Genomic DNA, 57671 nt, shown 5'->3' with positions numbered 1-57671 from the left:
AGGATCGTCTGCTCGGTGGGGCCGAAGACGAGTCCGTAGAGGAGGAACACGTCGATCAGCGGGGCCAGGAGCGGGGCCAGGATCATGAAGAGGGAGACGAGGGGCATGCCCACGCGGCCGAAGCGGCCCGACGGGCCGCGTTCGATGACCGCCCTGCGGTGCTTCCAGATCGCCTGCATCGTGCCGTACGACCAGCGGTAGCGCTGGGACCACAGCTGCTGGACGGACTCCGGGGCCTCGGTCCACGCGCGGGCGTTCTCCGCGTACACGACCCGCCAGCCGTCGCGGTGCATGGCGATGGTGATGTCGGTGTCCTCGGCGAGCGTGTCGTCGCTCATGCCGCCGACGCGCTTGAGCGCGGAGCGCCGGAAGGCACCGACCGCGCCCGGGATGGTCGGCATGCAGTTGAGCATGTCGTACATACGGCGGTCGAGGTTGAAGCCCATCACGTACTCGATGTGCTGCCAGGCACCGATCAGCGAGTCGCGGTTGCCGACCTTCGCGTTGCCCGCGACGGCGCCGACGCTCGGGTCGCCGAAGGGCTGGACCAGCTCGCGGACGGTGGCCGGTTCGAAGACGGTGTCGCCGTCCATCATCACGATGAGGTCGTAACGGGCGTTCGCCACACCCCTGTTGAGGGCGGCGGGCTTGCCCGCGTTGAGCTGGCGCACGACGCGTACGTTCGGCAGGCGCAGGTTCTCGACGATGCGCGCGGTGCCGTCGCTCGACCCGTCGTCGATCACGATCACCTCGATGGGGTGATCGCTCGCCACGAGCGAGTGGACCGTCTGCTCGATGCACTTCGCCTCGTTGTAGGCGGGCACCAGGACGGAGACCGGTTCGGTGATCGGCCGCCCCCAGCTGAAGCCGCGGCGGCGGACCTTGCGGGCGTGCAGGACGGAGAGCAGCAGCATCAGGCCGAAGCGGGCGATGACGAGGGCGCCGATGATGGCGAGGCCGACGACCAGGACGGAGGTGGTGTTCTCGGAGGCCTGGACCGCGACGACCCACGCCTTGCCCTTCCACAGGTCGAGGCCGGCGACCGGGGTGTGCGCGCTGGGCACCTTCAGGGCCGCGGTGAGCGTGTCGAAGCGGTAGCCGTCGTCCTGGAGTCCGGAGATGAACCGGTCGAGCGCGGCCACGGTCTGCGAGCGGTCGCCGCCGGAGTCGTGCATCAGCACGATGGCGCCCTTGCCGCCCTTGGGCGTGGCGTTGCTGATGATCTTCTCGACGCCCGGCCTGCGCCAGTCCTCGCTGTCGGTGTTGTTGACGATCGTGATGTAGCCGCGGCTGCCGATGTACTCGGTCACCGGCCACGACTTGTTGTCCATCTCGCCCGCGAACGACGAGTACGGCGGCCGGAAGAGAGAGGTCCGGATGCCGGCCGCGCCCGCCAGCGCGAGCTGGTTCTGGGACAGCTCCCAGTCGACCCGGCTCTTGGACTGGAGTGAGAGGTCGGGGTGGTTGAAGGTGTGCAGGCCGATCTCGTGGCCCTCGTCGACCATGCGCTGGACGAGGTCCGGATAGCGCGAGGCCATGGTGCCGGTGATGAAGAAGACGGCGTGCGCGTCGTGCCTCTTGAGCACGTCGAGCACCTTGGGCGTCCACTCGGGGTCCGGGCCGTCGTCGAAGGTCAGGACCAGCTTCTGGTCCGGGACCTCCACGCTGTCCTCGCGGCCGTTGCGGGTGTCGATCACCGGGCCGCCCTCCAGGATCTCCTTGGGGACCCGGTCGGAGGCGGCCGGCGACTGGACGCGGTGGTCGGCGAGGATCTCGCTGTGGACGAAGCCGCGCAGCATCAGCATCGCCATCAGGGCGACGAGGATGAGCGAGGGCAGTAGATAACGCATGGGCAGGCGTCGACGCCGGGCGGCGCCCCGCTCTGCGCCGCGGCGGCTGGTGCGGGGTGCCATCAGAGGGTGTTCTCCGGGGACTGTGCGGTTGGGGCTGCGCTCGGGTCCGGCGAGACGACCGGCCCGGGCGTGAGCGGGTCACCGGCGACCGTGTCGGTATCGGCCGGCGGATCCGAGGGGTCGCTGCTGACGGTGACGCTCGGCTCGGGGTCGGGCGAAGTCGGAGGCGGGTTCGACGGCGCGGTGTTCGTCGGCTTCGGTGTGGTGGGCTTCGTGTTCGTCGCCGACGGCTTCGGGTCGGTGCTCTTCCCCGTGCCCGTGGGGCTGGCCGACGGGCCCGTCGAGGTACCGGCGCCCGGCGAGTTGCTCACCGTGCCACCCGCCGACGGCGTCACGCCGGGCGAGGGGACCACCGAGCCGGACGGGCCCGCGGAGTCGGCGGGCAGCGGCGGGATCTCGACCTTTCCGGCCGGCTTGTCCTCCTGCTCCTGGCCCAGTTCCGGGAGCCAGGGCGCGCTGGAGTTGCCCGACAGGAGCGTGCCGAGGATGACCACCGCGTAGACCGCGCAGGCCATGCCAACGGCCATGCCGATTCTGCGGTACCTGCGGCTGCGGCGGCCCGTCTCGTCGACGAAGACCGGGCCGTCCGAGGCCTCCTTGGCGCTGGGGGACCCCTTGGCCTGCTGGACGAGCCAGTCCTCCAGCTGCCGTCCCACACCGTCGAGCTGGACCGTGACCTCGTGCGGGTCATGGGTGTGCTCGGGGTGCTCGGACTCCTGCCAGGAGTCCTGGGCGGCCTCGGAGTCGGCGTCGTCCCACACGGATCCCGCGGACCCGGCGGACCCTGCGGATATGACGGGCTCGGTGGACACGACGGGCCCGATGGGCCCGGCGGACCCTCCGGACAGGCCGGGCTCCGGCCGGCTCACGCCCGGGCCACCGTCTCTCTGTTCGCCGCTCTCTCCACGCTCGCCGCGTTCCCCGAATTTCCGGTGTTCGCCGTCACTCCACGGGCCGTCGTTCCACGGGCCGTCACCGCGCGGGCCGTCACCGCGCCGGTCGTCACCGCGCCGGTCGTCGCTCAGCACGTCGTTGTTCCGCCCGTCGTCGTTCTGCTCGTAGTCGTTCCGCTCGTAATCGATCGGCTCGTCGTATCTCTGCCGCGGCACCGACGGAGCCGCGGCACGGCGGAACCACACGTCGGTTTCACGCCGGTCCGGATCACGCCGGCCGGAATCACCACGGCCGAAGTCCCCACGGCCGGCGGCTCTGCCGCCGAACTCATCGCCATCGAAGTCGCTGCGAAACGACCGATCGGTCTCCCGAGGGGCCGCCTGACCGGCCTCGCCCCGGAACGACAGACCGTCCTTACGACGGGCCGACGGATCGGCTCCACCCTCACCCGGGTGATCGGAATCGTTCCGACCCGGTTGGGCGTCTTCCCGCCAATTTTCCACGCGCACGCACATCCCCCCACGGGACTGGTTCAAGGGGTGCATGTACGACCCGGGCACTCGTACTTGTCGTCCGGACCGGACCCCCATCCGGCCCGAGCGCCCCCTTTATCACACTGCACCCGGCCCATGAATGTAGCGCACGTAAGCAACAGTGAGGGTTCTGTGTCAGGCCCGACTCATCATGATGAGTGCATCTGTGGCCGGAATCCAACCCTCCGAAGGGCGCTCCAGCCACCCTTCCGCCCCCGCAAGTCGCGCCGCCGCGGCGCGCAGCGCCTCGACTCCGCGATGCATCAGTCCCTTCCGCCACACCAGCGACACCGGTGACAGCGGAACGGGGTCGACCAGGGGCCGGAGGACTGATTTCGGCATGGCCGGAAAGTCCATCACGGCCAGGACGGGGTTTCGTTTCTTGGCCATGATCCTTTGGAACTCCTCGGTGCCGACGGCGAGCGGTGCCGGCGCCGCGACCTCGATCCCGCGTCCCTCGAAAAGCTGACGGGCGAGGTCGGTCCACTCCAGCGTCCGGGGATTGCCGGCTCCGGCGTACACCTGTTCGCCCGCCAGCGCGTCGAGCGGTATGGCATCCAATTCGGCCAGTCGGTGGTCCTCCGGCAGCACGACGGCCATGGGCTCGTACCGCACGGGCTGCTGCTCCAGGCGGGCGCGGACCGCCGGGTCCAGGCCCCCGAACCGCCCGAAGGACGCGTCGAGCCGCCCGGCGAGCAGTTCGGCGGCGGCACCGGTGAGGCCGCTCTCGAAGCGGGTCATCAGTTCGCAGTCGGGGGCGAGTTCACGGGCCAGGGCCAGCACCCGCCCGGAGACCAGCCCGGGGCTGTTCACATCGACGAGCAGGGGCCTCGCGGCATCCGGCCGCCCGAAGGCGGAGAGCAGCTCGTCCTGCGCCTCCAGCGCCCGCCGCGCGTAGGGCAACAGCCGCTCCCCGTCGAGGGTGAGCGTCACCTGCCGGGTGGTGCGTACGAAGAGGGTGGCGCCCAGCTCCCGCTCCAGCCGCCGGATGTCACGGCTGAGGGCCTGCTGGGCGACGTACAGCCGGGCGGCCGCACGCGTGAAGTGCAGGTCCTCGGCAACGGCGAGGAAAGCGCGCAGCAGGCGGGGGTCGAGGTGGGCGGGCATCCGGCGAACCTACAACGCGGGTGCGTCAATCGGTACGGAGTAAGTGTTGGACCCCCGCCGACGGGCCGGGCGAACGTTGATCCATGCCGCGACCACCTCTCCAGCAGCCCCCTCGGCCGTACCCCCGGCCCCGGCCCGACGCACGTACGACCGTCCCCGCCGTCACCGCCGACAGCCTTGTGGTCGCCGACTTCGGACCGCGGCGCCGGCCCTCCGGCCCTGGACCCGCCCCTGGCCCCGTCCCTGGACCGAAACGGCATCGGCGCGACGCCGACCCGCACCTGAGCAGCCCACACCGAAGCGGCCCGAACCGAACCAGCCCGCAGGCAAGCGGCCCGCACGGAAGCCGCCATCCCGCAAGCAGCCATCCCCACCGCAACCCGTACCGCCGCCTCTTCACCATCCCCGGCACCCGGGCCTTCACCCTCGGGAACCTGATCGCGCGGCTCCCCATGGGCATGTTCAGCGTGAGCGCGGTGATCATGATCGCGGGAGCGCGGGGCTCGTACGCGCTCGCCGGTGCCGTCACGGCGACCGGGCTGGCGGCGACGGCGGTCGTGGCGCCCTGGACGGCACGACTGGTCGACCGGCACGGGCAGGCGCGGATCGCCGTGCCCGCGGCGGCGGTCGCCGCGCTCGGCTCGCTCGCACTGGTGCTCTGCGTCCGGTACGGGGCGCCCGACTGGACGCTGTTCGCCGCGTACGCCGCCACGGCCACCACGCCCAACACCGGCGGCATGTCCCGGGCACGCTGGGCACATCTCCTGAAGGGTGATGCGGTACGCCTCCACACCGCGAACTCCTTCGAGCAGGCCGCGGACGAGCTGTGCTTCATGCTCGGGCCGGTGCTGGCCGCGTTCCTGTGCGGGGCCCTGTTCCCGGAGGCGGGCACCCTCGCCGGGATCGTCCTGCTGCTGACCGGCGTGCTGACCTTCACCGCCCAGCGCTCGACGGAACCGCCCGCCCGGGGCCGTACGGCCACAACCACCCGGTCGCCGGTCCGGGCGCCCGGGATGCCGCCGCTGCTGGTCGGATTCCTCGCCACCGGCGCGGTGTTCGGCTCGATGGAGGTGGTGACGATCGCGTTCGCCGACGCGCAGGGGCACCGGGCGGCGGCAGGCATGGTCCTCGGGCTCCAGGCGGCCGGATCGTGCGCCGCCGGGCTCCTCTACGGGGCTCTGAAGCCCGCGGGCCCGGCCGGGCGGCGCCACCCGTGGAGCCTCGCCGCGATGGCCCTCCTCATGTGGCTGCCGCTGCTGGCCGCCTCGTCCACGGGTTCCCTCGTGGTGCTCGCCGGGGCGCTGCTCGTGGCCGGGATGGCGACCGCCCCCGCGATGGTCACGGGCATGACCCTGGTCCAGCACCGCACGCCCGAGGGCCGGCTGAACGAGGGGATGACCTTGGCGGTGACCGGGCTGCTGGGCGGTATCGCCTGCGGGGCCGCGGCCGGCGGATGGGTCGTGGAGCACGTGTCGGCGACCGCGGGCTACGGAGTACCGGTCGCGGCGGCGGCGACCGCCCTCCTGATCTCCGTCACGTCGACGGCGGGCCGCCCAGCCTCGGACCGGGACCGAGTCGGACCCAAGCCCAAGCCCGGTCCCGGTCCCGGTCCCGGTCCCGACGCTGAGGACACCCTGCCCCCGTCCGACCCGTCGAACACCCGCCCCAATTCGCGCGCACCCCATTGACTCGCTCACAACCCCCACATACCTTCGCCCGTCGAAGCGCTTCGACGTCACGTATCGAAGCGATTCGATGAACGCTGCGTGATGTCCCGATACCCATCCGACTCCCCCGGAGGCACTGGATGTTGACGGCACGAAGGCGTGTGATGGCCGCGGCCGCGGCGGTGATGAGCACCACCCTGTTACTGGCTTCCTGCGGCGGCGACTCGGACAGCGGGTCCGCCGACGGGAAGACGTTGAAGTTGTGGCACTACGAGGCGCCCAACAGCGCGATGGGCGTGGCCTGGAACGAGGCCATCAAGGAGTTCGAGAAGACCCATCCGGGCGTCGAGGTGAAGTTCGAGGAGAAGGGCTTCGAGCAGATCCAGAAGACGGCCCCGATGGTCCTCAACTCCAATGACGCGCCCGACCTCATGGAGTACAACAAGGGCAACGCGACGGCCGGGCACCTCTCTCAACAGGGGCTTCTCACCGACCTGTCCGCGGAGACCACCAAACGCGGCTGGGACAAGAAGCTCAGCGCCGGCGTGCGGACCACCAGCCAGTACGACGCCAAGGGCGTGATGGGTTCCGGGAAGTGGTACGGGATCCCCAACTACGCCGAGTACACGATGGTGTTCTACAACAAGGACCTCTTCAAGAAGTACGGGATGGCCGAGCCGAAGACGTTCGACGAACTGACCGCCGCCATGGACAGGTTCGTCGACGAGGGCATCACCCCGCTCGCCAACGGGGGCGCCGAGTACGTGGCCCAGCAGTACCTGTACCAGCTGGCCCTGTCGAAGGCCGACCGCTCCTGGGTGGACTCGTACGAGCTCTACAAGGGCAAGCCCGACTTCCACGACGCCGCCTGGACGTACGGCGCCGAGACCTTCGCGGACTGGGTGAAGAAGGGCTACATCAGCGAGAAGTCCACCGGTACGAAGGCGGAGGACGCCGGGGTCTCCTTCATCCAGGGCAAGAGCCCGATCCTGTTCTCCGGCAGCTGGTGGTACGGCCGCTTCGTCGCGGAGAGCAAGGTCGACTGGGGCACCTTCCTGTGGCCGGACTCGAACATGACCCTCGGCTCCGGCGGCAACCTCTGGGTGGTCCCCAAGGGCGCCAAGAACAAGGAACTGGCTTACGACTTCATCGACATCACCATGTCGAAGAAGATCCAGAACCTGCTCGGCAACAACGGCGGGGTCCCGGTGGCCGCCGACCCCGCCGCCATCACGGACCCGCGCTCCAAGGCCCTGATCGCCAACTTCAACACCCTCGCCGAGCGGGACGGTCTGGCCTTCTACCCCGACTGGCCGGTCGCCGGCTTCTACGACGTGCTCGTCTCCGAGACGCAGAAGCTGATCACGGGAAGCGCGAAGCCGGACGCCTACCTGGACGCGGTGGAATCGGCGTACGACAAGGGCGTACAGGCCCCATGACGGTCACCGTCGAACGGGGCGGCCGGGGCAGTCGCGACGGTGATGTTGTCGAAGCGCATCACCGCGCGAAGAAGCCGCGCCGCCCCCGCGACTCGTACGCGCTGTTCCTGCTCCCCGGAGTGCTCGCCTTCTTCGCGATCATCATCGTGCCGTTCCTGATGAACACGGGCGTGAGCTTCACCGAGTGGCAGGGCGTGGGTACGCCGAAGTGGACCGGGCTCACCAACTACCGGGAGCTGATGGACGACTCGGAGTTCTGGGCGTCCTTCCGGCACAGCCTGTTCATGGTCGTGGCGATGGCGGCCGTACCGACCGTCGTCGGGCTCGTGCTGGCCGCCGCCCTCTTCGACTTCGTCGGCAAGCACTTCGGCAGCAGGACGGTCGCCGTGCTGCGGGCCTGCTTCTATCTGCCGCAGGTGCTGCCGATCGCGGTCGCGGGCATCGTGTGGAGCTGGATCCTCGCGCCGGAGAACGGCTCGCTGAACGAGCTGCTGAAGGCCATCGGCCTCGGCAGCCTCCAGCAGGACTGGCTCGGCGACCCCGACCTCGCCCTCTACACCGTCATGGGCGTGATGGTGTGGGTGCAGCTCGGCTTCCCGCTCGTCGTCTTCATGGCGGGCCTGCAACGCGTCGACCCACAGCTGTACGAGGCCGCCGAGCTGGACGGGGCTGGCTGGTGGCGGCGGTTCTGGCACATCACGCTGCCGCAGATCAGGCCCGAGATCTACGTCGTACTCCTGTGGTGCACGATCGCCGCGCTCAAGGTCTTCGGCGCGGTGTACGTGCTCACGAAGGGCGGGCCCGGCGGGGCGACGAACGTGCCCTCCTACTTCTCCTTCACCACGTTCTTCGAGAAGACGCAGGTGGGCTACGGAGCGGCGATCTCCACGGTCCTGACCGTGATCATTCTCGTCCTCGCCCTCGTGGGGCTGAAGCTCCAGACCCGCGCCGAAGACGCCGAGGAAGGGCTCCGAGTGTGACAGCCGCCCGTCGCTATCCCGTGCTCGTCGCCCTGTTCATCGGGGCCCTCTTCATGGTCCTGCCCTTCCTGATCGTCGCCGTCAACGCGGTGAAGTCGCCGGCCGAGTACTCGTCGAACGGCCCGCTCAGCCTTCCCGAGGGCGTCTACCTCGACGGTCTGAAGGACTTCTGGGAGCGCGTCGACTTCGGGCAGAAGCTGGTCAACTCGGTGCTCATCAGCGGGTCGGTGGCCCTGGGCGCCGTCGTCCTGTCGGTCCTCAACGCGTACGCGATCGGCATCGGCCGGATCAGGGGCCGCACCTGGGTGCTCGCCTTCTTCGTGCTCGCGAACATGCTGCCGCAGGAGGCGCTGGTCTACCCGGTCTACTACCTGAGCAAGGAAGCCGGCCTGTACGACACCAGGCTGAGCGTGATCATCGTCTTCGTCGTGATCCAGGCCGCCTTCGGCACGTACCTTCTCGCCTCCGTCCTCGGCCAGTTCCCGCGCGAGATCATCGAGGCCGCCCGGATCGACGGGGCGAACAAGTGGCAGGTGCTGTGGCGGATCGTGGTGCCGGTCAGCCGGCCGACCATCGGCGTGCTCCTGGTCTTCTTCTTCATCTGGACCTGGAACGAGTTCCTGCTCCCCCTGGTCATGCTGATCTCCAACGACAACCAGACCGTGTCGGTGGCGCTCGGCGTCCTCCAGGGCCAGCGCCTGATGGACGCCACCATGACGAACGCGGCCGCGCTCCTCGGCGTCCTGCCCGCCCTCGTCTTCTTCCTCGTCTTCCAGCGGACGCTCACCCGCGGCATCGCCGTGGGCGCGGTCAAGTAAGGGGTGTGCGTGTGAAGTTCACCGACGGCTACTGGATGCTGCGCGAGGGCGTGAGCGCCGCGCATCCGGTCGAGGTCCTCGATGTGACCGCCGGGCAGGGCGCGTTGGCGATCCACGCGCCGACCCAGCCCATCCGCCACCGCGGCGACCTGCTGAAGGGACCGGTCGTGACGATCAGCGCACACGCGCCGATGCCGGACGTCATCGGCGTCACGTTCACGCACTTCGAGGGCGAGGAGCCGCGCGGGCCCCAATTCGAGCTGGGCAAGGAGGAGTTCCAGGCGCACGCCGAGTACGACGAGGAGTCCGCGACCCTCACCGCGGGCGCCCTGTCCGTGCGGGTGAGCCGCACAGGACCCTGGCACGTCGACTTCCTCGCGGACGGCCGCACCCTGACAACCAGCGGCGCCAAGGGCATGGGCATCATGCGGGACGCGGGCACGGGCGGCCACTATCTGCGCGAGCAGCTCAACCTCGGTGTGGGCACCCAGGTCTACGGACTCGGCGAGCGCTTCGGGCCGCTCGTCAAGAACGGCCAGGTCGTCGACATGTGGAACGCCGACGGGGGCACGGCCACGGAACAGGCCTACAAGAACGTGCCGTTCTATCTGACGGACGCGGGCTACGGCGTGTTCGTCGACCATCCGGGCCGGGTGTCGTTCGAGGTCGGTTCGGAGGCGGTGTCCCGGGTCCAGTTCAGCGCCGAGACCCAGCAGTTGACGTACTACGTGATCTACGGCCCGACGCCGAAGGACATCCTCCGCAAGTACACGGCCCTCACCGGCCGTCCGGCGCTGCCGCCCGCCTGGTCGTTCGGGCTGTGGCTGTCGACGTCCTTCACGACGTCGTACGACGAGACGACCGTGACGTCCTTCATCGACGGCATGAAGGAGCGCGAACTCCCACTCTCCGTCTTCCACTTCGACTGCTTCTGGATGCGGGAGTTCAACTGGTGCGACTTCGAGTGGGATCCGCGGGTCTTCCCGGACCCGGAGGGGATGCTGGCCCGCCTGAAGGAGCGCGGGCTGCACATCAGCGTGTGGATCAACCCGTACATCGCGCAGCGCTCACCGCTGTTCGCGGAGGGCAAGGCCCTCGGGCACCTGCTGAAGCGCCCGGACGGCAGCGTCTGGCAGTGGGACCTGTGGCAACCGGGCATGGCACTGGTCGACTTCACCAGTGAGGCCGCCCGCGACTGGTACGCGTCCAAGCTGGAGGCACTGCTCGCGCAGGGCGTCGACTGCTTCAAGACGGACTTCGGGGAGCGGGTCCCGCTCGACGTGGCGTACGCGGACGGCGGCGACCCCGAACGGATGCACAACTACTACACCTACCTCTACAACCGGACCGTCTTCGACGTGCTGCGCAAGCACCGCGGCGAGGCGGAGGCCGTCGTCTTCGCGCGCTCGGCGACCGCCGGCAGCCAGAAGTTCCCCGTGCACTGGGGCGGCGACTGCGAGGCGACCTACGAGTCGATGGCCGAGTCGCTGCGCGGCGGCCTGTCGCTCGGCCTCTCCGGGTTCGGCTACTGGAGCCACGACATCGGCGGCTTCGAGGGCACACCGACGCCGGCCCTGTTCAAACGGTGGCTCGCCTTCGGCATGCTCTCCTCGCACAGCCGGCTGCACGGCAGCTCCTCCTACCGGGTGCCCTGGCTCTTCGACGAGGAGGCCGTGGACGTCCTGCGCCTGTTCACCCGGCTGAAGCTGCGCCTCATGCCGTATCTGTACGAGGCCGCCCGCACCGCGCACGCCGAGGGCGTGCCGATGATGCGCGCGATGCTCCTGGAGTTCCCGGACGACCCCGGGTGCGCGCATCTGGAACGGCAGTACATGCTCGGCCCGGACCTGCTGGTCGCGCCGGTGTTCTCCGACGACGGCGAGGTGTCGTACTACGTGCCCGAGGGCACCTGGACCCACTTCCTGAGCGGCCGGCCGGTGACCGGGCCGCGCTGGGTGCGCGAGACGCACGGCTTCTCCAGCGTGCCGCTCCTCGTCAGGCCGGGCGCGGTGATCCCGGTGGGAGCCGTCGACGACCGGCCCGACTATCCGCACGCGGAGGGGGTGACGCTGCACGCGTACGGGCTCGATCGCGGCGCGCAGGTCACGGTGCCCGTGGACGGCATGACCTTCACCGTCGTACGCGAAGGTGACACACTGCGGGCCTCGTCGAGCGATCCGTCGGCGCCCTGGGCGCTGGCGGCCGGGGAACGGGTGGCACGGGCGAAGGCCGGGACCGGGTTCCTCTCCCTGGAACTGGGCCCCGAGTCCCCTCAGCCGGGACCCGAGCAGGAGCGGGGCTGAGCATGGTGAAGATCACCGACGTGGCACGGCACGCCGGGGTGTCCCCCAGCACCGTCTCGTACGCCCTGAGTGGCAAGCGCCCGATCTCCGAGGAGACCCGGCAGCGCATCGAGGACAGCATCCGCGAGCTGGGCTACCGGCCGCACGCGGGCGCCCGGGCCCTCGCGAGCAGCCGGTCGAACGTGCTGGCTCTGGTGGTGCCGTTACGGACCGGCATCCATGTCCCGGTGGTGATGCAGTTCGCGGTGTCCGTGGTGACGGCCGCGCGCCGGCACGACCACGACGTGCTGCTGCTCACCCAGGAGGAGGGCGAGGACGGGCTGCGCCGGGTCGCGGACACCGCCCTCGTGGACGCGCTGATCGTGATGGACGTCCAACTCCACGACCGGCGGCTGCCGTTGCTGCGCGCCCTGGACCGCCCGTCGGTGCTCATCGGCTTCCCGGCCGAGCCCGCCGGCCTGACCTGCATCGACCTGGACTTCAGGGCGGCGGGCGAGCTGTGCGTCGAGCATCTCGCGGGCCTCGGACACCGAGTGATCGGCCTGGTGGGCTCACCGCCCGAGGTGTACGTACGGGAGACCGGGTTCGCCCAGCGCGTGGTCCAGGGCTTCACGGCCGCGGCCGACCGCAACGGGCTGTCCTCCTCGGTGCACCCGTGCGAGGCGGCACCCGCGGCGGCCCGGCAGGTCGCCGAGCAACTCCTGCGGGAGCGGCCCGCCTTGACGGGTGTCGTGGTGCACAACGAGCCGGTCCTGGAGCCGCTGATCGACGCGTTCGAGGCACTGGGCCTACGGGTCCCGGGGGATCTGTCGGTCACGGCGATCTGCCCGGACGAGGTGGCCGAGCAGACCCGCGTCCCCGTCACCTCGATCGCCATACCGACCGCCGAGGTGGGCACGGGAGCGGTGGAACTGCTGATGAGGAAGCTCGGCGGCGCCACGGCCGTACCGGAGGCCACGCTGCTCTCGCCACGGCTGACGGTACGGGCGAGCACGATGCCGCGGCCCTGACCGTGGACCGTAGGGAGCCCTGGCCGAAGGAGCTGTGACACGAAGGAGCTGTGACGCGCAGGCGGAAGATGAGGCCAGGGCGCCGAAGAGACGCCCTGGCCGCACCTCACTCCCTCAGCACTCCCCCGGCTTGCGCCACGAGCACTCCAGGTCCCCGTTCCGTTCGGCCGCCCGCGCGGCGCCTCCCGGCTTCACCGGTACGGCCTCGTCCGCCGTGGAGCGCGCCAGCGTCACCACGATCGCGTCCTCCAGCGGCTTCACGGAAGAGGCGAGGTAGTTGTTGAGCACGATGCTGTAGACGAGTTCGCGGCCGCCCGCGTCCGTCACGTACCCGGAGAGCGCGGACGCCCCGGTCAACGAGCCGGTCTTGGCACGGGCGTTGAGCGCCGCGGGCGTCCCGCACATCCTGGTCCGCAGTGTTCCGCCCACGAAGCGGTCGGGGCCGCAGGCGACCGGCAGGGACTTGTACCAGTCGGCGTACCAGGGCTCGGCCCGCACCGCGAGCAGCAGCTCGGCGAACTGGCCGGCGGTGAAGTTGTTCATCCGGGAGAGCCCCGACCCGTCGACCTGCCGCAGCTTGCCCGTGTCGACGCCGACGCCCTTCGCGTAGCCGCTGACGGCGGCGAGCCCGGCGCTCCAGGTCCCCTCGCCCGAGACCTTCCGGCCCATGGCCTTGGTGAGGATCTCGGCGTGCATGTTGTTCGACAGCTTCATGAAGGGGATCAGCAGGTCCTTCAGCGGCATGGAGGCGTGTGAGGCCAGCTGCCGTGCCCCCGCGGGCGTGGCGCGCCCGAGCCGTGTCGGCCCGGTCACCTTCACCCCGTGCGCGGCGAGCGCGTCCCGGAAGACGGCGGCCGCGTACCCGGTGGGCTCCCACACACTCACCCACTCCGTGGCGCCGGAGCCGCCCACGGGCGTCGTACCGCTGACCACGATGGTGTTGGTGCCGTGCTCCCGCTCGACGGTGAGGTCGTTCGAGCCGCCCGCGGCGACGGTCGTGGCCCGGACGTCCAGGTCGACGTAGTCCGTCTTGGGCGTGACGGTGACGGTCGGCTCGTCCCCGGCCTCCGTGCCCGGCGCGACCTCCACGATGACGGTCCCCGTGTCGTAGTCGGTGTCGGGCGCGACGCTCAGCGCGCTGATCTGCGCCGAGTAGTACGCGGACTCGTCGTCGGCGGCCCAGGACCGGCCGAGCCGGGCGCTGTCGAAGCGGGTGTCGTCGGCGAGGAGCCGCCCGTCGACGCGGGTGACGCCCGAGCCGGCGAGGTCGGCTGCCAGTTTGTCGTAGTCCTTGGCGAGGGCGGTCGGGTCACCGCTGCCGCGCAGATACAGATCGCCGCGCAGGACGGAGCCCTGTCGCCTGCCGTTCGTCAGGACGTCCGTCGTGAACCTGTGGTCGGGGCCGAGGATCTCCATCGCCGCGGCCGAGGTGGGCAGTTTGGTGTTGGAGGCGGGCATCAGCCGCTCGGTCGGCCGGTGCTGGTACAGCACGTCACCGCTCGCGGCATCGGCGACCACTACGCTCGCCGCCCCGCCCTCCATCCGGCTGTCCCCGAGGATGGTGTCGATGGCCTCAGGCAGTCCGCTCCGGTCGGCGTCCGCCCCGGCCGGCGAACCGGAACCGAGCGCGGCCGCCGCGAGCCCGATCACGACGGGCCAGATCCACCGTTTCGTACGGGAGTTGACGCGCTCCCCAGAACTCTTCGCGGTTCTACTCACGGGTCTACTCATGCCACAGGAGCATCCCGGACGATGCGCCCCGTGGACAGTGGGCAGACACGACAAAGGCCCCACTGCCTGAGCAGCGGGACCTTTGTTTAACATGGGATGAGTGGAGATGGCGGGAATCGAACCCGCGTCCACCGGTGCAGAATCAGGGCTTCTCCGTGTGCAGTTCGCTGCGATTTTCTCGGCCCCGGCGATCACGCGAACAAGTCGCCGACGGGCCCAGTCACTGTTTGATTTCCCATCGAACCCCGTGACCGGGCTCGATGGTTTAGTTCCCTAGATTATGCCAGGGTCCGGGTCGGGAACACCCCCGGGCTGACACCCTTTAGGGTCCCTCACTCACTGCTTATTAGGCAGCGAGGGCGAAGGACTGGGAATCGCTCTTGGAATTGGCGATTATTGGTTGCGACATATGGTTAACGAGATCATTGCCGCTTCCTCGACACGCTTCCCCTGCTTCAACAGCCGCTGTCGAAACCGATCATCCCCATGTTGATTTTTCAAGCCTCTCCGGAACTTCTCCAAGCGAAGAGACGCGCACCCGCTACGAGGTGCAGTGCCATCGTACGTGACCAACGCGCACCCATGCCACCGTATTCCCGGCGGCCCGGCGCCCACCGGCCCGCTACTCGCCCCGCTGCTTCCTCTTGGCAGCCGCGATGGCCCGGTCCGACTCCCGCCGGTCCTGCTTCTCGCGCAGGGTCTGCCGCTTGTCGTACTCCTTCTTGCCCCGGGCGAGCGCGATCTCGGCCTTCGCGCGGCCGTCCTTGAAGTAGAGGGCGAGGGGCACGATCGTGTGACCCGTCTCCTCGGACTTCGACGCCAGCTTGTCGATCTCCTCGCGGTGCAGGAGCAGCTTCCGCTTTCGGCGCACGGTGTGGTTGGTCCACGTGCCCTGGCTGTACTCGGGGATGTGGGCGTTGTGCAGCCACGCCTCGTTCCCGTCGATCTGGACGAAGCCGTCGGTCAGCGAGGCCCGGCCCTGGCGCAGGGACTTCACCTCCGTGCCGGTGAGGACGAGCCCGGCCTCGTAGGTGTCGATGATGGCGTAGTCGTGCCGCGCCTTCTTGTTCTGCGCGACGATCTTCCGCTTGCCGTCCTTGACCTTGCCGGAGGTGCCCCCTCCCTGCTTCGGCTGGGATTCTTTCGGTACGTACATGCCCTTGCTCATAGTGCTGGCCATTTTCGCACTAGAGGGGCCCACGAGGGAAAGCCGATTACGGGAGACGCGAACCGTCGGCCCGGAAAGCCGTGTCCGGTCGGCTACGAGGGGTCGCCGAGCCCGCTCAGTACGGTCTCGGCCCGCTCCAGCGCGCCCTCCTCGGCCTCCAGGTCGGGAGTGATGCCGCGGCCGTCGACCCCGCGGCCGGAGGGGGTGCGGTAGTGCCCGACGGTCAGCTCGGCGACGGAGCCGTCGGGCAGCCGGCTCGGCATCTGGACCGAGCCCTTGCCGAAGGTCCTGGAGCCCACGACGACCGCGCGCCCGCGGTCCTGAAGGCCCCCGGTGAGGAGCTCGGCCGCGCTCATCGTGCCGCCGTCGACGAGCGCGACCAGGGGTCTGGTGGTGTCACCGCCGGGATCGGCGTGCAGGGCGCGCTGGTCGCCGTTCACGTCGTACGTGGCGACGAGGCCGCCGTCGAGGAAGGCGGAGGCGGCGGTGACGGCCTCGGTGACCAGGCCGCCGGAGTTGCCGCGCAGGTCCAGGACGACCCCGGTGCCCGTGGGGGCGTCGGCCACGGCGGTCCGTACGAGGTCTCCGGAGCCCTTGGTGAAGGCGGCGACCTTGATCACGGTGATGCCGCCGGGCAGTTCGCGGACCGTCACGGAGTCGGTGGACAGACGGGCCCGGCGCAGGGTCTCGCGCCACGCGCGCGTGCCGCGCTCAAGGCCGAGAGCGACGGTGGTGCCGGCGCTCGCGTCGGTCGCGTCGCCCCTCAGTAATGAGACGACCTCCGTGACGGGCCTGCCGTCGACCCGGTGGCCGTCGACGCTGCGCAGCCGGTCGCCCTCGCGGATCCCGGCGGCCTGTGCGGGTGAGCCGGACTGCACCCGGGTCACCTCGATGCGTCCGTCGCGCTCGCGCCGGGCCCACAGGCCGACGCCGGTGTACTGGCCGTCGAGGGCTTCCTCGAACTCCTCGTACTCGCCCTGGGAGTAGACCGCGCCCCAGCGGTCGCCGCTGCGGCTGACGGCCCGCTCGGCGGCCTCGACCGGGGACTTGCCGTCGGCCATGGCCTCGGCGGCGGCGTCGGCGACGTCCTCCTGGTGGCCCGCCGGGGCGGACCCGGTGGACGGGGAGGCGCTCCTGCGGGCGGGGGTGTCGAACGAGCCGGTCGCGGCGCCCGCCGCTAGAACGCTCGCGAAGACCAACGTCAGGGCCGCCCCGCGGCCGAAACGGCGGGGCTGACAGAACAGGTCACGGCCTGACATGCCGGTGAGTCTAGGACAACGAGAAGGGCCGTACCGGCGCTTGCCGGTACGGCCCTCTTGGCATGCGTCACACCTTCAGGTACTTGCGCAACGCGAAGAACGCGGCAAGCGCGGGCATCAGCAGACTCGTCGCGAGGATGAGCGGCAGCTTCGTGAGAACGGCGTCCCAGCCGATGAAGTTGATCAGATTCAGCTTCTCCGACAGGGCCAGACCGTGGTCGATGATGAAGTACCGGGCGATCAGCAGGAAGGCACACGCCACCCCGCCGCCGATCAGTCCGGCGACCGCGGCCTCCATGATGAACGGCGCCTGGATGTAGAAGCCGGAGGCGCCCACCAGGCGCATGATCCCGGTCTCACGCCGACGGCTGAAGGCGGAGACGCGCACCGTGTTGACGATCAGCATCAGCGCGACGACGAGCATCATCGCCATCACCGCGCGGGCGGCCCAGTTCATGCCGTTGAGGAGCCCGAAGAGGTTGTCGAGGATGCCCTTCTGGTCCTGCACGGACTGCACGCCGTCACGGCCGTCGAAGGCGGTCGCGATGACCTGGTACTTCTCCGGGTCCTTCAGCTTGATGCGGAAGGACTCCTGCATCTGGTCCGGGGTGAGCGAGGCGGCGAGCGGGGAGTCGCCGAACTGCTCCTTGTAGTGCTTGTACGCCTGGTCGCTGGACTCGTGCGAGACGGTCTCGACGACGGACATCTTGTCGAGGTCGGTCTCGATCTGCTTCTTCTGCTCGGTGGTGACCGCTCCCTTGGCGCAGTTGGGGTCGGACTCCGCGTCGCTCTTGTTGCAGAGGAAGATCGAGACGTTGACCTTGTCGTACCAGTAGCCCTTCATCGTGTTCACCTGGTCGCTCATCAGGAGCGAACCGCCGAACAGGGCGAGGGACAGGGCGACCGAGACGACGACCGCGAAGGTCATCGTCAGATTGCGGCGGAGACCGACACCGATCTCCGACAGAACGAACTGGGCGCGCATGGCGTCTTCTCAGGCCTTTCCGTGGCGGATCCGTGGGGAGTCCTCCCCCTGCTCTGCGGTGACGCCGAGAGCGTGAGGGAGGTCGCGGTCAGTGCTGGTAGCCGTACACGCCGCGCGCCTGGTCGCGGACTAGTCGGCCCTTCTCCAGCTCGATGACGCGCTTGCGCATCTGGTCCACGATGTTCTGGTCGTGCGTCGCCATCAGGACGGTCGTGCCCGTCCGGTTGATCCGGTCGAGCAGCTTCATGATGCCGACGGAGGTCTGCGGGTCGAGGTTTCCGGTGGGCTCGTCCGCGATCAGCAGCTTGGGCCGGTTGACGAACGCTCTCGCGATCGCCACCCGCTGCTGCTCACCGCCGGACAGCTCACCGGGCATCCGGTCCTCCTTGCCGCCGAGCCCGACGAGGTCGAGCACCTGCGGCACGGACTTGCGGATCTCGCCGCGCGACTTGCCGATGACCTCCTGCGCGAAGGCCACGTTCTCGGCGACCGTCTTGTTCGGCAGGAGGCGGAAGTCCTGGAACACCGTCCCGAGCTGGCGGCGCATCTGCGGCACCTTCCAGTTGGAGATGCGCGCGAGGTCCTTGCCCAGGACGTGCACCTGGCCGTGGCTGGTCCGCTCCTCGCGGAGGATCAGCCGCAGGAAGGTGGACTTTCCGGAGCCGGAGGACCCCACCAGGAACACGAACTCGCCTCGCTCGACCTCCAGGGAAACGTCCCTCAGAGCGGGGTGGGTCTGCTTTGGGTAGACCTTGGACACGTTGTCGAATCGGATCACGGATGCACCACAGGCCGTCGGGGATATCGGGGTTAGATGAGCGTGACCATACGCGACCCGGGTACACGCGCGCAGTCGCCGGGAGAGGTTGCGCAAGGGTTGTGCGCTTTTGTGCGGGGCAACCTCAGAGAGGGGACGGGGCCGGGACGCGCCCGGTAAGGGGCGCGGGGAACTGCGCGACAAGCCCCCACCCGCCCGCAGCCGCGAAACGACCCCCGAGCCACCCCTCAGGAGGGCCCCCTGCCCAGTCCCCGCACGAGAACCCGCGCACCCTCCGGAGGAACCTGGCACAGTGGAGGGGGAACGTATCCGTTCCCGAGAGCGTTGTGTACGTGGAACCGGTGCAAGGAGGGCGAGCGCATGACGTACGACCGGCTGGTGTGCGCGAACTGTGCCGCGCCCGTGAACGAAGGCCGCTGCCCCGTCTGCCGCGCGAACCGTGCGCGGCTGCAGCAGGAGGGCCCTTTCGGAGGCGGCCTCAACCCCATGACGCTGATCGCACTGCTCGCCGTCCTGATCGCGGCAGTGGCCCTGCTGGCCCACCAGACCGCGTAGGACGCGCGCGAGGCACGAGCGGGCACGCATGAGGCACGGCCGCAGCGGACAAGACGCAGACAAGGCATGAAGAAGGGCCCGGAGCTTCAGGCTCCGGGCCCTTCTCACGCTCACGCACTCACGTGCGTACGCCTATGAAATCCGTCAGGCAGCAGCGCCGCGGCCGTTCATGAGGCGGGGCAGCATACGGAAGCCGATGCCGCCGGCGATCATCGTGGCGGCGCCGATCAGCAGGTACGTGATGTTCTCGGCGGCGCCGGTCTCGGCCAGCTCGCCGCCGGTGCCCTGGGCGGAGGTGTCCGAACCGGTGTCGGTCAGGCTCTCCTTGCCCGCGCCCTGCTCGACCGGCTGGGAGCCGCCGTCGGGGTCGGTGTCGTTGCCGCCGGTGCTGCCGCCGTTGCCGTTGCCCGGGTCGCTCGGCCCGTCGGTGGGCTCGTCGGTCGGCTCCTCCGTGGGCTCGGTGGGCTCCTCCGTGGGCTCCTCGGTGGGAGGGTCGGTCGGGTCCGTCGGAATAACCGTCGGCTCCTCGGTGGGCGGCTCCTCGGTGGGAGGGTCGGTCGGGTCCTCGACACCGATGCCGACCTCGACACCGTCCTTGTCGGCGCTGGCGCCGACGTTCAGACCGCCCACCTCGACGCCGACGTCGAGAGCCGAGGCGGCACCGGCGGCGGTCAGCGAGGCACCGGCGGCGATCACCGTGCCGGCGGCTATCCGCGCGATCCGGATGCGCGTCTTCTTGGTCATCTGGTTGCTACCCCCAGTAGCTCATTGTCAATGGTGCAGCGCCCGGGGCCGCGACGTCGGGGAAAGCTCGGTGGAGCCCCCGGTTCACATGCGCCCCAGAGATACGCATGCCGCGCGTTAGCCTTCCCACTTTTCAATGCAACGTCAAGGTCGTTGCGACCGCGATGTCCAGATCAAGCTCATTTGACCGGCACAGCGACATGTGAGTGTGATGTAAAACCCAGACATCGGCCTACACAAAGGGCAACTGCCGTCCGATGGATGGCAGTTGCCCTGTCGACAAAGCGACGCCTACAAATGTCGCCTACTTCTCCTGCTGCTTGCGCCAGCGAATTCCGGCCTCCAGGAACCCGTCGATCTCGCCATTGAAAACGGCCTCGGGGTTTCCGACTTCGAACTCCGTGCGCAGATCCTTGACCATTTGGTACGGGTGCAGGACGTACGAACGCATCTGGTTGCCCCAGGAGTTGCCGCCGTCGCCCTTGAGGGCGTCCATCTTGGCCTGCTCCTCCTGCCGGCGCCGGTCGAGGAGCTTCGCCTGCAGCACGTTCATCGCGGACGCCTTGTTCTGGATCTGCGACCGCTCGTTCTGGCAGGAGACGACGATTCCGGTGGGGAGGTGGGTGAGTCGCACCGCGGAGTCGGTCGTGTTGACGCCCTGGCCGCCGGGCCCGGACGAGCGGTACACGTCCACGCGGAGCTCGGACTCGTCGATCTCGATGTGATCGGTCTGCTCGACGACGGGCAGCACCTCCACACCCGCGAACGACGTCTGGCGCCGCCCCTGGTTGTCGAAGGGCGAGATCCGCACCAGCCGGTGCGTGCCCTGCTCCACCGACAGCGTCCCGTACGCGTACGGGATCTGGATGGCGAAGGTGGTCGACTTGATGCCGGCCTCTTCCGCGTACGAGGTCTCGTAGACCTCCGTCTTGTATCCGTGCTGCTCGGCCCAGCGCAGGTACATGCGCTGCAGCTTCTCGGCGAAGTCGGCGGCGTCCACGCCACCGGCTTCCGCGCGGATGTTGACGAGGGCCTCGCGGGAGTCGTACTCCCCGGAGAGCAGGGTGCGGACCTCCATCTCGTCCAGCGCCTTCTTGACGGCGATGAGCTCGGTCTCGGCCTCGGCGCGGGTGTCCGGGTCGTCCTCCTCCTCGGCCATCTCGAAGAGGACGCTGAGATCATCGATACGCCCGCGGAGCGCTTCGGTCTTGCGCACCTCCGCCTGGAGGTGGCTCAGCTTGCTGGTGATCTTCTGCGCCTCGTCCGGGTCGTCCCACAGGGACGGCGCCGCCGCCTGCTCCTCGAGCACGGCGATGTCTGCCCTCAGCTTGTCGAGGTCCAGGACGGCCTCGATCGACTCCATGGTCGAGGAGAGGGACTTGAGCTCTTCGGATACATCGACGACTGCCACGCCTCCAGCGTAACGGCTCCACGAAGTGGCTCCGCCGGTGGAACGGGGGGCTTGTGTTTGCGGGGCTCGGTTTGTCGTCTGCGGGCCCGGTGGGGGCTGGTCGCGCAGTTCCCCGCGCCCCTAAAAGCGGGGCTGCGCCCCTGGCTTTTTGTCTTTAGGGACGCGGGGAACTGCGCGCTCAGCCCGAACCAACCCGCACCCGACACCCCACGCCAACCCCCACCCACCCCAGGGGCGCGGGGAACTGCGCGACCAGCCCCCGCCGGGCCGCACCCTACAAACAACAGCCGCCCGTCAGGGCGAAGCCGGCGCCGACGTCTCCGTCTCGGACGGCGTCGCACCCGCGTCGTCCCCCGAGGTGGCGAGCCACGCGCCCACCCCCACCGCGGCGACGAGCGCCACCCCCGCCGCCCCCAGCGTGATCCGCCGGCGCCGGGCCGCGGCGGCCCGATGGCGGGCGGACCCAGGCCGGGGCGCCCCGGCGGCACGCGGAGCGCGGGCCGTGCCGCGGGCGCCGCCCGCGAGCTCGTCGGGCCCCGGCACCCTCATCGACGTATGCGTGTCACGGTTCGAGTCCGGCTTGGCCCCGGGCACGAGGGGAACGGCCCCGCGCCGGACCCGCTCGCGCGGAGCCTCCGGCTCGGCCGGCCCCTCGTCGTACCCGCCGCCCCCGTCCTCGTCGCCCTCCGGCTCGTCCACGTCCAGCGGCGGCATCCCCGCCAGGAGCGGCAACTGCTCCCGCAGCCGCTCACCCAGCTCGGACGCCCGCAGGCGGGACGCGGGCGCCTTCGCCAGACACTGCACGAGCAGCTGCCACAGCTCCTCGGGAATCCCGGGCAGCGGGACGACGGTCTCGGTGACGTGCCGCCGCAGGACCGCCCCCGGGTGTCCCCCGCCGAACGGCGTGAACCCGGCGAGGAGTTCGTACAGCACGGTCGCCAGCGCGTAGATGTCGACGGCCGCCCGCGGGGGCAGCCCCTCGATGATCTCGGGCGCCAGGTAGTCCGGCGTACCGATGATCTTCGTCGCCCGGGTCCGCCGCGGTGAGTCGATGAGCTTGGCGACTCCGAAGTCGGTGAGCAGCGCGGGGTGCGAGCCGCCGGGTCCGAGGGGCCCCTGCATGTCGAGCAGCACGTTCTCCGGCTTGACGTCCCGGTGCACGACCCCCGCCGCGTGCGCCGCGGCGAGGCCGTCCGCGACGTCGGCCACGATGGCGACGGCCGACTCGGGCGCGAGCCGCCGTTCCCGGTCGAGCCGGGTCCGCAGATCCGTACCGCGGACGAGGTCCATGACCAGGGCGAGGTCGTTGCCGTCGACCACGAGGTCGCGTACGGAGACGACGTGCGGGTCGTCGAGGCCCAGCAGGGCCGTCCGCTCCTGCACGAAACGGCCCACGAGCTCCTGGTCGGACGCGAGGTCCTCGCGCAGCAGCTTGATGGCGACGGGGCCCTCGGGCCCCTCGCCGAGCCACACCGTGCCGGCGCTGCCCCGCCCCAGAATCTGGTTGGCGGTGTACCGGCTGCCGATCTTCCGTACCAAGACTGCTCCTACGGGCGCGTGTTGCCGATAAAGCTACGCGCCCAGAGCGCCAACCTCCGCTTCGGCGACAGAAATCACCCCCCAGGTGTCGACAAATCCCCAGAACCGCACCGCGGTTCCGGGGATTTGAAGGGGCAATGCTCTGAAATTCCTGAAAAGGCTTACTGGCACCTAAAAAGACTTACTTCCCGGAACCGTTGTCCAGTTCCTTGACCCAGCCGGAGACCGTGCCGACCCAGTCCGTCAGCTGGTCCCAGTAGCTCTTGGACGTGCCGATCCAGCCCTGGAGCGGGCTGAACTCCCAGATCGCCCACCCGGCCAGGAACAGGATGACGACCGTGAACAGACATCCCTTGAGACAGCCGAGCCCGGGGATCTTCATCGGGTTGGAGCTGCGCTGCCGGGGCTCGCGCGGCGGCCGCGGCGCGGGCTGCTGAGGCTGCTGGGGCGGAGCGTGCCGCTGCTGCGGCTGCTGAGGCTGATGCTGGGGCGCGTACCCCTGGGGCTGCTGTCCCTGCTGCGGATAGCCGTACCCCGGCTGGTTCTGGGGCGGTCGCTGCCCGCGCCGCTGGGGCTGCTGGGGCCTCTGCGGCGGCGGTGGCTGCTGCTGGGGCCTCGCCACCTGGCGCTGCGGGCGCCGTCGCAGCGGGTCCGCGTTCGGGTCGAGGTACGGCTGCACCTGCGTCGGCTCGTTGCGGTCGCGGGCCGCTCGCAGCTGGTTCTGCCAGGGGTGCGGGTCCTCGGGCCCGGCCCCGGGCTGGCCTGGCGGCACCGGCGGCATCACGGCCGTCGGGTCGGCCGCGCCACGGTTGGGCAGAACGGCGGTGGGGTCGGCGGCGCCGGTGTGCGGCAGGACGCTGGTCGCGCCGTTCGGGTCGTACGAGCCGGCACCCTGCGGAAGCACCTGGGTGGGGTCGGCGGCACCGAAGTCGCCGGGTACGGCGGCGGGCGCCAGGTCCGGGGCGAGCAGGACACCCACGGCCTCGGCGGCGGCGATCTGCGCGGAGTTCGCGTGCACGCCGATGCCCTCGGCGACCGTACGCAGACCGCGGGCGAGGTTCTCGGCGCTGGGCCGCTCGTCGGGGTTCTTGCGCAGGCAGCGCTCTATGACGGTCCACAGCGGGTCGGGGACCGTGGAGGGCCGGCGCGGCTCGGCGCTCAGGTGCTGGTGCAGGACCTCCAGGGCCGATCCGCCGCCGAACGGAGGACGGCCGGTGACCAGCTCGTACAGCATGATTCCGGCGCCGTAGATGTCGACGGCGGAGGTCTGCGGGCGGCCCTCGGCCGACTCGGGCGCGACGTAGGCGGGCGTGCCGACGAACTCGTGGGTGCGGGTCAGGCCCGGGGAGTCGGCGAGGCGGGCGATGCCGAAGTCCGTCAGCATCGGGTGCATCTGGCCGCCGTCCTGCTTGAGCAGGACGTTCGCGGGCTTGAGGTCGCGGTGCACGACGCCGTCGGCATGGCTGGCGGCGAGCGCGTCGGCCACCTGGGCGGTGAGGAGCGCGGCGGCGACCGGCGAGAACGGGCCGTTCTGGCGCAGGTAGTGATGGAGGTCCGGGCCCTCGATCAGGTCCATGACCAGGGCCAGCAGATCGCCCTCGACCACGAGGTCCCGTACGCGAACGATGTTCGGGTGGGTCAGGCGGAGCAGCACGGAGCGCTCGCGCAGGAACCGCATCACGATGTCCGCGTCGTTGGCGAGCTCCTCCTTGAGGACCTTGATCGCCACCGTTTCACCCGGCTGACCGGGTACTGCCGCCTCGGCGCCCGCTGTCTCCCTCTGGCGGGCGCGCCAGACGGTGCCTGTGGCGCCGCGCCCAAGCGGCTCCTCAAGGAGGTACTTGCTCCCTACCGGCCGCACGTCATGCGCTCCCTGCTGCTTGCCTGACTGATCCGTCCACCCTGCTACGGATGGTTCCGACCCACTGTAGTGCCGTCGAACGTGGCACCGGGCTGTCGTCCCGCTGCGGTTTCCCTCGCCCCGCCTGCCCATGCATTACGTATGGCGCTCCTGTATGTGTTCGATGAAAAGACGCTCGGTTTGGGTGGTTTGGTTGCCGCATCTTGACGTGACCGATCTCAAGCGGACATCGGTCGGGCATTGGTCAGGCACTTTTGCGGGCAGAGCCGACCAATCAAGATCACTTGCCGGTGGAGGACGGGCGTGTTGTCAGTGGCAGGTGCGAGGATGCTTTCCGTACTGGCCGACGTGCCCGTGTGCGGTGGGGGGAATCTGCGGTGGGGGATCGCGGAGCAGCCTCGTCGCGGGCGCCCGCGACAGAAGGGACCGCTGACGGCGATGCAGATCCGGCTGACCGTCGTAGACCCGCTGGGGACGCGCCCCGAGGGACGCCCCGCGTCCTGCGACGTGCTGGTGACAGCACCCGCCGGGACCGCGCTCGCGGCGGTGGCCTCGGGCCTCGCCTCGGCGGTCGGGGGCGAGGGCGCCGGGGTGCTGTACGCGGGAGCGGAGCGGCTCGACGCGCAGCGCTGCACGCTGGGTGAGCCACCTCTCATGGACGGCGCCGTGCTGTCCCTGGGCGCCCCCGCGGAGCCCGGTCCCGACCTCGACCCCGCCGCGGCACAGCTGCGCGTGGTGGCCGGACCCGACGCCGGAGGTGTCCATTTCCTGCACGGCGGCCGGATCGACATCGGCCGCTCCGCCGACGCCGACGTGCCGCTGGACGACCCGGACGTCTCCCGCCTCCACTGCGCCGTGACGGTCGCGGCCGACGGCCGCGTCTCGGTGGCGGACCTGGGCTCCACGAACGGCACGACGCTGGACGGCCGACGCGTGAGCGAGCGCCAGGTGCGGTTCGCTCCCGGGGCACTCCTCCGGGTGGGCGAGTCGGCCCTGCGCCTGGCCCCGCCGGGCGAACCGGCCGTCGTGCGGGAGACCGCGCCGGACGGCGAGGGACATGTCCGGGTCGTGACGGCACCGGCGCCTCCCGAGCGGGAACAGCCGACGGCCACGTCCGGTCGTACGGAACAGCAGGCGCCGGCCCCCGGTGAGGCGGCCGGAGCGGCGAAGGTGCCCCACGCGCGCGACGGGGGCGACCGGAGTGACGGGGGTTATGACGGCGCCCCGGAGGCGTCCCGTTCCCAGGTCGCGCCGCCGACCGCCGAGACGCATCACGGGTACGGCACCGCCGGGTGGGGCTCCGCCGAGGGCGGGCGCTCCCACCGGACCGCGCCCTCTCCCCAGGGCCACACGCCCGCGGACCCGACCGTCGTGCCCGGGCAGGGCAGGGCGCCGCGGATCGAGAGCACGGACTCCGGGGCGCCTTCGGCGGCGGCCCCCGAGGAGAACCCGGACGCACCCGCCCCCGGTGAGGGCGGCCGAAAAGGCACTCCCCTCCGGGGGACACCCATGCCGGGCGGTGTGCGCAAGCGCGGCGGACTCTCCGCATGGGCCCGGCGGCTGACCGGCGGCCGGAGCGACGAGCCGGACGCGGAGCACGACGAGACGTACGACGGCGCGTACGACGACGGGTACGAGACACCGGCCGCCGAGGAGCCCGTCGTCGCTGGCGCGTCCGCTCCCGAGCGGTGGCCCGATCCCGCCGCGCTGCTGCTGGCCGCGCTCGGACCGGGGCCGCGGCTGTGGGAGCGCGGCCCGGGACACCCGGAGACGCTCACGGTGCGGCTCGGCACGGCGGACCGGAGCGCGCCCGACGGCTCCGGGCTGCTGCCCTCGGTGCCGGTGACCGCGGGCCTGCGGGAGGTCGGGGCGCTGGGCCTGGCCGGGCCGCGCGGCCGCCTCTCGGGACTCGCCCGCGCGGTGGTCGCCCAGCTCGCCGCGCTGCACTCGCCCGACGCCCTGGAAATCACCCTGATCAGCACGGACCGCTCGCGTTCCGTGGAGGAGCGCACCGCCGAGTGGTCCTGGCTCGGCTGGCTCCCCCATCTCCGTCCCACCCACGGCCAGGACTGCCGTCTCCTCCTCGCCTACGACCGCGAACAGGCGACGGCGCGTACGGAGGAGCTGGTCCGCCGCCTCGAGGACCAGCTGGCGGAAATGGGCCGGGCCTCCGGATCCACCGGCGGAGCGCTTCGCCTCGGTGACGGCTCACCGGACGACAGCGGGGCCTTCGCGGCCGTACGCCGGTCCGGCGGCGGCGAGCGACGCGATCCCGGCGGTGAGCGGGGCCATGAGGGCGGCACGAGCGGCGGCCGTCCCCGGTCCTCCGCACCCTCGTCGCCCTTCTCCTCCTCCGACGGCCCGGCCAGGCCGAGGCACCCGTCCGACGGCGACCCGGCCCGCGCCGGTGAGCGCACCGGTTCCGGTTCCCCGGCGCCCGACGGGACCACCGGTCCGGGGCTGCCCCGCGCCCACCCCACCGCACGCGACAGCAACATCACCCACCTGGGGCTCCCCCGCAGCGGTACGCAGACCAGTGACGCGGCCGCCCGAGGGCGGGCCAGGCGGCCCTCCTGGGCGCGGTCCGACGATCCGGCCGAGACCGAGTGGCCGGGCCCCCACACCGTCGTCGTGGTGGACGGGGATCCCGGGTCGGCCGGTGTGCGGGAGGCCGTGTCGCGGCTCGCGGCCGAGGGGCCCCAGGCCGGGATCCACGTCATCTGTCTCGTCGAGACGCCGGCCGCGTCGCCCGCCTCACCGGTGACGGACACGTACGAGGCGGCCTGCGCGGCCTCGCCCGCCTTCCGGGAGTGCGGTGCCGTCGCACTGCTCAGCGGGGACGTGGCGACGGCGCTGCGGCTGCTGCGCGTGGCGCACGGCAAGCAGGCGGGCGGCTCCTCCGCCACCACACAGGGCGGCCCTGTGGGCCATGGCACGGTCGCCGCCGTGGACGCCGTGTCCATGGCCTGGGCCGAGCGGTTCGCCCGGGCGCTGGCGCCGCTCCGCGCGGACGGTGTGGCGGGCGAACGGCACACCCGCGTGTCCGCGCCGCTGCCCCAAGCCGCCCGGCTCCTTGACGAGCTGGGCCTGGCGAGGGCCACCCCGGCGTCGCTGATGGCGCGATGGGCGGACGCGGCCGACGACCCGGAGGCGCTCGGCGGCCGGGCCACGGCCGTGCTCGGCGCCGGTCCTCGCGGGCCCGTCTGCGCGGACCTCGCGGTCGAGGGCCCGCATCTGCTGGTCGAGGGCCCCTCGGGCAGCGGGCGTACGGAACTGCTGCGTTCGGTGGCAGCCTCGCTCGCCGCCGCGGAGCGGCCCGACCGGCTCGGCATCGTCCTCATCGACGGCCGGGACGGCACGGGCAGCGGTGGCGCGGCCACGCGCGGGGACGGGCTCCAGGTGTGTACGGACCTGCCTCACGTCACGACGCATCTGGGCGCCCACGATCCCGTACGGATGCGGGAGTTCGCCCAGTCCCTGGCCGCCGAGCTGAAGCGGCGGGCCGAACTGCTCGGCCGGCTCGACTTCGCCGAGTGGCATGCCCTTCAGGACCGACAGGACAGGCAGGCCCGACAGGACCGGCAGGGGGCGTCGGGGCGTGTCGTCGCCCAGCGCTCGGCGGGTTCGGCAGCTTCAGCGGCGGCCAGGCAGACGGGCGGGTCCGGCAGCGGCGGTGGTGCGGGTGACCTCGACGCGCCCTCCAGCTCCACCCTCCGGCTGCGCCCCGCCGCGGCCCGGCCCCGGCCGGACTCAGGGCCTCCGCTCCCCCGGCTCGTCGTGATCGTCGACGACCTGGACGCGCTGCTCTCGCCCGCGCTGGGCTCCCCCGGGCGACCGGCCGCCGGTTCGGTCGTGCGGGCGCTGGAAGCCGTGGCGCGGGACGGGGAGCGGCTCGGGGTGCATCTGGTGGCGGCGACCGCGGGCGGGGAGCGGACGGACGAGACGGAGCTGGCTCGGCGGGTGACGCTTCGGGTTGTCCTCGAAGCGGCGGTGGCCGGGCCGGAGGAGCCCTCGCCCGGGCGGGGGCGGCTCGGCGGGCCGGCCGGTCGGTCGACGCCGTTCCAGGGGGGCAGGGTCACGGGCCGTATTCCTCGTACGGCGACGCTGCGTCCCACGGTCGTGCCCTTGGAGTGGGCCCGTATGGGCGATCCGCCCGCGCGCCGGCCCGTCCGCGAGCTGGGCAACGGGCCCACGGACCTGGCCCTCCTGGCCAGCGCCCTGGAGCGTGCCGCCCGCTCGGTCTCGGCGACGGAGGTGCCGTCGCTTCTTTAGCGCCGGGTTCGTCCGGGCTTTTTTCGCCCCCGCCGCCCCTACCCTCCCCCACTCTCGGCTTCGCTCGAGCGGGGGGACCCCCATCGTCCCTGACTCAGGGGCTCCGCCCCCGAACCCCCAAAAGACTGCGCAGTTCCCCGCGCCCCCAGGTTTTCAGGGGCGCGGGGAACTGCGCGATCAGCCACAGCCGGACCCGCACCCGACAACGCACCCCCACGGGGTCCGGGGCGTGGCCCCAAGTCCCCACGTCACGACGCGGTTACGATCACGGCCTTGACAGCGCAGGCGCTCTTGCCGCCCCCAAGCGCACGGGCGTAGACCAAGAGCGCACGGGACAGCGCTCGGACGTTCGACGAAGAACGGGGCAAGTCATGCGCAGCAACACTCTTCGTACACACAGGCCGCACAACAAGTCGCACAAGATGAGCAGGATCGCGCGAACCGCGGCCGCCGTCGTCGCGGGGGCGATGGCGCTCACGCTGACGGCGTGCGGCGGTGACGACGACAAGAGCGACGAAGGAGGCGGGGGAAGCGAGACCGGCGGCAGCGCCGCCAGTGTCGAGCTCCCCAAGCTCGACGGCCAGAAGCTGGAGGTCGCGGCCGTCTGGACCGGCCCTGAGCAGGACAACTTCACCAAGGTCCTGGACGAGTTCGAGAAGCGGACCGGCGCGGAGGTCAGCTTCGTACCGACCGGCAACAACACCTCCACCTTCCTGGGCACGAAGATCCAGGGCGGCAAGCCGCCGAACGTGGCGTTCCTGCCGCAGGTCGGTGTGCTGCACCAGTTCGTCGACAAGGGCTGGGTCAAGCCCCTCGGCGCCGAGGCACAGGCGCAGATCGACAAGAACTTCTCGACGGGCTGGAAGGACCTGGGCGCCTACAAGGGCAAGCAGTACGGCGTCTACGCGAAGGCCGCCAACAAGTCCCTGGTCTGGTACAACACGGCCGCGTTCGAGGCGGCCGGGATCACCTCGGAGCCCAAGACCTGGGACGAGTTCCTCCAGACCGCTCAGACACTGTCGGACGCCGGTTCGCCCGCGGTCTCCATCGGCGGCCAGGACGGCTGGACCCTCACCGACTGGTTCGAGAACATCTATCTCTCGCAGGCGGGCCCTGAGAAGTACGACCAGCTGGCGAAGCACGAGATCAAGTGGACGGACCCCTCCGTCAAGGAGGCCCTGACCACGCTGGCCCAGCTGTGGGGCAAGGACGACCTGATCGCGGGCGGGAAGGCCGGCGCGCTGCGCACCGAGTTCCCCAAGTCGGTGACGAACACCTTCTCGGGCGACACTCCCGCCGCGATGGTCTACGAGGGCGACTTCGTCGCGGCGAACATCAACGCCGACACGAAGGCCAAGATCGGCACGGACGCCAAGGTGTTCCCGTTCCCGGCGGTCGGCGACGAGTCGCCGGTGGTCAGCGGTGGTGACGTGGCCGTGGTCCTGAAGGACGACAAGGCCTCGCAGGCCCTGATCACCTTCCTCGCCTCGACCGACGCGGCCGAGCTCTGGGCGGCGCAGGGCGGCGTCATCTCCCCCAACAAGGAGATGGACCTGAAGAGTTACAAGGACGCCGTGGCCGGAGACATCGCCAAGGCACTGCTCGACGCGGGCGACGACTTCCGCTTCGACATGTCCGACCAGGCCCCTGCCGCCTTCGGTGGCACCCAGGGACAGGGCGAGTGGAAGGGGCTGCAGGACTTCCTGAAGACCCCCTCGGACGTCGAGGGCGCGCAGCAGGCGCTCGAAGCGGCCGCCGCCAAGGCGTACAAGGGCTGACGGCAGCCCATGTCGTCGCAGGTGGCGACGGCGGGGGGCCCGGCAGGTCCGGTGCCCCCCGCCGGAAAACGCAAGAGCGTGATGGGCACCCGGGCGTGGGTGGTGGGTCTGTTCCTGCTGCCCGCGATCGTGCTGCTCGGCGCGCTCGTGGTCTACCCGATCGGGTACTCGGTCTGGCGCAGTCTCTACAACGCCGACGGTTCGGGTTTCGTGGGGCTGGGCAACTACGGCGACATCTTCACGGACGACGCCACGTTCACCGCGGTCAAGAACACCGCGATCTGGGTGGCGGTCGCCCCGGCGCTGGTCACCGGGCTCGGCCTGATCTTCGCCGTGCTGACCGAACGGGTGCGCTGGGCAACGGCGTTCAAGCTCATCATCTTCATGCCGATGGCCATCTCCATGCTGGCCGCGGGCATCATCTTCCGGCTCGTGTACGAGGCGGACCCCGACCAGGGTGTGGCGAACGCCGTGGTGGTGGGCGTGCACGACACCTTCGCCGAGTCGTCGGTCTATCCGAAGGCACGCCCGTCGACCGAGAGCGACCTCAAGGCGTCCGGCGGGGGTTCCTTCACCTCCACGGGCACGGTGAGCGCGGGCTCCCCGGCCCTGATCCCGCTGGTCGGCATCGCCCCGAACAAGGTGCCCGGCAGCCCCGGGGACGCCAAGGCCGCCCAGGCCTCGGGCGACGGGGTGTCCGGCACGGTCTGGCTGGACTTCAAACTGGGCGGCGGCGGCGAGAAGGGCGCCATCGACACGGGTGAGAAGGCCCTGCCCGGCCTCAAGGTCGAGGCGGTCAAGGACGGCAAGGTCGTGGCCTCCGCGAAGGCGGGCGACGACGGTACGTTCACGCTGCCGGCCTCCGCCGAAGGTGCCCAACTGCGCCTGCCGTCCTCGAACTTCGCGGCGCCCTACAACGGTGTCGACTGGCTCGGCCCGAGCCTGATCACGCCGGCCATCATCGGTTCGTACGCGTGGATGTGGGCGGGCTTCGCGATGGTGCTCATCGCGGCGGGTCTCGCCGGAGTGGACCGCAACCTCCTGGAGGCGGCCCGGGTCGACGGGGCCAACGAGTGGCAGGTGTTCCGCAGGGTCACGGTCCCTCTGCTCGCTCCGGTCCTCGTGGTCGTGCTGATCACGCTGATGATCAACGTGATGAAGATCTTCGACCTGATCTACATCATCGCCCCGCAGCCCACCCAGGACGAGGCCAACGTCCTGGCCCTGCAGCTCTACAACTCGTACACCGGCGGTGGCGGAGACCTCGGCCTCGCCAGCGCGATCGGTGTGGTCCTGCTGCTGCTCGTCATGCCGGTGATGATCGTCAACATCCGCCGACTGCGAAGGGAGCGCCGACGGTGACCGCACCCTCCGTACCTCTGAAAGCCCCACCGGAGACCGCGGAAGCGGCCGGTCCGCCCGAGCGGTCGCTCGCCTCAAGGCTGGCGAGCGGCGCGACCGGCGGTGTGATGCGGGTCTTCCTCATCCTGGTCGCACTGCTCTGGGTGACGCCGACGGTGGGGCTGCTGGCCTCGTCGTTCCGTGACCCGACCGACATCGCGGACTCCGGCTGGTGGACGGTCTTCAGCAAGCCGGCCCAGCTCACCACCGAGAGCTACTCGACCCTGCTCGGCAAGGAGGAGATCACCGACTCCCTGCTCAACACGATCTGGATCACCGTGCCGGCCACCCTCCTGGTCATCGTCATCGGGGCCATGGCCGGATACGCCTTCGCCTGGATGGACTTCAAGGGCCGCGACTGGTGGTTCCTGGCCGTGGTGGCGCTGCTCGTGGTGCCGGTGCAGATCGCCCTGATCCCGATGTCCGAACTCTTCGGCGACCTCGGGATCTTCGGCACCATCATCGGTGTCGTCGTGTTCCACGTGGGCTTCGGCCTGCCGTTCGCGATCTTCCTGCTGCGGAACTTCTTCGCGGAGATCCCCCGTGAACTCCTGGAGGCCGCACGGCTCGACGGCGCGAGCGAGACCCGTCTGTTCACCACCGTGGTCCTGCCGCTCGGCGGGCCCGCGATCGCGTCGCTCGGCATCTTCCAGTTCCTGTGGGTGTGGAACGACATGCTGGTGGCACTGGTCTTCTCGGACTCCGACTCACGGCCGCTGACGGTCGCCCTGACCCAGCAGACCCGTCAGTTCTCGGGCAACATCGAGACGCTGGCGCCCGGCGCGTTCATCTCGATGGTCATCCCGCTGGCCGTGTTCTTCGCGTTCCAGCGGCAGTTCGTGTCCGGTGTGATGGCGGGCGCGGTGAAGTAGCGTCCGGGACATCCGGGCCGGGCACCCGGAGTACACATCGCGAGGGGCGGGCCGCCATCGGCCCGCCCCTTCGCGTTCACCCGGGGTCCCCCACATGCCGCATCCGGCGTAACCCGGTAACCCCTTCGGCCGTTTCCGGGCAGTATGCCCGCGCCGACACAAGGATGTCCCTTGCCCCGGTTCAGTGTCATTGTCCCCGCGTACCAGGTGCAGGCATATCTGCACGAGTGCATGGCATCCGTCCTCGAACAGTCCTTCACCGACCTTGAGTTGATCGCGGTGGACGACTGCTCACCCGACGCCTGCGGCGCGATCATCGACGAGTTCGCGGCCGCCGACCCCCGTGTGCGGGCCGTCCACCTCAAGGAGAACGTGGGCCTCGGCCGGGCCCGCAACGCCGGTATGCGGTACGCGACCGGCGACTACCTGATCTTCCTGGACGGCGACGACAGCCTCACCCCGGACGCCCTGCGGGCCATCGCCGACCGCGTCAAGGAGACCGGCGACCCGGACGTCCTGGTCTACGACTACGCGCGCACCTTCTGGTCGGGCGAGACGGTACGCAACGTACAGGCGGGCCAGCTCACCGAGGACGCCCCGGCGCCGTTCAGGCTCGACGACCGTCCGGGGCTGCTGAAGGTCCTCATGGTCGTGTGGAACAAGGCGTACCGCCGGGAGTTCGTCGCGGGGGAGGGTTTCGCCTTCCCGCCCGGCTACTACGAGGACACCCCCTGGACGTCCCCGGTCCTGATGGCCGCCGAGACGATCGCGACGCTCGACCGCGTCTGCGTCCACTACCGCCAGCGGCGCCAGGGGAACATCCTCGGCACGGTCAGCAGCAAGCACTTCGACATCTTCGACCAGTACGACCGGGTCTTCGCGCATCTCGACGCGCACCCCGAACTGGCGCACTGGCGGCCGGTCCTGTTCCACCGCATGGTCGACCACCTGTCGGCCGTGTTCCTCAAGCGCGACCGGGTGCCGCACGGCTCCCGCGCCCTGTTCCTGCGCAAGGCCCGTGCCCACTACGTCCGTTACCGGGTACGGGCCGCCGACGTCCCGGCCCACAACCGGCTGCGGCACGCGCTGGTACGCCTGGGCAGTCACCCCACCTACCGCGCGCTGTGGGCGGCTCTGCGGCTCCAGCGAGGCGTCACGCGACTCACCGGGGCACTGGCCCGGACCCTCCGCACGGCCGCGCTCCGTCTCCACTACAAGATCCAGCTCCGCCTTCCCGTCCGGGCCGACCAGGCCGTGTTCACCAGCCACGGCGGGCGTGGCCACGGCTGCAACCCGGGGGCACTGGAGTCCGCGTTCCGTACGTACGCGCCGGACGTGCGCACCGCGTGGATCGCGCGCCCCGAGTTCCACCACACGATCCCGACGGCGACCCGCAGGCTGACACCGGGCACGGCCGCGTACTGGACGGCCCTCGCCCGCTCCAAGTACCTCGTGAACAACGCCGACTTCGACCGCCGGCTGGTCAAGCGCCCCGGCCAGGTCCTCGTCCAGACGCAGCACGGCACACCGCTCAAGCACATGGGCCTGGACCTCCAGGAACGCCCGGCCGCGGCCCGCGGCACGGACTTCACCGCCCTGCTGCGCGACGCCGACCAGTGGGACTACTGCCTGTCCGCCAACCGCCACTCCACCCTCGTCTGGGAGCGCGTCTTCCCGTCCGGCTACACGACACTGGAGTACGGCCAGCCGCGCAACGACCGGTTCCAGCAGGCGAGTTCGACCGACGTGGCCCGGCTGCGCGAGAACCTCGGCATCCCCGAGGGCGCGGTCGCCGTCCTGTACGCGCCCACGCACCGCGACTACCAGCGCGCCCAGCGCACCGCGCTCGACCTGGAGCGGGTGCTGCGCCAGCTCGGCCCGCGCTTCGTCCTGCTGGCCCGCTCGCACCACGCGTACGGGGCCCCGCTCGCGCGGAGCGCCGGCCGGCTCATCGACGTGTCGGACCACCCGAGCGTCGAGTCCCTGTGCCTCGCCTCGGACGCGCTCATCACCGACTACTCCTCCCTGATGTTCGACTACGCGGGCCTCGACCGGCCGATCGTGATCCACGCGGACGACTGGGAGGCGTACGAGGCGGCGCGCGGGACGTATTTCGACCTGCGCGCGTTCCCGCCGGGTGCGGTGGCGCGCAGCGAGGACGAGCTGATCGACATCTTCGCGACGGGGCACTGGCGGGGGTCCCGCTCCACGCAGCTCAGATCGGCGTTCCGGGACCGCTTCTGTCCGTACGACGACGGTCACGCGGCCGAACGCGTGGTGCGCCACGTCGTGCTGGGCGAGGCGTCGGGGCTGCCGGCGGTGGTGCCGCTCGCCGCGCGCAATCCCGCCCGGTCGGCGGCGGACCAGTCTGCAACGGCACCGCTTGCCACCGTCCCTACGCCTGCGGGCCAGGCCCCTTGTCTTTAGGGCGCGGGCCCGGTTGTCGGGTGCGGGCCCGGTGAGGGCTGGTCGCGCAGTTCCCCGCGCCCTCAAAGGCGGGGCTGCGCCCCTGCTTTTTCAGGGGCGCGGGGAACTGCGCGCTCAGCCCAGACGCACCCAACACACCACACCGACCGCCCACTCACCCAGGGGCGCGGGGAACTGCGCGACAAGCCTCCACCCACCCGCACCCGGCAACGCACCCCACGTCACAGAAAGAGCACCGCACCACATGCCCCGCTTCAGCGTCATCGTCACCGCACAAGGCCTCGCGGGGCGCCTCCCCACCGCCCTCGACTCGGTCCTGGCCCAGTCCTTCACCGACTTCGAACTGATCACGGCCCACGACACCCCCGGTTCCCCGGCGGCGACCGTCGCAGACGAGTACGCCACCGGAGACCCCCGCATCGTCCGAACCCCCGGTTCACGCGCCGAAGGCATGCACGCGGCCACCGGCACCTACCTGCTCTTCCTGAACGCGACCGACGTGCTGACGCCGGGAGCACTCGCGGCGATGGACGCACGGCTCCAGGAGACCGGCGAGGTGGACGTCCTGCACCTCGCCCACGAGCGGGTCCCGTGGTGGGTGGGCGAACCGGTGGCGGAAGGAACCGCCGACGGCGACCCCACGGACGTACGGCGGCCGGTCTGGGCCACGGCCTACCGAAGGGCATTCCTCGCCGATCACCAACTCGCCTTCCCGGAGGGCCACTTCACGGACATCGGCTGGTCCGGTGCGGTGACCCTCGCGGCCGGGAGGACCGCCGCGCTGGACACGGTCTGCGTACGACGTCACGAGCGGCGCCCCAGCGGCAGCGACCGCCCGACGCCCGACGCACAGCGCCAACTCCTCGACCAGGTGGAGCTGGTACTGAGGCGGGCAGCCGAACAGGAGTTGGACCCGGACACATCGCGCGCCCTCTTCGACCATCTCTTCGCCGAGGTCCTCGACACGGCGGCCACGTCCTGCCGCAGGGCCTTCTTCCGTCGCGCGGGCAGGCTCTACCGCCGCCACCGCCCGGCGGGCCACCGCACCGAAGGGCTGCGCAACCGGCTGCTCTCGCGCGGCGCGTACGCCACGTTCCGCGCGCTCCTCGGCGCCGAGCGACGGACAGAGCAGGCCCGTGCGTTCGCGACCCGCGCCGCCCGCAGATGGCGCCGCGGCCACCCCAGCGGCCCGTACCGGAGGTACCTCCGCAGGCCCCTCGACGAGAACCTCGCCGTCTACGCCGCCTACTGGGGCCGCGGCTACGCCTGCAACCCGGCCGCCGTCCACCGCAAGGCGCGCGAACTCGCCCCGCACATCAGGTCGGTGTTCCTGGTGCGGGAACAGGACGCGGCGAACATGCCCGAGGACGTGGAGAGCGTGGTGATCGGGAGCAGGCGGTACTGGGAGGTGCTGGCGCGGGCCAAGTACACGTTCAACAACGTCAACTTCGAGACGGCCATGGTCAAACGCCCCGGATCCGTGCACGTCCAGACGCACCACGGGACACCTCTGAAGCGGATGGGCGTCGACCAGATCGAGTACCGGGCCGTCGCGGCGGCCACCGGGAGCTTCGGCCGGCTGATGGAGCGCGCGGACCGCTGGGACTACTCCCTGTCCTCCAACGCGCACTCCACGGAGGTCTGGTCGGGCGCCTACCCCAGCGCTTTCACGCACCTGGAGTACGGCTATCCGCGCAACGACCGCTTCTACACGGCGGATCCGGCCGAGGTCACCGCGATCCGCGAGCGGCTCGGCATCCCGCAGGACCGGGTGGCGCTGCTGTACGCGCCGACGTACCGCGACTATCCGCGCGATGTGTCGGCCCAGTTCGACCTGGCCCGCTTCTGTGCCGAGCTGGGACCGGAGTTCGTGGTGCTGCTGCGGGCGCACTACTTCCTCGAAGGCGACGCGGACCTCCGACAGGCCGTGTCCTCCGGGCGGTTGATCGACGTCACGGCCTCGCGGGAGACCGAGGACATCTGTCTGGCCTCGGACGCACTGATCACGGACTACTCGTCGATCATGTTCGACTACGCCAACCTGGACCGGCCGATCGTCACCTACGCCGACGACTGGGACGTCTACCGGGACACGCGAGGCGTCTATTTCGACCTGCTGGCCGAGCCACCCGGCCATGTCGCGCGTACGCAGGACGAGTTGATCCGGGTCTTCACGTCGGGCGAGTGGGCGGACGAGCGGTCCGCCGGGCTGCGGGACCGGTTCCGGGAGCGCTTCTGCCGGTTCGACGACGGGCGGGCCGCCGAGCGGGTCGTACGGCGGGTGCTGCTGGGGCAGGCCGAGGAGGAGCTGCCGCCGGTGGTGCCGTTGCACGAGCGCCTCCCCGTTCCGGCGGCGAGACCGGCGGTCGTCGCCGGCTCACGGACCCACACGCCGGCCCGCTGATGCCGACGTCACGTCCCCCGAAATCCCCGCCGGTTCCCGGACCTGGAGGTGCCATGCCCCGCTTCAGCATCGTCGTGCCCGTCCACAACGTGCAGGGCTATCTGCGCGTATGCCTGGAGTCGGTCCTCGACCAGTCGTACGGCGACTTCGAGCTGATCGTCGTCAACGACTGTTCCCCGGACGGGAGTTCGGCGATCATCGACGAGTTCGCGGCCCGCGACGAGCGGGTCGTGCCGGTGCATCTGCCGGTCAACGGCGGTATCGGTCCGGCCCGCAACCACGGGGCGAAGCTGGCGCGGGGCGAGTACCTGCTGTTCCTCGACAGCGACGACAGCTACACGCCGGGCACGCTGCGGGCGATCGCCGAGCGCATCGACGCGACCTCGCGGCCCGACATCGTCCTGTTCGACTACGCGCGCACGCACTGGCACGGCGCGGTGAAGCGCAACCGGGACGCGGCGGTGTTCGAGGCGCCGGGCCCCGAGGTGTTCACGGTCGCCGAACGCCCCGATCTGCTCGACCTGTTCACGGTCGTCTGGAACAAGGCGTACCGCCTCGACTTCTTCCGCGAGGGCGGTTTCACCTTCCCCACCGGCTTCTACGAGGACGCGGTGGTCGTCTACCAGACGCTGTGGACGGCCCGCACGATCACGCTCGTCGACCGGATCTGCGTGTACTACCGGCAGCGCCGCCAGGGCAACGCGATGCGCACGCCGAGCCGGGAGCACTTCGAGGTGTTCGCGCAGTACGAGCGGCTGTTCCGGTTCATCGCGGAGCGGCCCGGGTTGGAGCGGTGGCGCGGCTTCCTCTACGACCACATGGCGGACCACTACCTCTTCATCCTCCGCCAGCAGGACCGCGTACCACCGTCGGCCCGTCCCGAGTTCCACCGGCGGGCGGCGCGGGACCTGCGGGCGTACCGGCCGAGCGGGCACCGGCTCGGTGCGGACATCCCGAGGGTGTCCTTCACGCTGCTCGCCCGGACTCCGTACGTCCTCTACGGTCTGCACCGCGCGGCCGCCGTGCGGCGGGCCGGTCTGCGCAGGCGCTACCGGGTCTGGCGCCGGCGGCTGCGCAGGGTGCTGCTCGCGGCGCACCGGCGGCTGGTGCTGCGGCGCGCGCTCGACCCCAACCTGGCCGTGTACTCGGCCTTTTCCCACCGGGGCGTCCTCGGCGATCCGGCCGCGATCCACCGCAAGGCGCGGGAGATCGCCCCGCACATCCGGGGCGTGTGGGTGGTCGGGAAGGAGTACGTGGACACGCTGCCGCCGGACGTCGAGCACGTCCTGCCGGGCAGCCGGGCGTACCGGAAGGTGACGGCGAGGGCCAAGTACCTGGTCAACAACATGAATTGGGCGAACGACCTGGTGAAGCGCGAGGGCGCGGTGCACATCCACACCCACCAGGGCACCCCGCTCAAGTCGATGGGCGTGGACCTGCTCAAGTACCCGGGCGCGCGACGGGGCTTCAGCGTCCCGAAGATGCTGCGGCGGGCCGACCGCTGGGACTACAGCCTGGTCGCGAACCCGCACTCGGAGCTGGTCTGGGACCGCGCTTACCCCTGCGACTTCGTGTCCCTGCGCTCGGGCAGCCCGCGCAACGACTGCCTGGTCCGCCCGGAACCGGGCCGGCGGGAGTCCGTACGGCAGCGGCTGGACGTCGGTGACGACAGGACCCTGATCCTGTACGCGCCGACCAACCGCGACCACCGTCAGGGCGGTTACGCGCCCGACTGCGACCTGGAACGCCTCGCGGCCGGGCTGCCGGGCGACCACGTCCTGGCGGTCCGCCTCCACCCGTCACTGGCCCAGCGCCACGAACGCGGCCTGGAACTCAAGGACCTGGCGCGGCGGGGAGTGCTCCTGGACGTCACCGACGAGCCGAGCGTCGAGGACCTGATGCTCGCCTCCGACGCGCTGGTCACCGACTACTCGTCCCTGATGTTCGACTACGCCCACCTCGACCGGCCGATCGTCCTGCACGTCTACGACCGGGACACCTACCTCGCCGGACGCGGCACGTACTTCGACGTGACCGAGCGCCCGCCGGGCCATGTGGCGTACGACGAAGGCGAGTTGGCGCGACTGTTCGCGTCGGGCGCGTGGCGGGACGAGGAGTCGGCGCGACTGCGGGGCGCCTTCCGGGAGCGGTTCGGCGGCTACGACGACGGGCGGGCCGCCGAGCGGGTCGTACGGCTGCTGATGCTGGGCGAGGACCTGGCCGCCGTGCCGCCCACGGTCCCCGCACCCGGCGTCCCGAGCGGGCAGTTGGCGCGCTCGTGAACGCTCGGCCCGCCGCGTGGGTGCTGTTCCTCGCCGCCCTCTTCGGCTGTCTCCAGCTCGCCAACGTCACCGGACGGGACACGCCCGACAGCCGCAACTACCTGTCGTACGCGCTGAGTCTGGGCGGTGCGGACAAGGAGGAGGCGGCGGGGCGCACGATCGCGTACGTGTGCGCGAGCCGGGGCGAGACCGCGTCGCGGAACCACAGTGTGGACGTGCGGCGCTTCCGCGCTCCCGATCCGGGGCCGGAGATCCGGGACGAGTGCCGGGGCTACTACGACTGGAGCGTCGGGCGGCGGCTGGAGGCCGGGCAGACGTCCGGGTGGACGGCGCCCTTCATGAGCGAACGGTTCATGCGGATCTTCGAGGTGCGGCCCGGGTATCCGCTGCTGCTCGTGCCGTTCGTGACGGTGCTCGGGGTGACGTGGGGGCTGTGGGCGGCGGGGGTGTGTGTCGCGGCGGCCGGGGGCGTGCTGGTGTTCCTCGTCCTGCGGACGGTGGGCGTGCCGGTGGGCTTGGCGCTGACCGGACAGGCCCTCTACTACGTCCTGCCTACCGGTGCGACCGCGATGCGGCCCATGACCGAGGGCACGATGATAGCGCTCACGTTGGCGGTGCTGTGGGGGTGTGCGCTGGTGCTGCGGGGACGGGCGGGAGCCGCCGGCCTGGTGGGCGTCTCGCTGGCGCTGCTGTTCACCGTGAAGCACTCGCAGGCGCTGTTTCTGTCGGTGTGCCTGGCCGGGGGGCTCGGGGTGATCGGCCTCTACCGGAGGCGGGCGGGGCGGCCTGTGGGTGCGGCCGTGAAGACGCTGCTGAAGGTGACGGTGGGGGCGACCGTCGGCGTCATGCTGCTGACCCGGCTGCTCCCGTACCCCTCGGAGTCCGACAGCCTCCAGGACCTCCTCACCGACCACTTCAACCGGCCCGACCGGGAGCGGGCGTGGTGGGAGTTCCTCCATCTGGAGCTCAACTTCTGGACGGAGTGGCTCCGGCGGCAGCTGGCCGAGCCGCTGTTCCTGGCGCTTCTGGTGGCCGGCGGGTGGGGGGCTCTCCGACGGTGGCCCGCCTTCGGCGTGCTCCTCGCCGCCGCCGGGGGCACCGGCGTCCTCAGCATCGCCGCCCATCCCGACATCGGCATCGACCGGTTGATGGTGATGGTGTGGCTGGTGCCGGTGGTGGGGGTGCCGTTGCTGCTGGCAGAGTTCTATCGCCCCCGCCGCCCCTACCCGTTCCCGTCACTACTCGGGGGCCGGCCCCCGAACCCCCGCTCCTCAAACGCCGGAGGGGCTAAAGAATTCGCGGCCGGGCCGAACCTCAATAGCCCGGTCCAGGCACAACCAGCCCGTCCGGCGTTTGAGGACGAGGCCGTTCAGGCCGATCAGCGGGGGTCTGGGGGCGGCGGCCCTCAGGGACGGGACGGGTAGGGGCGGCGGGGGCGAGGAAAGCCACTGCCACTACTCGACGACGAGCTCCACCGGAATGTTGCCCCGGGTCGCGTTGGAGTAGGGGCACACCTGGTGGGCCTGCTCGATCAGCTTGCGGCCGGTCTCGGCGTCCACGGACTCGGGCAGCTCCACACGGAGCGTGACAGCAAGGGCGAAGCCCTCCCCCTGCTTGCCGATCCCGACCTCGGCGGTCACCGCCGCGTCACTGACATCGACCTTCGCCGCACGCCCGACCAGCCCGAGCGCACTGGCGAAACAGGCCGAGTAACCGGCCGCGAACAGCTGCTCCGGGTTCGTGCCCTGACCGTTGCCGCCCATCTCCACCGGTATGCCGAGCTCCAGGTCGAGCTTGCCGTCGGAGCTGTAGGCCCGGCCGTCACGGCCGTGGGTGGCGGTGGCGACAGCGGTGTAGAGCGCGTCCATGAAAACCATCCCTCTCAGGGTCAACGTCGTATCGGCGGGCCTTGGTCCGGCCCCCCTCACGACCACAAGTAGAGCACACAATTTAATTGTGCACAACTAAATGACGCACCGGAGGTACCCTGGAGGCATGACCACGACGCCCGCACCCGGCCCCGCCGTACAGCACCCCGCACGGGACGAGGACTTCCTCCGCCTCGACCAGCAGATCTGCTTCTCCCTGAACGCGGCCTCCCGCGCCTTCGGAGGCGTGTACCGGGTCGTGCTGAAGGACCTGGGGCTCACGTACCCCCAGTACCTGGTCATGCTCGTCCTGTGGGAGCACGGCGAGCTGCCCGTGAAGAAGGTCGGCGAGCACCTGCGGCTCGACTCCGGCACGCTGTCGCCGCTGCTGAAGCGACTGGAGGCGGCAGGCCTCGTACGGCGTGAGCGCAGTGCGCGCGACGAGCGGTCCGTGGTGGTCGGACTCACGGACGAGGGCACGGCCATGCGCGAGCAGGCACTGCGCGTACCGCGCCGGATCGCCGCCGCGACGACCTTCGAACTGGACGAGATCCTCGAACTGCGCGCCCGGCTCGACAAACTCACGAACGCGCTGGACGCGGCGGCCCTGGACGAGACGCCGGGCTGCGGCGCGTAACCCCCGCCCACGCACCACACGCCACCGGCCACGCACCACCTGCCGCCCACCACTCCCCCACCACTCCCCCGCCCCGCCCCTCACATCGTCGGAGCCCTCCGCACATACAGCCGCAGAATCGACCCCTTCCGTACGAACTCCGCCCGCGGCACGAACTCCTCGCCCACGACGGTGAGTTTGACCCGCTCGGTCGGATCACTCGGATACCAGGCCGACTTCAGCGCGTACGGCTCGGCGACCACCCATACGCGGTCCAGGCCGGCGAGTCTGCGGCGCAGCTCGTCCGGGCCGGCCTCGCGTCCGTAGAGCGTCCCGGAGACGGGTGCGGGCTCCTCCAGCGCGATGTCCCGCGTGCCCTGGAACCCCTTCGGGTACGCCAGCGCGGAGCGCCTGCCGAGCGACGGCAGGAAGAGCACGGGGTCACCGGGGCTCATCCGCTGGGCGGCGGCGGCCGAGACGACGGCGAGGTTGTCGGGGCGGCGGGCGGGGTCCCGGTCCTCCCGGAGGACGGGCAGCTGTGAGACGAAGGCGAGACCGATGGCCAGCACGCCGACCAGCGTGGCGGCGTACGGCACGCGGACGCCTCGCACGAGATCGGAATCGGGAGCGGGAACGGCCGCGCCGCCCAGGCCCCGCATCGGGTCGTCGGCGTCGGCCTCGCGTCGCGCAAGCCCCGACCGGCGCGCCGCCACGACCAGCCGTTCCGCCCCCGCCGCCGCCAGCAACGGCGCCCCGGCGAGCGCGTACAGCACATAGCGGTCGTCGTAGAGCGGCCAGTGGCGTGAGACCGCGATGAGGACCGCGGGCGGGAGGAGCAGCAGCGGCAGGGCGACCGCGGGGAGGGAGAGTTCGCCGCGGCGGGCGGGCGGGGTGAACGGGGCGCGCAGGGCGAGGGCGATCAGCAGCAGATACGGGCCGAGGACCAGCTGGGTCGGGCCGGTGAAGGAGCACAGCAGGCGTTCGACGGTGCCGCCGCCCGGGGGCCGGAGCCAGGCGACCTGGTCCGCCTGGCCGCTGGAGACCAGGGCTAGCGGAAGCAGGACGAGGAGTACGGCACCCGCGGCGCAGGCCCAGTCGCGCCACACGCGGCGGGGCATACGGGCGAGGGCCAGGGTGGCGGCGTGCGCGAGCAGGATCAGTACGGCGAACTCGTGCAGCAGGACGGTGACGGCGACGACCCCTCCGTACGCGCACCAGCCGACCACGCGCGCGTGCCGGGCGAGCCGGCCCACGGGCTCGTCCTCCTGGCCCTCGGCCCCGTTTCCGTTCCCGCCCCCGTTCCCGCCCGCGTCGGCGGTCGTCGCCCGCGCCAGCAGCAGCGTCGATGCCGCGACCCCGGCGGCGACCAGCGCGTACGAACGTCCCTCCTGGGCGAAGTGCCCGGCCATCGGGGTCACGGCGTACAGCAGGCCCGCCCACAGGCCCACTCTCGGGCGGGCGAGCCGGGCCCCCAGGGCCGCGACCAGACCCGCGGTCGCGGCGGCCGCGCAGAGCGAGGGGACGCGCAGGGCGACCTCTCCGGGGTGGAGGGCGAGGACGGGGTGCATGAGGAGGTAGTAGAGGCCGTGCACCGCGTCCACGGAGTGCAGCAGCTGCCAGATCTGCGGGAGCGAGCGCCGCGCCACCTGGAAGGTGACCGCCTCGTCCCGCCACATCCCGCCACGATCGATCCCCCACAGACCGATCCCGAACATGACGAGTACGGGTACGAGCACGGCGACGGCAACCTGCGGACGCTTGACGACCATGCGCCAGATTTTGTGCTATTAGTCAGCCTTCGCACGTGATTGACCCGTCATCAGACGTTATATGCCTTCTTGCGGCTTACGATCCGTCGGGTGAAGCCCTGGATGAAGCCCCGTCTCCTCCTCGTCGCCGTCGGCTGGCTCACCACCCGCGCCCTGATGCTCTGGCTGCTCGCCCGGGACGGGCACGCCCCGCTGGGCATCGGCGGTGTCGCGCGCGAGGTGCACGAGTTGTACGCCCGCTGGTACGGCGTGCTCGCCCACGGCACGTTCCCCTCGGGCGACCGGCTGTGGCAGTACCCGCCGGGCGCGGGCCCGGTCCTGTTGTCCCCCGGGCTGCTGCCGGGGCTGACGTACTTCCAGGCGTTCGTGCTCCTCGCACTCGCCGCCGACGCCCTGGTCGCCGTCGCCCTCACGCGCGCGGGCACCCGGACGGGCCGCAGCCTGCGCGGCGCGGCCCTGTGGATCGCGGGCCTCCCCCTCCTCCTGCACCTCCCGCTCGCCCGCTACGACGTGCAGGTCACCGCCCTTGCCGTCATCGCCCTGTTGACGTTTTCGCGCTCCACGCGCGCGTGCGGCGCCTTCGCCGCGCTGGGCGCTCTCGTGAAGGTGTGGCCCGCTCTGATCCTGATCGGCACCCCCAGGGGGCGTACGACGAGGGAGGTGTGGACCTCGGCGGCCGTCACCGCGGGCGCCCTGCTCCTGGCACTCACCGCGCTCTTCCGCAACCCCTTCGACTTCCTGCGCCAGCAGGGCGGCCGGGGCGTACAGATCGAGTCGCTCGGCGGGACGGCCCTCTCCTTCGCGCGGCACGCCGGCTGGCCGGGGCAGGTGCGCTACCGGTACGGGGCGATGGAGTTCACGGGACCGTACGTCAGCACGATCGCCGCGGCGTCGCTGGCACTCACCGTCGCCGCCTTCGGGGCCATGCTGCTGTGGCGCCTGCGGGCCCGGCACTGGACGCCGGCGACCCCGTACGACGCCGCGCTCTGTGCCGTACTCCTGTTCACCGTGACGAGCCGGGTGATCAGCCCCCAGTACCTCGTGTGGCTGCTCGGCCTGGCGGCCGTGTGCCTGACCTCGCGGCACACCTCGCAGCGTCCGGTGGCCGTGCTGATCACGGCGGCCGCGGCGGCCAGCGCTCTCGCGTACCCCGTCCTGTACAGGGACGTCATGGACTGCACCTGGACGGGCTCCCTGCTGATGCTCGTCCGCAACGGACTGCTCGTCGCGGCCGCGGCGCTCTCCTTCCGCCGCCTGTGGACCGCCGGAATCCGGCCCGCCGGCACACGGTCCGCGGGAATTCGATCAGGGGAGACGGAACCCGCACACAATTCCCGTCATCTTCCCCACGAGACAGTAAGTACCTCTTAACGGAAAATTACCTACACCAGCCACTATTTCGCCCTGTGGAAGCCATGCGACCCATCCAAGCCATACCTCCCCACCGGTCACAGGTGTGCGTCGTGGTCATCGGGTACGACGACGCCGCCCATGTGACGGAGGCGGTGCGCTCGGCCCTCGCGCAGGGGCCCGCCGTCCGCGAGGTGATCGCCGTGGACGACTGCTCGGCCGACGGCAGCGCGGATCTCCTGGACCGCCTCGCCCTCGACGAACCACGCCTGAAGGTGCTCCGCCGCAAGGTCAACAGCGGGGGTTGCGGCAGCCCGCGCAACGACGGGATCGACGCCGCCACGGCCCCGTACGTGATGTTCCTGGACAGCGACGACGTCCTGCCGCCCGGCGCCGTGGACGCGCTCCTCGACGCGGCCGCCGGGCGCGGGGCCGAGGTCGCCGCCGGGCTGTGTGTGCGCCGCGAGCTGCCCTCCGGCCGCGAGGTCCCCTGGCAGCCCGAGCTGTACGCCAGGGCCGCCCTGGTGAAGCACCCGTCCCGCCGCACCCACCTGGTCCACGACACCCTCTGCGTCAACAAGCTCTACCGCACCGACTTCCTGCGCGAGCACGGCATCCGCTTCCCCGAAGGACGCTTCCCCTACGAGGACTTCGTCTTCACCGCGCGCGTGCTCGCCGCCGGTCCGCGCGTCGCGCTGATCCCGGACACGGTGTACGTCTGGCACGTGCGCCGGAGCGCCGAGCGGCTGTCGATCTCGCTGGACCGGGCGGATGTCGGCAACTGGCGGTCCAGGATCACCGCCCACGCCCTCTCGTACGACATCCTCCTCGCCGCCGGTGAGAAGCGGCTGGCGCGGGCGACGCGCGCGCGGTTCCTCGACCACTCGCTGCGGATGTACGCGCGCGAGCTGGATCAGCGCGGTCCCGAGTACCGGAGGGAGTGGTGGGCCCTCACGCGCGCGTACCTAGCGACGTTCGACGCGGCCGACCTCGCGCTCGCCCCGGCGCCGGGACGGGTCGTCGCACAGGTCGTGACGGCCTCCGAGGAGCCCCGCGACCTGACCCGCGTCAAGGAGGTCTCGGCGCGCCCGGCCCGGCTGCGGCCGCCGTACGCACGGCTCGCGGACGGTACGCCGGTCTGGTCCGCCGACCTGACCCAGGTGACTCTGGAACACCTGCTGTTCCGGCCCGTACGCCTCCTCCCCGTGGCCGTCGACGCGGAACTGCGGCCACGCGCGCGTGCCACCCGGCTGCGGCTGCGCCTGCACGAGCTGTACGGGCGGATGGCGGACGCGGCGCCGGCGTCCGTGGACGCCGAGTTCGTGAACCGGCACGACGGGGTGGTCGGGCTCACGGTGACGGCGGAGTTCCTGCCCGACGACCCCGATCCCGTCGACGACGGCTCGGACCCCGACTCATGGACGGCCGAGGCGGCCGTCGACCTCGCGGCGCTCGGGTCCGGCATCTGGGACCTGCGCCTTCGGCTGCGCTTCCACGACGGCACGAGCCGCGAGACCACCGCGCACGCCGTCGCGGGCCCGGGCCTGCTGCGCCGCTCCGTCGTGCCCAACGGCCGGCACGGGCTGCTGCTCGTCCATCCGTACGCGACCCACGCGGGCTCGCTCGCGCTGCGACTGGCGCCCGGCTGGCGTGGAATGACCACCGTGGTGCGCCGCAGAATGAGGCGTTTGCTTCACTGACAGTCGGCTCGACCACCCGGGCGGATCCGCGTCCGCATTACCGGTCCGCGTGTCCGACCGGCCGCACCATCACCGACACACGAACCGACACACGAGGGGACGGCCGCTACATGACCTGGCTGATCACCGGCGGCGCCGGCTACATCGGGGCGCACGTCGTCCGTGCGATGACCGAGGCGGGCGAACGGGCCGTGGTGTACGACGACCTGTCCACCGGGATCGCCGAGCGCGTGCCCGACGGGGTGCCGCTGGTCGTCGGCTCGACCCTGGACGGGGAGCGGGTGGCCCGCGCGCTGAAGGACCACGCGGTCACGGGCGTCGTCCATCTGGCGGCGAAGAAGCAGGTCGGCGAGTCCGTGGACCTGCCGCTGCACTACTACCGCGAGAACGTCGAGGGGCTGCGGATGCTCCTGCAGGCGGTCACGGCCGCCGCGGTGCCGTCCTTCGTGTTCTCGTCCTCCGCGGCGGTGTACGGCATGCCGGACGTCAGCCTGGTGACCGAGGAAACACCCTGTGTGCCGATGAGCCCGTACGGCGAGACCAAGCTGGCGGGCGAGTGGCTGGTCCGCGCCACGGGCCGCGCCCACGGCCTGTCGACGGCTTCCCTGCGCTACTTCAACGTGGCGGGCGCCGCGGCGCCGGAACTGGCCGACACGGGCGTCTTCAACCTGATCCCCATGGTCTTCGAGAAGCTCACCGAGGGTGCGCCCCCGCGGGTCTTCGGCGACGACTACCCGACCCCCGACGGCACGTGCGTCCGCGACTACATCCACGTCGCCGACCTCGCGGACGCCCATGTGGCGGCCGCCCGCCGCCTGGCCGCCGCCCCCGGCACGGACCTGACCCTCAACATCGGCCGCGGTGAGGGCGTCTCCGTCCGCGAGATGATCGACCGGATCAACGAGGTCACCGGCCGCACGCTCGACCCGACCGTCACCCCGCGGCGCCCCGGTGACCCGCCCCGTGTCGTCGCCTCCGCCGACCGCATCGCCGCGGAACTGGCCTGGAAGGCCAAGTACGACGTCCACGACATGATCACGTCGGCCTGGGAGGGCTGGGTGCGGCTCCATCCCGAGGCCCGGAAGGACTAGGTGCCGAGGGCCAGGCGCTGAGGGCCGGACCGGTGACGAGGGGGGCGCCCCCGTTTCAGAAGACCGGTTCAGGAGGCCCGGAAACGAGCTCGCCGCGGACCGGACGTCGTCCGGGACCGCGGCGAGTGCCTGACGGGCGTACTGACGGGATCCGTCAGAGCTTGTCCATGCGGGTGTAGGGGCTGACGATACGGGCCTGGCGGGAGCCGAAGTCGACGAGCATCGCAATGCCCTCCTCGACGCCGACAATCCTGCCCAGGCCGAACTGGTCGTGCGTAACACGGTCACCCAGGGCGAAGTGCTTGGCGACCGGGACAACCGGAGCTTTGAAGGGACTGGTGGACAGGTGGCGCCGGGGCGCGGATGGCTTCGTCATCGTCAGTCCAGTATGCGCCCCCGAGGGCCTCGAAAGTGAGGCCCGGATGACAACGATCCGGACGCTACGGGGTTGACGCCCCTTGCCGGGGCACCCCGCAAGGGGTGCGGAGCTGCGACGATTCACGGCTCCCTGGCATGAACGGGACCGGCGTCGGCCGACTTCCACTACCCGCACATGAACCCGGACTTCGTGGCCCGGCGGCGCCATTTCGACACCCTTCGACGCCTTACGGCCGCCTTTACAACATCCTTACAACGCCTTGAGCGCCACCGCCGTGGCCCGGGCCAGGCTCTCCAGGTACCCCTTCGGCAGCTTGGGGCTGCGGATCACCACCGAGCGCCAGTACAGCGGTCCGGAGATCAGGTCGAGCGCCAGTTCGTCGTCGATGCCCGTACGGACCTCGCCGCGCCGCTCCGCCGCGGCCACGATGCCGCTGGCGACGCCCTCCTGCCCCTCCCGCAGGGCCTTCTGCATGGCCTCGGCGATGTCCGGATTGCGGGCGGCCTCGGCCTGAAGGTCGGGGATGATCTGCGAGGCGACAGGGTGACGCAGGGCGCGGGACGTGACCTCGTACAGGAGACGCAGGTCGCCCTCCAGGGAGCCCGTGTCCGGTGCCGGCAGCCCCTGCACCGCGACCGCCGACACCAGGTCGAGCACCAGGTGCAGCTTTGAACGCCACCTGCGGTACACCGCGGTCTTGCCCACGCCCGCGCGGCGCGCGATCCCCTCGATGGACATCCGCGCGTATCCGACGGCCGCGAGTTCCTCGAAGACGGCCGCCCTGATGGCCTCCGTCACATCCTCCCGGAGCACCGCCGCTCCGGCGGGAGTCCGGCGGCGCGGCTGCTGCGGGCTCTCTGGGGCCCCGTCGGCGTTCGTCGTCATACCGAACAGCATAGGGGCGTCACGACGAAACGGTTGCGTTCCGACGTCAGATCGATCTACGCTCACGTTACGACGATACGGTTCCGTCCCGACGTAAAGAGGGTCCCAGGTACGGGTAAAGACGGGCCCGTAGCGACGTAAAAGAAGCGTTCGCACACCCCCTCCCACGAGCCCCGCGCTCCGAGCGAAAGCAGCGGATGTGAGTCAGGTCCTCCACACACCGCCCCCGGCACCCGACCCGGTGCCGGCGTCGGCCGCCCTGCCCGACGACGCCGCGGCACTCGCCGCCCGTTACGGCCTCACGGTCAGCGGCGCCCGTCCCACACTGCCCGCGTACGTCCGCCAGTTGTGGGCACGCCGGCACTTCATCACGGCGTTCGCCACGGCCAAGCTCACCGCCCAGTACAGCCAGGCGAAGCTCGGCCAGGTCTGGCAGGTGGCCACGCCCCTGCTGAACGCGGCGGTCTACTACTTCATCTTCGGCGAGCTCATGGGCACGAGCCGCGGCGTGCCGGACTACATCCCGTTCCTGGTCACCGGCGTCTTCGTGTGGACGTTCACCCAGAGCTCGATCATGGCGGGCACCCGGGCGATCTCCGGCAGCCTCGGCCTGGTGCGCGCCCTGCACTTCCCGCGGGCCGCGCTCCCGGTGTCGTACGCGCTGCAACAGCTCCAGCAGCTGCTGTTCTCGATGGCCGCGCTGTTCGTGATCCTGCTCTGCGTCGGCGTGCCCGTGAGTGCGTCCTGGCTGCTGGCCGTTCCCGCCCTGGCACTGCAGTTCGTGTTCAACGCGGGCGTGGCGATGATCATGGCCCGGATGGGCGCGAGGACGCCGGACATCGCACAGCTGATGCCGTTCGTGCTGCGCACCTGGATGTACGTGTCCGGTGTCATGTGGAGCATCGACAGGGTGCTCACCGCCCACCAGGACATGCCGCACATCGTGCTGGTCGCCCTGGAGTGCAACCCGGCCGCGGTCTACATCGACCTGATGCGGTTCGCGCTCATCGACACCTTCCACGCGAGCCAGCTGCCCCACCACGTGTGGGCGCTCGCGGTCGGCTGGGCACTGCTCGCCGGCGTCGGCGGCTTCATCTACTTCTGGAAGGCAGAGGAGACGTACGGCCGTGGCTGATCCCAGGAACGCACCCGCCCCCACCCTCGTCGCGGACCGTGTCCCCGGCGAGGCGACCGACGGCTCCGTCCCCACCCTCGGGGCGGACCTCGTCCCCACGGTCGTCGTCGACCGCGTCGACATCGTCTACCGCGTCAACGGCACGGGGGCCGGCCGCGGCAGCGCCACCGCGGCCCTCAATCGCATCCTGCGCCGGAAGAAGACCGAACAGGCGTCGGGTGTGCGGAAGGTGCACGCCGTGAAGGCGGTCTCCTTCACGGCGTACCGGGGAGAGGCGATCGGGCTCATCGGCACGAACGGGTCCGGAAAGTCCACGCTGCTCAAGGCCGTCGCCGGACTGCTCCCGGTGGAGCACGGGCGGATCTACACGGACGGTCAGCCCTCGCTGCTCGGTGTGAACGCCGCCCTGATGAACGACCTGACCGGCGAACGCAACGTCCATCTCGGCGGCCTCGCCATGGGAATGTCCCGGGAACAGGTGCGCGAGCGGTATCAGGAGATCGTCGACTTCTCCGGCATCAACGAGAAGGGCGACTTCATCACGCTGCCCATGCGGACGTACTCGTCCGGTATGGCCGCACGGCTCCGTTTCTCCATCGCCGCGGCCAAGGACCATGACGTGCTGATGATCGACGAGGCCCTGGCCACGGGGGATCGCTCCTTTCAGAAGCGCTCCGAGGCTCGGATCCGGGAGTTGCGGAAGAGTGCGGGGACGGTCTTTCTCGTGAGCCACAACAACAAGTCGATCCGTGACACGTGCGATCGGGTGCTGTGGCTGGAGCGGGGGGAGTTGCGGATGGACGGGGGTACGGAGGAAGTGCTGAAGGAGTACGAGAAGTTCACCGGAGGTGGGGGGAAAGCCCCCTGAGGGGCGCGGGGAACTGCGCGAGCGACCACAGCGCACCCGCAGCCGACGAACAACCGGGATCCGCCGGGGATCAGCGTTCGAGGAAGCTGAACAGGTCCTCCCACCTGTTCACGATCTCGGTCGTCGTGTAACGCCGGATGTTGATGCGGGCCCGGTCGCCCATACCGTCCCGCAGCTCCTTGTCGGACATCAACGTGTCGAGGCGGCGGGCCAGTTCACCGGTGTTGCCCAGGGTGGCGAGCAGACCGTCCTCGCCGTCGTGGACGATCTCGTGGACGCCGGGGGCGCAGTCGAAGGCGGCGCAGGGCACGGCGGTCGCCATGGCCTCCATGAGGGCCAGCGGGAAACCCTCGCCGCGGGAGGACTGGACGAAGACGGAACCGCCACGCAGGGCGCCCGGCACATCGCTCGTACGCCCCATCCAGTCCACGGAGCTGTCGAGTCCGAGAGCCGTGCACTGCTTCTTCAGGATCTCCTCGTCCTCGCCCGAGCCGTAGATGCGCAGCCGCCAGTCGGGATGGCGCGGCGCGACCTCCGCCCAGGTGTCGAGGAGCATGTCGATGCCCTTCTGGTCGTGCAGCCGTCCGATGCTGACGACCGCCTTCTCGGTGCGCGGCGAGGGCACCTCAGGCATGAACGGCAGCGGATTCGGCATGAATGACGCGTTGTTCATGCCCTGTCCGATCCACAGGTCGGCGTCCTCGCGGGTCAGCGCCAGCATGCGGTCGACGTCCTTGTAGTACTTCCGCACCCGCTGGAAGCGCGAGGACGCCTTCGAGTACTCGAAGGACTCGTGGCTCATGCCGATCACGGTCAGCCCGCTTGTGTCGGCCTGCGCGACCCACTCCATGGCCCACACCTGCGTGACGATGACGACAGCGCCCGGCCGGGCCGCCCGGAACAGCGCGGTGAGCCTGACGGCCTGCTCGCGCATGCTCGCCTCACGCGCCCGGCCGGGCCGCGGCGGCTGTCCGGCGTACAACGTCGTCATCGGGTAGGGCACTTCGCCGAGTTCCTGCACGACGCCGGGCGGGGTGATGCCGACGACATGGACGCGGTGCCCGCGCCCGGTGAGGAGCCGGGCCATCTGGTGCGACCAACTGGTCACTCCGCCCAGCTCGTCGACACTGTTGGAGACGAAGAAGACGTCCCGCTGCGGATCGGTGCTCACGAGGGTCATCCACGCCTCCACTGCGCGAAGAACTGGTCGACGATGCTCTGGGCGGCGTTCCCCTTGTCGTACTCGCCGAATTCCGCCACGAACCCCTCCCGCGCCTCCGCGTACTTCACGGCCTGCTCGTCCAGGGAGGCAAGAGCGGTGTGCAGTTCCTCCTCGGTGCGCACGACCGGCCCCGGCGCCCGCTCCAGCAGGTCGAAGTAGGTCCCGCGGCCCTCGTGCACGTACTCCTCGTAGTCGTACGCGAAGAAGAACATCGGCCGGCCGAGGAGCGCGTAGTCGAACATCACGGACGAGTAGTCGGTGATCAGCCCGTCGGCGAGCGCGAGCAGCGGGGTCACGTCGTGGTGTGCCGACACGTCGAGGACGCGCCCGCGCACGGACGGCGGGAGCACGACGTGGTTGAGGTAGTGCGAGCGCACGAGCAGGACGTACCGGTCGCCGAACGTGTCGGCGAACCGCTCCACGTCGAAGGGCAGCTCGAACCGCCGCTGCCTGCCCCCGTGCTGACGGAAGGTGGGCGCGTACAGCAGTACGGCCTTGTCGTCGGGAAGCCCCAACTCTGCGGCGAGCGCCCCGCGTTCGCGAAGGCCGGCTTCCTCTTCCCTTCTCCTGGCCCGCACGAGGTCGTCGTTGCGGGGGTAGCCCACCCTCAGCAGCGTCTTCTCCTTGAGGCGGAACGCCCGGGCGAGGGTGCGTACGTCGTGCTCGGAGCGGATCAGGAACCGGTCGAAGCGGTCGAGGGTGCGCTGCTGCTCGGCCTGCTCGGGCCGGGTCCTGAGCTTCCACTCGGGCTCGTCGAAGCCCATCCGCTTGAGCGCCGAACCGTGCCAGGTCTGGATGTACGTCGTCCCGGGCCGCTTGGTGAGCTTCAGCGGATAGCTCTGGTTGTCGACCCAGAACTCGGCCTGCGCCAGCGCCTTCAGATAGGGCAGCGACCAGCGGCGTACGAGGGTGGCGTCGGCCGGGAACCCGGAAGGATCGCTCCCCGTGTACGACCACACGGCCTCGAAGTCGAGCCCCTGGCGCCGCATCTCCTCGTAGATCGCCTTCGGGCTGTCGCTGTACTGCCGCCCCAGGTGACTCTCGAAGACGACGAGCCCCTTCTTCACGGGCAGCCGGCTGAACACCTCGTGGTAGAGGCGGATCTTGGTGTCACCGGAGGTGAGCCTCCTGCGCACCTGCTTCGCCTTCCGGTACCCGGACTTGGCGAACCGGCCGGGCGCGCCCCGCACACCCCGCTCGACGAGCGCGTCCACCTTCTCGCGGGTCACGATCCGGAAGGAGAGATGGCCGCGCGAGGAGATCTCGGGCGTGACGTGGTCGGCGACGAGCCGGGTGAGCCGGGGCCGGACGGACAACTGCCCGTCGGCCAGCCCGGGTTCGGAGGCGGTGAGGCGGGTGGTGGTGCGTACGCCGTCGACGTCGAGATGCAGCCGTACGTCCCACACCGCGTCCACGATGCCCAGCGGCCGCAGCCCGCGCGCGAGGTCGGCCGACGCCTCCCAGCCGATGGTCTCGCCCTCGTGCCGCAGGGTGGCGACCGGGAAGCGGAAGATCTGGAACCGCACTCCCTTGCGGCGGGCGGCGAACTCCAGCTCGCCGGTGAGCCGGGCGCCGGGCGGAACGACACCGAGGGGGTTGGTGATGTGCCCGGCCAGCCGAACGGTACCGCCCGCTTCCTCGTACCCGGTCAGCACGTTGCGCAGGAACATCTTCTCGACGGGCTTCGTGTGATAGCCGAGTTCGGTGACGTCGAGGACGCGTCGGGCGAAGTCTCCGTCGAGGTGATCGTCGAGGTGTTCGGCGCACCAGTAGATCCGGCCGTCGCGCTCCACCATCGGCGCGGAGATCTTGTCGCGGTTGGTGAGCGTGTCCACGGCCGGCAGCAGGTTGTCCCAGTCGCTCTTCTGCAGCAGATAGGCGCAGATGGCGTGGATGGGCTCCACCTCGTCGAAGGCGGCGCGGTCGATGGACTCCAGGTAGTCGCGGGCGATCGCGGCGAACTCCTCCCGGTAGGAGGCGTCCCGGAACGGCAGGTCACGCAGATGCAGCACCAGGTCGTGCTTGAGGAACTTGACGTCCTTGTGGAACTTCAGCTCCAACAGGCCCTTGTCGGCGAGGAGTTGATCGACCCGGCGATGGATCTCCATCCGGTGCGCGAAGTTGGCGATCTCCGCACGCCGGTTGCTGATCGACTTGGTCGCGGCCTTGTCCACGACGTTCCAGTCGTAGACGCGGTTGGGGATGAGGGTGATCCGGCGGGCGGCGGCGTAGGCCTGAGCGGAGAAGAGCAGGTCCTCGTAGTGGATCCCGACGGGAAACGAGAGCCCCTGCCCGACGAGGAAGTCCCGCCGATAGCACTTGTTCGTCGAGAGGGTGTCGAAGACCAGCAGGTCGGGCAGCTCGGAGATCGACTCCAGGGTGCGGGTGCCGGCGTACAGCCAGGGGTACCACTTGACCTCCTTGCCGTTGCGTGAGTCCACGTGCACCCGCACGCACATCCCGGAGACCAGGTCGGCGCCGGTCGTCTCGGCCGCCTCCAGCATGTTCCGGCATGCGTTGCGTTCCAGTACGTCGTCACTGTCGAGGAAGAGGACGTACGTGCCGCGCGCCCGGGCGATGCCGTGATTGCGGGGAGCCCCGCATCCTCCGCTGTTCCGGTCGAGCTGGAACGCCCTCACCCGGCCGGGGTGCTCGGCGGCCAGCCGCCGTGCCACGTCGTACGACCCGTCCGTGCTCCGGTCGTCCACGATCACGACCTCGACGTTCCGCAGGGTCTGCTCCAGCACGGAGCGCACGGCTGTGGGCAGCCGTGTCTCGTCGTTGTAGACGATCACTACGACGGATACGTCCGGTACGACGCCCTGCGCGGGAAGCGATTCCTCGTTCATCCTATTTATCCTAAGTGTCCCTCGCTGGACCCTGTACGGGGTCTAGGCCGCTTGGGGGCCACTTAGGTAGATGTTGATCGAGAGGCCCGGGTTGCTCCCGGGACTTCTCCGCCCCCGCTCCAGCCCGTCCGGCGTTTGAGGACGAGGCCGTTCAGGCCGACAGCGGGGGTCTGGGGGCGGCAGCCCCCAGGGACGGGACGGGTAGGGGCGGCGGGGGCGAAAAAAGAGGGGCGCCCCCAACCCGCAGGGCGCCCCTTCTCCGGTCGCGAGGAACTACGTCCGCGTACGCAGCATCGTCCGCATCGTCCGCATCGCCACCGACAGATTCGCGAGATCGAACGCCTCGGACCCCTGGATCTCCTCCAGAGTCGTCCGCGCCCGAGTGAGAATCGCCGTGTTCTTCTGCTCCCACGCCTTGTACCGCTGCTCAGGCGTGGACCCCCCGTTCCCGACGGCGAGAACATCGGCGGTCAACGCGGCGTGCGCCGCATACAGGTCCTCACGGATGGACGCCCGGGCCATGGACTGCCACCGGTCCGCACGAGGCAGCTCGATGATGCGATCCATGAGCTGCGTGATCCGCAGCCGGTCGGCGAGGTCGTAGTAGACCTCCGCGACGTCCATCGGGTCCTTGCCCACCCGGTCCCCCACCGCCACGATGTCGAGCGACGGGAAGGCGGACGAGAACCCGGCCACCCGCTGGGCGAGCTCATCGGGCACCCCGCCCTCGGACAGCTCGTCGTAGATCTGCTGGTACCACTCCTGATCCGCACCCCGCAGCAGCTTGGGCAGCTCGGCCCAGACCCGCGTGACCCCGTCCCGGAAGAAGTCGATCGTCTCGGCGAGCTCCAACGGCTGCGGCCGGTTGTTGAGCAGCCACCGCGTCCCCCGCTCGACGAGCCGCCGCGAGTGCAGCCTGATCCGGGTCTGGACACCCGCGTCGACCGTGTTGTCGAGCGCCTCGACGGCGTCCCACACCTCGCTGGAGTTGAAGATCGCACGGGCCGCGGTCTGCGCCCGGACGATCTCCTCCAGCGAGGCCCCGGTCTCCTCGCGGAGGCGGTGCAGGAAGCTCGTACCACCGGTGTTGACCGTGTCGTTGACCAGCACGGTCGTGACGATCTCGCGCGACAGCGGATGGTTGTCGATCTGCTCGATGAACTGCTCGCGCAGCGCGGTCGGGAAGTACGCGTGCAGCAGGCTCCGCAGATACACGTCGTCGGGCAGCGACGTGTGCAGCAGCTCGTCGGAGACCGTGATCTTCGTGTACGCGAGGAGGACGGCCGTCTCCGGCGAGGTCAGGCCCTGCCCGGTGCCGAGCCGCTCCCGGATCTGCCGGTCGGTCGGCAGGAACTCCAGCGCCCGGTCCAGATGGCCCTCGCGGACCAGGTGGCGCATGAAGCGCTGCTGGGCGTGGAGCATGTCCTTGGACTGGGCGAGCGCGTTCGCCAGGGCCGTGTTCTGCGCGTAGTTGTTGCGCAGGACGAGGGCGCCGACCTCGTCGGTCATCTCGGCGAGCAGCTTGTTGCGCTGCTTGACGGTCATGTCGCCGTCCGCGACCACCGCGTTGAGCAGGATCTTGATGTTCACCTCGTGGTCGGAGGTGTCCACGCCCGCGCTGTTGTCGATGGCGTCGGTGTTGACCTTGCCGCCGGCCTGCGCGAACTCGATGCGGCCGAGCTGGGTGAGACCGAGGTTGCCGCCCTCGCCGACGACCTTGACCCGGAGGTCGGCGCCGTCCACGCGGATCGCGTCGTTGGCCTTGTCACCGACGTCCGCGTGCGACTCGGTGGACGCCTTCACGTACG

At 70.6% G+C, this 57671-nt stretch carries 40 protein-coding genes and 1 other RNA gene (2 of these 41 cut by a window edge); 21 read left to right on the top strand and 20 right to left on the bottom strand.

Annotated features, from left to right (window positions below):
* The 3 genes from OG718_RS33245 to OG718_RS33235 form a co-directional block, all read right to left on the bottom strand.
* Window positions 1-1913, bottom strand: the 5' portion of a protein-coding gene (locus OG718_RS33245; RefSeq protein ID WP_143632707.1) for a glycosyltransferase. Its footprint begins 283 nt before the window's first position; the window shows 1913 of its 2196 coding nt (coding positions 1-1913); it begins with the start codon at window positions 1911-1913; its stop codon lies off the left edge, out of view.
* A complete protein-coding gene (locus OG718_RS33240) occupies window positions 1913-3022 on the bottom strand; it encodes a hypothetical protein (RefSeq protein WP_328845903.1) in 1110 nt (369 codons plus the stop codon). The genes OG718_RS33245 and OG718_RS33240 overlap by 1 nt, the downstream gene beginning before the upstream one ends.
* A gap of 453 nt (window positions 3023-3475) precedes the next feature.
* The gene (locus tag OG718_RS33235; RefSeq protein ID WP_143632711.1) at window positions 3476-4447 is read right to left on the bottom strand and encodes a LysR family transcriptional regulator; all 972 of its coding nucleotides are present in this window, start codon (window positions 4445-4447) and stop codon (window positions 3476-3478) included.
* A gap of 83 nt (window positions 4448-4530) precedes the next feature.
* On the opposite strand from OG718_RS33235, the gene OG718_RS33230 reads away from it, so the two are divergent.
* The 6 genes from OG718_RS33230 (at window position 4531) to OG718_RS33205 (ending at window position 12664) form a co-directional block, all read left to right on the top strand.
* A complete protein-coding gene (locus OG718_RS33230; protein ID WP_328845902.1) occupies window positions 4531-6135 on the top strand; it encodes an MFS transporter in 1605 nt (534 codons plus the stop codon).
* Between the two features lie 119 nt (window positions 6136-6254).
* The gene (locus OG718_RS33225) at window positions 6255-7553 is read left to right on the top strand and encodes an extracellular solute-binding protein (RefSeq protein ID WP_143632713.1); all 1299 of its coding nucleotides are present in this window, start codon (window positions 6255-6257) and stop codon (window positions 7551-7553) included.
* On the top strand, window positions 7550-8533 hold the full coding sequence (locus tag OG718_RS33220) for a carbohydrate ABC transporter permease (RefSeq protein ID WP_143632714.1): 984 nt from the start codon (window positions 7550-7552) through the stop codon (window positions 8531-8533). The genes OG718_RS33225 and OG718_RS33220 overlap by 4 nt, the downstream gene beginning before the upstream one ends.
* Window positions 8534-8586: 53 nt before the next feature.
* Window positions 8587-9351 (top strand): carbohydrate ABC transporter permease, encoded by a 765-nt coding sequence (locus tag OG718_RS33215; protein ID WP_143633011.1) that lies wholly within the window; start codon window positions 8587-8589, stop codon window positions 9349-9351.
* A gap of 11 nt (window positions 9352-9362) precedes the next feature.
* Window positions 9363-11654 (top strand): alpha-xylosidase, encoded by a 2292-nt coding sequence (yicI, locus tag OG718_RS33210; protein WP_328845901.1) that lies wholly within the window; start codon window positions 9363-9365, stop codon window positions 11652-11654.
* A 2-nt stretch (window positions 11655-11656) separates the two neighbouring features.
* Window positions 11657-12664, top strand: coding sequence for a LacI family DNA-binding transcriptional regulator (locus OG718_RS33205; protein ID WP_328845900.1), 1008 nt, complete (start codon window positions 11657-11659; stop codon window positions 12662-12664).
* A gap of 114 nt (window positions 12665-12778) precedes the next feature.
* On the opposite strand, the gene dacB is transcribed toward OG718_RS33205, so the two are convergent.
* The 6 genes from dacB to ftsE form a co-directional block, all read right to left on the bottom strand.
* Window positions 12779-14395: a D-alanyl-D-alanine carboxypeptidase/D-alanyl-D-alanine endopeptidase gene (gene dacB, locus OG718_RS33200; protein ID WP_443055183.1), complete on the bottom strand. Its 1617-nt coding sequence runs from the start codon at window positions 14393-14395 to the stop codon at window positions 12779-12781.
* A gap of 98 nt (window positions 14396-14493) precedes the next feature.
* Window positions 14494-14881, bottom strand: a transfer-messenger RNA (tmRNA) gene (gene ssrA / locus OG718_RS33195).
* A gap of 136 nt (window positions 14882-15017) precedes the next feature.
* Window positions 15018-15551 carry an SsrA-binding protein SmpB gene (gene smpB, locus OG718_RS33190; RefSeq protein ID WP_186001021.1) on the bottom strand — a complete coding sequence of 178 codons (534 nt, stop codon included), beginning with the start codon at window positions 15549-15551 and terminating at the stop codon, window positions 15018-15020.
* Between the two features lie 104 nt (window positions 15552-15655).
* On the bottom strand, window positions 15656-16822 hold the full coding sequence (locus OG718_RS33185) for a S41 family peptidase (RefSeq protein ID WP_143632722.1): 1167 nt from the start codon (window positions 16820-16822) through the stop codon (window positions 15656-15658).
* Between the two features lie 67 nt (window positions 16823-16889).
* Window positions 16890-17807 carry a permease-like cell division protein FtsX gene (ftsX, locus tag OG718_RS33180; RefSeq protein WP_055615826.1) on the bottom strand — a complete coding sequence of 306 codons (918 nt, stop codon included), beginning with the start codon at window positions 17805-17807 and terminating at the stop codon, window positions 16890-16892.
* A gap of 88 nt (window positions 17808-17895) precedes the next feature.
* Window positions 17896-18585, bottom strand: a complete 690-nt coding sequence (gene ftsE, locus OG718_RS33175; RefSeq protein ID WP_143632723.1) for a cell division ATP-binding protein FtsE — start codon at window positions 18583-18585, stop codon at window positions 17896-17898.
* Window positions 18586-18945: 360 nt separating this feature from the next.
* On the opposite strand from ftsE, the gene OG718_RS33170 reads away from it, so the two are divergent.
* Window positions 18946-19140 (top strand): hypothetical protein, encoded by a 195-nt coding sequence (locus OG718_RS33170; RefSeq protein WP_143632725.1) that lies wholly within the window; start codon window positions 18946-18948, stop codon window positions 19138-19140.
* A 144-nt stretch (window positions 19141-19284) separates the two neighbouring features.
* Here OG718_RS33170 and OG718_RS33165 read toward each other — a convergent pair whose 3' ends face one another.
* The 4 genes from OG718_RS33165 to OG718_RS33150 all read right to left on the bottom strand — a co-directional run bounded on the left by OG718_RS33165 (window position 19285) and on the right by OG718_RS33150 (window position 24695).
* Window positions 19285-19884 carry an LPXTG cell wall anchor domain-containing protein gene (locus OG718_RS33165; protein WP_328845898.1) on the bottom strand — a complete coding sequence of 200 codons (600 nt, stop codon included), beginning with the start codon at window positions 19882-19884 and terminating at the stop codon, window positions 19285-19287.
* 304 nt (window positions 19885-20188) lie between these two features.
* Window positions 20189-21295 carry a peptide chain release factor 2 gene (prfB, locus tag OG718_RS33160; RefSeq protein ID WP_143632729.1) on the bottom strand — a complete coding sequence of 369 codons (1107 nt, stop codon included), beginning with the start codon at window positions 21293-21295 and terminating at the stop codon, window positions 20189-20191.
* Window positions 21296-21589: 294 nt separating this feature from the next.
* Window positions 21590-22834: a serine/threonine-protein kinase gene (locus tag OG718_RS33155; RefSeq protein ID WP_328845897.1), complete on the bottom strand. Its 1245-nt coding sequence runs from the start codon at window positions 22832-22834 to the stop codon at window positions 21590-21592.
* A 181-nt stretch (window positions 22835-23015) separates the two neighbouring features.
* Entirely contained in the window at window positions 23016-24695 is a 1680-nt protein-coding gene (locus OG718_RS33150; protein ID WP_143632733.1) for a serine/threonine-protein kinase, read from the bottom strand.
* 438 nt (window positions 24696-25133) lie between these two features.
* Between OG718_RS33150 and OG718_RS33145 the strand changes: the two genes are divergently transcribed.
* From OG718_RS33145 to OG718_RS33110, 8 genes are all read left to right on the top strand, one after another.
* Entirely contained in the window at window positions 25134-28967 is a 3834-nt protein-coding gene (locus tag OG718_RS33145) for an FtsK/SpoIIIE domain-containing protein (RefSeq protein ID WP_328847878.1), read from the top strand.
* Between the two features lie 371 nt (window positions 28968-29338).
* Window positions 29339-30745 carry an ABC transporter substrate-binding protein gene (locus tag OG718_RS33140; RefSeq protein ID WP_143632735.1) on the top strand — a complete coding sequence of 469 codons (1407 nt, stop codon included), beginning with the start codon at window positions 29339-29341 and terminating at the stop codon, window positions 30743-30745.
* A gap of 9 nt (window positions 30746-30754) precedes the next feature.
* Entirely contained in the window at window positions 30755-32107 is a 1353-nt protein-coding gene (locus OG718_RS33135) for a carbohydrate ABC transporter permease (RefSeq protein ID WP_143632737.1), read from the top strand.
* A gap of 107 nt (window positions 32108-32214) precedes the next feature.
* Complete coding sequence (locus OG718_RS33130; RefSeq protein WP_143633015.1) at window positions 32215-33018, top strand: carbohydrate ABC transporter permease; 804 nt, start codon at window positions 32215-32217, stop codon at window positions 33016-33018.
* 171 nt (window positions 33019-33189) lie between these two features.
* The gene (locus OG718_RS33125) at window positions 33190-35445 is read left to right on the top strand and encodes a bifunctional glycosyltransferase/CDP-glycerol:glycerophosphate glycerophosphotransferase (protein WP_328845896.1); all 2256 of its coding nucleotides are present in this window, start codon (window positions 33190-33192) and stop codon (window positions 35443-35445) included.
* A 244-nt stretch (window positions 35446-35689) separates the two neighbouring features.
* Entirely contained in the window at window positions 35690-37849 is a 2160-nt protein-coding gene (locus OG718_RS33120; RefSeq protein WP_328845895.1) for a bifunctional glycosyltransferase/CDP-glycerol:glycerophosphate glycerophosphotransferase, read from the top strand.
* A gap of 53 nt (window positions 37850-37902) precedes the next feature.
* Window positions 37903-40131: a bifunctional glycosyltransferase/CDP-glycerol:glycerophosphate glycerophosphotransferase gene (locus tag OG718_RS33115; RefSeq protein WP_328845894.1), complete on the top strand. Its 2229-nt coding sequence runs from the start codon at window positions 37903-37905 to the stop codon at window positions 40129-40131.
* Window positions 40128-41555, top strand: coding sequence for a hypothetical protein (locus OG718_RS33110; RefSeq protein ID WP_328845893.1), 1428 nt, complete (start codon window positions 40128-40130; stop codon window positions 41553-41555). Before OG718_RS33115 ends, OG718_RS33110 begins: the two co-directional genes overlap by 4 nt.
* Before the next feature lie 30 nt (window positions 41556-41585).
* Here OG718_RS33110 and OG718_RS33105 read toward each other — a convergent pair whose 3' ends face one another.
* Entirely contained in the window at window positions 41586-41999 is a 414-nt protein-coding gene (locus tag OG718_RS33105; RefSeq protein WP_055614076.1) for an organic hydroperoxide resistance protein, read from the bottom strand.
* A gap of 127 nt (window positions 42000-42126) precedes the next feature.
* On the opposite strand from OG718_RS33105, the gene OG718_RS33100 reads away from it, so the two are divergent.
* Entirely contained in the window at window positions 42127-42636 is a 510-nt protein-coding gene (locus OG718_RS33100) for a MarR family winged helix-turn-helix transcriptional regulator (RefSeq protein WP_328845892.1), read from the top strand.
* An 80-nt stretch (window positions 42637-42716) separates the two neighbouring features.
* Here the strand turns inward: OG718_RS33100 and OG718_RS33095 are convergent, their stop codons facing one another.
* Window positions 42717-44384: a glycosyltransferase family 39 protein gene (locus OG718_RS33095; RefSeq protein ID WP_328845891.1), complete on the bottom strand. Its 1668-nt coding sequence runs from the start codon at window positions 44382-44384 to the stop codon at window positions 42717-42719.
* A gap of 102 nt (window positions 44385-44486) precedes the next feature.
* On the opposite strand from OG718_RS33095, the gene OG718_RS33090 reads away from it, so the two are divergent.
* The 3 genes from OG718_RS33090 (at window position 44487) to galE (ending at window position 48525) form a co-directional block, all read left to right on the top strand.
* Complete coding sequence (locus tag OG718_RS33090) at window positions 44487-45755, top strand: glycosyltransferase 87 family protein (protein ID WP_143633019.1); 1269 nt, start codon at window positions 44487-44489, stop codon at window positions 45753-45755.
* A 44-nt stretch (window positions 45756-45799) separates the two neighbouring features.
* The gene (locus OG718_RS33085) at window positions 45800-47434 is read left to right on the top strand and encodes a glycosyltransferase family 2 protein (protein WP_328845890.1); all 1635 of its coding nucleotides are present in this window, start codon (window positions 45800-45802) and stop codon (window positions 47432-47434) included.
* A gap of 110 nt (window positions 47435-47544) precedes the next feature.
* Entirely contained in the window at window positions 47545-48525 is a 981-nt protein-coding gene (gene galE, locus OG718_RS33080; RefSeq protein WP_143632747.1) for a UDP-glucose 4-epimerase GalE, read from the top strand.
* A 154-nt stretch (window positions 48526-48679) separates the two neighbouring features.
* On the opposite strand, the gene OG718_RS33075 is transcribed toward galE, so the two are convergent.
* Both OG718_RS33075 and OG718_RS33070 read right to left on the bottom strand, forming a co-directional pair.
* The gene (locus tag OG718_RS33075) at window positions 48680-48901 is read right to left on the bottom strand and encodes a hypothetical protein (protein ID WP_055517933.1); all 222 of its coding nucleotides are present in this window, start codon (window positions 48899-48901) and stop codon (window positions 48680-48682) included.
* A gap of 252 nt (window positions 48902-49153) precedes the next feature.
* The gene (locus tag OG718_RS33070) at window positions 49154-49789 is read right to left on the bottom strand and encodes a TetR/AcrR family transcriptional regulator (RefSeq protein ID WP_328845889.1); all 636 of its coding nucleotides are present in this window, start codon (window positions 49787-49789) and stop codon (window positions 49154-49156) included.
* A 199-nt stretch (window positions 49790-49988) separates the two neighbouring features.
* Between OG718_RS33070 and OG718_RS33065 the strand changes: the two genes are divergently transcribed.
* On the top strand, window positions 49989-50924 hold the full coding sequence (locus OG718_RS33065; RefSeq protein WP_143632751.1) for an ABC transporter permease: 936 nt from the start codon (window positions 49989-49991) through the stop codon (window positions 50922-50924).
* A 121-nt stretch (window positions 50925-51045) separates the two neighbouring features.
* On the top strand, window positions 51046-51792 hold the full coding sequence (locus OG718_RS33060; protein ID WP_143633023.1) for an ABC transporter ATP-binding protein: 747 nt from the start codon (window positions 51046-51048) through the stop codon (window positions 51790-51792).
* A 70-nt stretch (window positions 51793-51862) separates the two neighbouring features.
* Here OG718_RS33060 and OG718_RS33055 read toward each other — a convergent pair whose 3' ends face one another.
* The 3 genes from OG718_RS33055 to OG718_RS33045 form a co-directional block, all read right to left on the bottom strand.
* The gene (locus OG718_RS33055) at window positions 51863-52972 is read right to left on the bottom strand and encodes a glycosyltransferase (RefSeq protein WP_143632753.1); all 1110 of its coding nucleotides are present in this window, start codon (window positions 52970-52972) and stop codon (window positions 51863-51865) included.
* Window positions 52969-55863: a bifunctional glycosyltransferase/CDP-glycerol:glycerophosphate glycerophosphotransferase gene (locus tag OG718_RS33050; RefSeq protein ID WP_143632755.1), complete on the bottom strand. Its 2895-nt coding sequence runs from the start codon at window positions 55861-55863 to the stop codon at window positions 52969-52971. Before OG718_RS33050 ends, OG718_RS33055 begins: the two co-directional genes overlap by 4 nt.
* 273 nt (window positions 55864-56136) lie before the next feature.
* A protein-coding gene (locus OG718_RS33045; protein WP_143632757.1) for an NAD-glutamate dehydrogenase crosses the window boundary here: on the bottom strand, window positions 56137-57671 show its 3' portion. 3403 nt of this gene lie beyond the right edge of the window; only the last 1535 of its 4938 coding nucleotides appear in the window; the start codon falls outside the window, past its right edge; its stop codon occupies window positions 56137-56139.

Source organism: Streptomyces sp. NBC_00258 (assembly GCF_036182465.1).
Lineage (GTDB): Bacteria > Actinomycetota > Actinomycetes > Streptomycetales > Streptomycetaceae > Streptomyces.
Note: the sequence above shows the minus strand (reverse complement) of the source record. Positions and strands in the feature narration are given on the sequence as shown.

What these genes read in the sequence shown, in the direction of transcription:
- OG718_RS33075 (WP_055517933.1), bottom strand. Translation starts at nt 48,901, where the DNA reads ATGACGAAGCCATCCGCGCCCCGGCGCCACCTGTCCACCAGTCCCTTC.
- OG718_RS33185 (WP_143632722.1), bottom strand. Translation starts at nt 16,822, where the DNA reads ATGTCAGGCCGTGACCTGTTCTGTCAGCCCCGCCGTTTCGGCCGCGGG.
- OG718_RS33120 (WP_328845895.1), top strand. Translation starts at nt 35,690, where the DNA reads ATGCCCCGCTTCAGCGTCATCGTCACCGCACAAGGCCTCGCGGGGCGC.
- OG718_RS33105 (WP_055614076.1), bottom strand. Translation starts at nt 41,999, where the DNA reads ATGGACGCGCTCTACACCGCTGTCGCCACCGCCACCCACGGCCGTGAC.
- OG718_RS33205 (WP_328845900.1), top strand. Translation starts at nt 11,657, where the DNA reads ATGGTGAAGATCACCGACGTGGCACGGCACGCCGGGGTGTCCCCCAGC.
- OG718_RS33130 (WP_143633015.1), top strand. Translation starts at nt 32,215, where the DNA reads ATGCGGGTCTTCCTCATCCTGGTCGCACTGCTCTGGGTGACGCCGACG.
- OG718_RS33235 (WP_143632711.1), bottom strand. Translation starts at nt 4,447, where the DNA reads ATGCCCGCCCACCTCGACCCCCGCCTGCTGCGCGCTTTCCTCGCCGTT.
- smpB (WP_186001021.1), bottom strand. Translation starts at nt 15,551, where the DNA reads ATGTACGTACCGAAAGAATCCCAGCCGAAGCAGGGAGGGGGCACCTCC.
- OG718_RS33145 (WP_328847878.1), top strand. Translation starts at nt 25,134, where the DNA reads ATGCAGATCCGGCTGACCGTCGTAGACCCGCTGGGGACGCGCCCCGAG.
- OG718_RS33100 (WP_328845892.1), top strand. Translation starts at nt 42,127, where the DNA reads ATGACCACGACGCCCGCACCCGGCCCCGCCGTACAGCACCCCGCACGG.
- OG718_RS33070 (WP_328845889.1), bottom strand. Translation starts at nt 49,789, where the DNA reads ATGACGACGAACGCCGACGGGGCCCCAGAGAGCCCGCAGCAGCCGCGC.
- OG718_RS33135 (WP_143632737.1), top strand. Translation starts at nt 30,755, where the DNA reads ATGTCGTCGCAGGTGGCGACGGCGGGGGGCCCGGCAGGTCCGGTGCCC.
- OG718_RS33050 (WP_143632755.1), bottom strand. Translation starts at nt 55,863, where the DNA reads ATGAACGAGGAATCGCTTCCCGCGCAGGGCGTCGTACCGGACGTATCC.
- OG718_RS33225 (WP_143632713.1), top strand. Translation starts at nt 6,255, where the DNA reads ATGTTGACGGCACGAAGGCGTGTGATGGCCGCGGCCGCGGCGGTGATG.
- OG718_RS33115 (WP_328845894.1), top strand. Translation starts at nt 37,903, where the DNA reads ATGCCCCGCTTCAGCATCGTCGTGCCCGTCCACAACGTGCAGGGCTAT.
- OG718_RS33085 (WP_328845890.1), top strand. Translation starts at nt 45,800, where the DNA reads ATGCGACCCATCCAAGCCATACCTCCCCACCGGTCACAGGTGTGCGTC.
- OG718_RS33055 (WP_143632753.1), bottom strand. Translation starts at nt 52,972, where the DNA reads ATGACCCTCGTGAGCACCGATCCGCAGCGGGACGTCTTCTTCGTCTCC.
- OG718_RS33220 (WP_143632714.1), top strand. Translation starts at nt 7,550, where the DNA reads ATGACGGTCACCGTCGAACGGGGCGGCCGGGGCAGTCGCGACGGTGAT.
- ftsX (WP_055615826.1), bottom strand. Translation starts at nt 17,807, where the DNA reads ATGCGCGCCCAGTTCGTTCTGTCGGAGATCGGTGTCGGTCTCCGCCGC.
- OG718_RS33090 (WP_143633019.1), top strand. Translation starts at nt 44,487, where the DNA reads ATGAAGCCCCGTCTCCTCCTCGTCGCCGTCGGCTGGCTCACCACCCGC.
- OG718_RS33230 (WP_328845902.1), top strand. Translation starts at nt 4,531, where the DNA reads ATGCCGCGACCACCTCTCCAGCAGCCCCCTCGGCCGTACCCCCGGCCC.
- OG718_RS33165 (WP_328845898.1), bottom strand. Translation starts at nt 19,884, where the DNA reads ATGACCAAGAAGACGCGCATCCGGATCGCGCGGATAGCCGCCGGCACG.
- dacB (WP_443055183.1), bottom strand. Translation starts at nt 14,395, where the DNA reads ATGAGTAGACCCGTGAGTAGAACCGCGAAGAGTTCTGGGGAGCGCGTC.
- OG718_RS33140 (WP_143632735.1), top strand. Translation starts at nt 29,339, where the DNA reads ATGCGCAGCAACACTCTTCGTACACACAGGCCGCACAACAAGTCGCAC.
- galE (WP_143632747.1), top strand. Translation starts at nt 47,545, where the DNA reads ATGACCTGGCTGATCACCGGCGGCGCCGGCTACATCGGGGCGCACGTC.
- OG718_RS33215 (WP_143633011.1), top strand. Translation starts at nt 8,587, where the DNA reads ATGGTCCTGCCCTTCCTGATCGTCGCCGTCAACGCGGTGAAGTCGCCG.
- OG718_RS33170 (WP_143632725.1), top strand. Translation starts at nt 18,946, where the DNA reads ATGACGTACGACCGGCTGGTGTGCGCGAACTGTGCCGCGCCCGTGAAC.
- OG718_RS33095 (WP_328845891.1), bottom strand. Translation starts at nt 44,384, where the DNA reads ATGGTCGTCAAGCGTCCGCAGGTTGCCGTCGCCGTGCTCGTACCCGTA.